The 57,333-nt window shown below is 38.5% G+C and carries 58 protein-coding genes and 10 pseudogenes; 49 read left to right on the top strand and 19 right to left on the bottom strand.

What is annotated here, in order from left to right:
* The first annotated feature begins 31 nt into the window (after positions 1-31).
* The 12 genes and pseudogenes from GJU40_RS12175 (at position 32) to GJU40_RS12120 (ending at position 8,239) form a co-directional block, all read left to right on the top strand.
* The gene (locus GJU40_RS12175) at positions 32-283 is read left to right on the top strand and encodes a hypothetical protein (RefSeq protein WP_154308024.1); all 252 of its coding nucleotides are present in this window, start codon (positions 32-34) and stop codon (positions 281-283) included.
* 536 nt (positions 284-819) lie between these two features.
* A pseudogene (locus GJU40_RS12170) lies at positions 820-1,125 on the top strand (T6SS immunity protein Tdi1 domain-containing protein); the annotation flags it as partial.
* A 550-nt stretch (positions 1,126-1,675) separates the two neighbouring features.
* Positions 1,676-2,407: an ATP-binding cassette domain-containing protein gene (locus GJU40_RS12165; RefSeq protein ID WP_343031538.1), complete on the top strand. Its 732-nt coding sequence runs from the start codon at positions 1,676-1,678 to the stop codon at positions 2,405-2,407.
* A 392-nt stretch (positions 2,408-2,799) separates the two neighbouring features.
* Positions 2,800-3,213, top strand: coding sequence for a hypothetical protein (locus tag GJU40_RS12160; RefSeq protein ID WP_154308022.1), 414 nt, complete (start codon positions 2,800-2,802; stop codon positions 3,211-3,213).
* A gap of 9 nt (positions 3,214-3,222) precedes the next feature.
* Positions 3,223-3,993 (top strand): ABC transporter permease, encoded by a 771-nt coding sequence (locus GJU40_RS12155; protein ID WP_154308021.1) that lies wholly within the window; start codon positions 3,223-3,225, stop codon positions 3,991-3,993.
* A 38-nt stretch (positions 3,994-4,031) separates the two neighbouring features.
* Entirely contained in the window at positions 4,032-4,724 is a 693-nt protein-coding gene (locus GJU40_RS12150; RefSeq protein ID WP_154308020.1) for a response regulator transcription factor, read from the top strand.
* Positions 4,718-6,154: a sensor histidine kinase gene (locus GJU40_RS12145; protein ID WP_154308019.1), complete on the top strand. Its 1,437-nt coding sequence runs from the start codon at positions 4,718-4,720 to the stop codon at positions 6,152-6,154. The genes GJU40_RS12150 and GJU40_RS12145 overlap by 7 nt, the downstream gene beginning before the upstream one ends.
* Positions 6,151-6,417, top strand: coding sequence for a response regulator transcription factor (locus GJU40_RS12140; RefSeq protein ID WP_154308018.1), 267 nt, complete (start codon positions 6,151-6,153; stop codon positions 6,415-6,417). The genes GJU40_RS12145 and GJU40_RS12140 overlap by 4 nt, the downstream gene beginning before the upstream one ends.
* A complete protein-coding gene (locus GJU40_RS12135) occupies positions 6,368-6,685 on the top strand; it encodes a response regulator (RefSeq protein WP_170289396.1) in 318 nt (105 codons plus the stop codon). Before GJU40_RS12140 ends, GJU40_RS12135 begins: the two co-directional genes overlap by 50 nt.
* Positions 6,686-7,049: 364 nt before the next feature.
* Positions 7,050-7,124: a hypothetical protein gene (locus GJU40_RS21055; protein WP_246188356.1), complete on the top strand. Its 75-nt coding sequence runs from the start codon at positions 7,050-7,052 to the stop codon at positions 7,122-7,124.
* A 14-nt stretch (positions 7,125-7,138) separates the two neighbouring features.
* The gene (locus GJU40_RS12125; protein WP_154308016.1) at positions 7,139-7,588 is read left to right on the top strand and encodes an SMI1/KNR4 family protein; all 450 of its coding nucleotides are present in this window, start codon (positions 7,139-7,141) and stop codon (positions 7,586-7,588) included.
* Positions 7,589-8,005: 417 nt separating this feature from the next.
* Positions 8,006-8,239, top strand: a complete 234-nt coding sequence (locus GJU40_RS12120) for an immunity protein YezG family protein (protein ID WP_281350699.1) — start codon at positions 8,006-8,008, stop codon at positions 8,237-8,239.
* 55 nt (positions 8,240-8,294) lie between these two features.
* Here the strand turns inward: GJU40_RS12120 and GJU40_RS21550 are convergent, their stop codons facing one another.
* A complete protein-coding gene (locus tag GJU40_RS21550) occupies positions 8,295-8,435 on the bottom strand; it encodes an IS3 family transposase (protein WP_154308015.1) in 141 nt (46 codons plus the stop codon).
* 3 nt (positions 8,436-8,438) lie between these two features.
* A pseudogene (locus GJU40_RS21545) lies at positions 8,439-8,636 on the bottom strand (IS3 family transposase); the annotation flags it as partial.
* Positions 8,637-8,737: 101 nt separating this feature from the next.
* On the opposite strand from GJU40_RS21545, the gene GJU40_RS12110 reads away from it, so the two are divergent.
* From GJU40_RS12110 to GJU40_RS12095, 4 genes and pseudogenes are all read left to right on the top strand, one after another.
* The gene (locus GJU40_RS12110) at positions 8,738-8,881 is read left to right on the top strand and encodes a DUF4926 domain-containing protein (RefSeq protein ID WP_246188352.1); all 144 of its coding nucleotides are present in this window, start codon (positions 8,738-8,740) and stop codon (positions 8,879-8,881) included.
* 332 nt (positions 8,882-9,213) lie between these two features.
* A complete protein-coding gene (locus GJU40_RS12105; RefSeq protein ID WP_154308013.1) occupies positions 9,214-9,675 on the top strand; it encodes an Imm30 family immunity protein in 462 nt (153 codons plus the stop codon).
* Between the two features lie 504 nt (positions 9,676-10,179).
* Positions 10,180-10,257, top strand: coding sequence for a hypothetical protein (locus tag GJU40_RS21625; protein WP_343031539.1), 78 nt, complete (start codon positions 10,180-10,182; stop codon positions 10,255-10,257).
* Positions 10,254-10,742, top strand: a pseudogene (locus GJU40_RS12095) (SMI1/KNR4 family protein). The gene GJU40_RS21625 and the pseudogene GJU40_RS12095 overlap by 4 nt, the downstream one beginning before the upstream one ends.
* Before the next feature lie 868 nt (positions 10,743-11,610).
* On the opposite strand, the gene GJU40_RS12090 reads toward GJU40_RS12095, so the two are convergent.
* Positions 11,611-11,949, bottom strand: coding sequence for a hypothetical protein (locus GJU40_RS12090; protein WP_154308012.1), 339 nt, complete (start codon positions 11,947-11,949; stop codon positions 11,611-11,613).
* Positions 11,950-12,364: 415 nt separating this feature from the next.
* On the bottom strand, positions 12,365-12,547 hold the full coding sequence (locus GJU40_RS12085; protein ID WP_154308011.1) for a hypothetical protein: 183 nt from the start codon (positions 12,545-12,547) through the stop codon (positions 12,365-12,367).
* A gap of 1,012 nt (positions 12,548-13,559) precedes the next feature.
* On the opposite strand from GJU40_RS12085, the gene GJU40_RS12080 reads away from it, so the two are divergent.
* The 3 genes and pseudogenes from GJU40_RS12080 to GJU40_RS12070 all read left to right on the top strand — a co-directional run bounded on the left by GJU40_RS12080 (position 13,560) and on the right by GJU40_RS12070 (position 15,591).
* Complete coding sequence (locus GJU40_RS12080) at positions 13,560-14,048, top strand: cytoplasmic protein (RefSeq protein ID WP_154308010.1); 489 nt, start codon at positions 13,560-13,562, stop codon at positions 14,046-14,048.
* A gap of 328 nt (positions 14,049-14,376) precedes the next feature.
* A pseudogene (locus GJU40_RS12075) lies at positions 14,377-14,685 on the top strand (Imm70 family immunity protein); the annotation flags it as partial.
* 426 nt (positions 14,686-15,111) lie between these two features.
* Positions 15,112-15,591 carry a hypothetical protein gene (locus GJU40_RS12070; RefSeq protein ID WP_212029828.1) on the top strand — a complete coding sequence of 160 codons (480 nt, stop codon included), beginning with the start codon at positions 15,112-15,114 and terminating at the stop codon, positions 15,589-15,591.
* A 54-nt stretch (positions 15,592-15,645) separates the two neighbouring features.
* Here the strand turns inward: GJU40_RS12070 and GJU40_RS21045 are convergent.
* Positions 15,646-16,651: pseudogene (locus GJU40_RS21045) on the bottom strand (IS3 family transposase); the annotation flags it as partial.
* Positions 16,652-16,829: 178 nt separating this feature from the next.
* Between GJU40_RS21045 and GJU40_RS12050 the strand changes: the two are divergent.
* Positions 16,830-17,171 (top strand): transposase, encoded by a 342-nt coding sequence (locus tag GJU40_RS12050; RefSeq protein ID WP_154308006.1) that lies wholly within the window; start codon positions 16,830-16,832, stop codon positions 17,169-17,171.
* Positions 17,172-17,346: 175 nt separating this feature from the next.
* Here the strand turns inward: GJU40_RS12050 and GJU40_RS12045 are convergent, their stop codons facing one another.
* Both GJU40_RS12045 and GJU40_RS12040 read right to left on the bottom strand, forming a co-directional pair.
* Positions 17,347-17,847 carry a SecY-interacting protein Syd gene (locus GJU40_RS12045; protein ID WP_154308005.1) on the bottom strand — a complete coding sequence of 167 codons (501 nt, stop codon included), beginning with the start codon at positions 17,845-17,847 and terminating at the stop codon, positions 17,347-17,349.
* 186 nt (positions 17,848-18,033) lie between these two features.
* Entirely contained in the window at positions 18,034-18,177 is a 144-nt protein-coding gene (locus GJU40_RS12040; RefSeq protein WP_154308004.1) for a helix-turn-helix domain-containing protein, read from the bottom strand.
* 76 nt (positions 18,178-18,253) lie between these two features.
* On the opposite strand from GJU40_RS12040, the pseudogene GJU40_RS21040 reads away from it, so the two are divergent.
* The 8 genes and pseudogenes from GJU40_RS21040 to GJU40_RS12000 form a co-directional block, all read left to right on the top strand.
* Positions 18,254-18,362: pseudogene (locus GJU40_RS21040) on the top strand (DNA/RNA non-specific endonuclease); the annotation flags it as partial.
* Positions 18,363-18,617: 255 nt separating this feature from the next.
* Entirely contained in the window at positions 18,618-18,893 is a 276-nt protein-coding gene (locus tag GJU40_RS21245) for a hypothetical protein (protein WP_154308003.1), read from the top strand.
* Positions 18,894-18,944: 51 nt separating this feature from the next.
* Entirely contained in the window at positions 18,945-19,385 is a 441-nt protein-coding gene (locus GJU40_RS12030) for an SMI1/KNR4 family protein (RefSeq protein ID WP_154308002.1), read from the top strand.
* Positions 19,386-19,500: 115 nt separating this feature from the next.
* Positions 19,501-19,986, top strand: coding sequence for an immunity protein YezG family protein (locus tag GJU40_RS12025; protein WP_154308001.1), 486 nt, complete (start codon positions 19,501-19,503; stop codon positions 19,984-19,986).
* A 304-nt stretch (positions 19,987-20,290) separates the two neighbouring features.
* Positions 20,291-20,455 (top strand): annotated as a pseudogene (locus GJU40_RS21030) (hypothetical protein); the annotation flags it as partial.
* On the top strand, positions 20,424-20,915 hold the full coding sequence (locus GJU40_RS12015) for an SMI1/KNR4 family protein (protein ID WP_154307999.1): 492 nt from the start codon (positions 20,424-20,426) through the stop codon (positions 20,913-20,915). The pseudogene GJU40_RS21030 and the gene GJU40_RS12015, both read left to right, overlap by 32 nt.
* A gap of 483 nt (positions 20,916-21,398) precedes the next feature.
* A pseudogene (locus GJU40_RS12010) lies at positions 21,399-21,743 on the top strand (ankyrin repeat domain-containing protein); the annotation flags it as partial.
* A gap of 351 nt (positions 21,744-22,094) precedes the next feature.
* A complete protein-coding gene (locus GJU40_RS12000) occupies positions 22,095-22,544 on the top strand; it encodes an SMI1/KNR4 family protein (protein ID WP_154307997.1) in 450 nt (149 codons plus the stop codon).
* 565 nt (positions 22,545-23,109) lie between these two features.
* Here GJU40_RS12000 and GJU40_RS11995 read toward each other — a convergent pair.
* The 3 genes and pseudogenes from GJU40_RS11995 to GJU40_RS21540 all read right to left on the bottom strand — a co-directional run.
* The gene (locus tag GJU40_RS11995; RefSeq protein ID WP_154307996.1) at positions 23,110-23,586 is read right to left on the bottom strand and encodes a hypothetical protein; all 477 of its coding nucleotides are present in this window, start codon (positions 23,584-23,586) and stop codon (positions 23,110-23,112) included.
* A 128-nt stretch (positions 23,587-23,714) separates the two neighbouring features.
* A complete protein-coding gene (locus tag GJU40_RS11990; RefSeq protein ID WP_154307995.1) occupies positions 23,715-24,125 on the bottom strand; it encodes an immunity protein YezG family protein in 411 nt (136 codons plus the stop codon).
* 6 nt (positions 24,126-24,131) lie between these two features.
* Positions 24,132-24,305, bottom strand: a pseudogene (locus tag GJU40_RS21540) (DNA/RNA non-specific endonuclease); the annotation flags it as partial.
* A 288-nt stretch (positions 24,306-24,593) separates the two neighbouring features.
* On the opposite strand from GJU40_RS21540, the gene GJU40_RS11980 reads away from it, so the two are divergent.
* The 4 genes from GJU40_RS11980 to GJU40_RS21240 all read left to right on the top strand — a co-directional run bounded on the left by GJU40_RS11980 (position 24,594) and on the right by GJU40_RS21240 (position 26,995).
* Entirely contained in the window at positions 24,594-25,004 is a 411-nt protein-coding gene (locus GJU40_RS11980; protein ID WP_154307994.1) for an immunity protein YezG family protein, read from the top strand.
* A gap of 424 nt (positions 25,005-25,428) precedes the next feature.
* Complete coding sequence (locus GJU40_RS11975) at positions 25,429-25,884, top strand: DUF4274 domain-containing protein (protein ID WP_154307993.1); 456 nt, start codon at positions 25,429-25,431, stop codon at positions 25,882-25,884.
* A 609-nt stretch (positions 25,885-26,493) separates the two neighbouring features.
* A complete protein-coding gene (locus GJU40_RS11970; protein ID WP_154307992.1) occupies positions 26,494-26,739 on the top strand; it encodes a hypothetical protein in 246 nt (81 codons plus the stop codon).
* A 22-nt stretch (positions 26,740-26,761) separates the two neighbouring features.
* A complete protein-coding gene (locus tag GJU40_RS21240) occupies positions 26,762-26,995 on the top strand; it encodes a hypothetical protein (protein WP_281350698.1) in 234 nt (77 codons plus the stop codon).
* 173 nt (positions 26,996-27,168) lie between these two features.
* Here GJU40_RS21240 and GJU40_RS11960 read toward each other — a convergent pair whose 3' ends face one another.
* Complete coding sequence (locus tag GJU40_RS11960) at positions 27,169-27,312, bottom strand: SDR family NAD(P)-dependent oxidoreductase (protein ID WP_154307991.1); 144 nt, start codon at positions 27,310-27,312, stop codon at positions 27,169-27,171.
* 306 nt (positions 27,313-27,618) lie between these two features.
* On the opposite strand from GJU40_RS11960, the gene GJU40_RS11955 reads away from it, so the two are divergent.
* Entirely contained in the window at positions 27,619-28,419 is an 801-nt protein-coding gene (locus GJU40_RS11955) for a zinc ribbon domain-containing protein (RefSeq protein WP_154307990.1), read from the top strand.
* A 48-nt stretch (positions 28,420-28,467) separates the two neighbouring features.
* Here the strand turns inward: GJU40_RS11955 and GJU40_RS11950 are convergent, their stop codons facing one another.
* Positions 28,468-30,333, bottom strand: a complete 1,866-nt coding sequence (locus GJU40_RS11950; protein WP_154307989.1) for a zinc ribbon domain-containing protein — start codon at positions 30,331-30,333, stop codon at positions 28,468-28,470.
* 507 nt (positions 30,334-30,840) lie between these two features.
* Between GJU40_RS11950 and GJU40_RS11945 the strand changes: the two genes are divergently transcribed.
* Complete coding sequence (locus GJU40_RS11945; protein ID WP_170289395.1) at positions 30,841-32,829, top strand: NPCBM/NEW2 domain-containing protein; 1,989 nt, start codon at positions 30,841-30,843, stop codon at positions 32,827-32,829.
* 369 nt (positions 32,830-33,198) lie between these two features.
* Here the strand turns inward: GJU40_RS11945 and GJU40_RS11940 are convergent, their stop codons facing one another.
* Positions 33,199-33,912 (bottom strand): hypothetical protein, encoded by a 714-nt coding sequence (locus tag GJU40_RS11940; protein ID WP_154307987.1) that lies wholly within the window; start codon positions 33,910-33,912, stop codon positions 33,199-33,201.
* Positions 33,913-34,805: 893 nt separating this feature from the next.
* Here GJU40_RS11940 and GJU40_RS11935 point away from each other — a divergent pair.
* The 3 genes from GJU40_RS11935 to GJU40_RS11925 all read left to right on the top strand — a co-directional run bounded on the left by GJU40_RS11935 (position 34,806) and on the right by GJU40_RS11925 (position 37,037).
* Entirely contained in the window at positions 34,806-35,003 is a 198-nt protein-coding gene (locus tag GJU40_RS11935; RefSeq protein WP_425481221.1) for a helix-turn-helix domain-containing protein, read from the top strand.
* A 391-nt stretch (positions 35,004-35,394) separates the two neighbouring features.
* A complete protein-coding gene (locus GJU40_RS11930; protein ID WP_170289394.1) occupies positions 35,395-35,916 on the top strand; it encodes a transposase in 522 nt (173 codons plus the stop codon).
* Positions 35,917-36,272: 356 nt separating this feature from the next.
* Entirely contained in the window at positions 36,273-37,037 is a 765-nt protein-coding gene (locus tag GJU40_RS11925; RefSeq protein WP_154307985.1) for a transposase, read from the top strand.
* A 189-nt stretch (positions 37,038-37,226) separates the two neighbouring features.
* On the opposite strand, the pseudogene GJU40_RS11920 reads toward GJU40_RS11925, so the two are convergent.
* A pseudogene (locus tag GJU40_RS11920) lies at positions 37,227-37,802 on the bottom strand (YdcF family protein); the annotation flags it as partial.
* Between the two features lie 135 nt (positions 37,803-37,937).
* On the opposite strand from GJU40_RS11920, the gene GJU40_RS11915 reads away from it, so the two are divergent.
* Both GJU40_RS11915 and GJU40_RS11910 read left to right on the top strand, forming a co-directional pair.
* Positions 37,938-38,483: a DUF1572 family protein gene (locus tag GJU40_RS11915; RefSeq protein WP_154307983.1), complete on the top strand. Its 546-nt coding sequence runs from the start codon at positions 37,938-37,940 to the stop codon at positions 38,481-38,483.
* 119 nt (positions 38,484-38,602) lie between these two features.
* Positions 38,603-39,541 carry an acetamidase/formamidase family protein gene (locus tag GJU40_RS11910; RefSeq protein ID WP_154307982.1) on the top strand — a complete coding sequence of 313 codons (939 nt, stop codon included), beginning with the start codon at positions 38,603-38,605 and terminating at the stop codon, positions 39,539-39,541.
* Between the two features lie 128 nt (positions 39,542-39,669).
* Here the strand turns inward: GJU40_RS11910 and GJU40_RS11905 are convergent, their stop codons facing one another.
* The 4 genes from GJU40_RS11905 to GJU40_RS11890 all read right to left on the bottom strand — a co-directional run bounded on the left by GJU40_RS11905 (position 39,670) and on the right by GJU40_RS11890 (position 44,569).
* Positions 39,670-40,389: a DUF6904 family protein gene (locus GJU40_RS11905; protein ID WP_154307981.1), complete on the bottom strand. Its 720-nt coding sequence runs from the start codon at positions 40,387-40,389 to the stop codon at positions 39,670-39,672.
* Positions 40,390-40,796: 407 nt separating this feature from the next.
* A complete protein-coding gene (locus GJU40_RS11900) occupies positions 40,797-42,224 on the bottom strand; it encodes an amidohydrolase family protein (RefSeq protein WP_154307980.1) in 1,428 nt (475 codons plus the stop codon).
* A 14-nt stretch (positions 42,225-42,238) separates the two neighbouring features.
* Positions 42,239-43,774, bottom strand: coding sequence for a Na+/H+ antiporter NhaC family protein (locus GJU40_RS11895; protein WP_154307979.1), 1,536 nt, complete (start codon positions 43,772-43,774; stop codon positions 42,239-42,241).
* Between the two features lie 45 nt (positions 43,775-43,819).
* Positions 43,820-44,569: an FCD domain-containing protein gene (locus GJU40_RS11890; RefSeq protein WP_154307978.1), complete on the bottom strand. Its 750-nt coding sequence runs from the start codon at positions 44,567-44,569 to the stop codon at positions 43,820-43,822.
* 484 nt (positions 44,570-45,053) lie between these two features.
* Here GJU40_RS11890 and GJU40_RS11885 point away from each other — a divergent pair, with 484 nt between their 5' ends.
* The 8 genes from GJU40_RS11885 to manA all read left to right on the top strand — a co-directional run bounded on the left by GJU40_RS11885 (position 45,054) and on the right by manA (position 54,696).
* Positions 45,054-46,046 (top strand): sugar-binding protein, encoded by a 993-nt coding sequence (locus GJU40_RS11885; RefSeq protein WP_154308030.1) that lies wholly within the window; start codon positions 45,054-45,056, stop codon positions 46,044-46,046.
* Positions 46,043-47,482, top strand: a complete 1,440-nt coding sequence (locus tag GJU40_RS11880) for a sensor histidine kinase (protein WP_154307977.1) — start codon at positions 46,043-46,045, stop codon at positions 47,480-47,482. Before GJU40_RS11885 ends, GJU40_RS11880 begins: the two co-directional genes overlap by 4 nt.
* Complete coding sequence (locus GJU40_RS11875) at positions 47,479-48,906, top strand: response regulator transcription factor (protein WP_154307976.1); 1,428 nt, start codon at positions 47,479-47,481, stop codon at positions 48,904-48,906. Before GJU40_RS11880 ends, GJU40_RS11875 begins: the two co-directional genes overlap by 4 nt.
* A gap of 85 nt (positions 48,907-48,991) precedes the next feature.
* On the top strand, positions 48,992-50,248 hold the full coding sequence (locus tag GJU40_RS11870; RefSeq protein WP_425481222.1) for an ABC transporter substrate-binding protein: 1,257 nt from the start codon (positions 48,992-48,994) through the stop codon (positions 50,246-50,248).
* 98 nt (positions 50,249-50,346) lie between these two features.
* The gene (locus GJU40_RS11865; RefSeq protein WP_425481220.1) at positions 50,347-51,318 is read left to right on the top strand and encodes a carbohydrate ABC transporter permease; all 972 of its coding nucleotides are present in this window, start codon (positions 50,347-50,349) and stop codon (positions 51,316-51,318) included.
* Complete coding sequence (locus GJU40_RS11860) at positions 51,319-52,140, top strand: carbohydrate ABC transporter permease (RefSeq protein ID WP_154307975.1); 822 nt, start codon at positions 51,319-51,321, stop codon at positions 52,138-52,140. It abuts the gene before it with no gap.
* 605 nt (positions 52,141-52,745) lie between these two features.
* A complete protein-coding gene (locus GJU40_RS11855) occupies positions 52,746-53,648 on the top strand; it encodes an ROK family protein (RefSeq protein WP_154307974.1) in 903 nt (300 codons plus the stop codon).
* Between the two features lie 97 nt (positions 53,649-53,745).
* Entirely contained in the window at positions 53,746-54,696 is a 951-nt protein-coding gene (manA, locus tag GJU40_RS11850) for a mannose-6-phosphate isomerase, class I (RefSeq protein ID WP_154308027.1), read from the top strand.
* Positions 54,697-54,797: 101 nt separating this feature from the next.
* Here manA and GJU40_RS11845 read toward each other — a convergent pair whose 3' ends face one another.
* Positions 54,798-55,157, bottom strand: a complete 360-nt coding sequence (locus tag GJU40_RS11845; protein WP_154307973.1) for a DUF2750 domain-containing protein — start codon at positions 55,155-55,157, stop codon at positions 54,798-54,800.
* Between the two features lie 164 nt (positions 55,158-55,321).
* Here GJU40_RS11845 and GJU40_RS11840 point away from each other — a divergent pair, with 164 nt between their 5' ends.
* Together GJU40_RS11840 and GJU40_RS11835 are read left to right on the top strand one after the other, a co-directional pair.
* The gene (locus tag GJU40_RS11840; RefSeq protein WP_170289392.1) at positions 55,322-55,780 is read left to right on the top strand and encodes a hypothetical protein; all 459 of its coding nucleotides are present in this window, start codon (positions 55,322-55,324) and stop codon (positions 55,778-55,780) included.
* Positions 55,781-56,166: 386 nt separating this feature from the next.
* Positions 56,167-56,640: a competence protein ComK gene (locus GJU40_RS11835; RefSeq protein WP_154307971.1), complete on the top strand. Its 474-nt coding sequence runs from the start codon at positions 56,167-56,169 to the stop codon at positions 56,638-56,640.
* Positions 56,641-57,333 lie beyond the last annotated feature (693 nt).

The raw sequence follows: 57,333 nt of genomic DNA, 5'->3' as shown, positions 1-57,333 counted from the left end.
ATCCATGGGAAATTGATTAGAGGTGATATGATTGGGAGGGTTTGTAATATTATTAAAAGACTATGAAAATGAATCAAAAGTGGTTTACAGATATGGGCCAAAAGAACATATTATGGGAAAGATTGAATTAAACAAAGAAACAAAAATGTTTTCTGAAATTGAACCAATAGTTGATGAGAACCATTCAAACAATTTTTATTTTGATAGAGCAGCCCAAAGAATGGCTCGTTGTCTAATTAGAGAAGGTGGGATATTCCCTGAAAAAATGACATTTGATTCATAACAATTAATTTTTGCCTCAGGATATAAACTCTTAAGGCAATTTTTTAAAACCTAACATGGCGCCAAGTATATATAGTAACTTAGTAAAAATAGTAGTTTAGTAAGAAGATAAGATGCTACCTCTTCCAGAAAGCTTCGCTTTCTTACAGAGGGGCGGAAATTTGTTAGTGGACTTACCGAGAACTCACTCTACTTTTCATCTAATGAACTGCCGAAAGCCAATCATGTTTAATGTGATTTTTCTTGATTTGAATAGTAATACATAGGTCAATATAGTAAAACGGTGTAGTGACGTCACCAAACCATTTTGGCAGTGACTTACTTATAAAAGTAGCCTATCAAGCTGAGCAACTCATGTACTTCTATTAATATTTTGGTGTTTTTAGTAGGGATGAATACTTATTACTTAAGGTTCTTTTTGACCTGACGTGCAATCTTTTTGTACTGAGGAGTATTCATTCAGAATCAGAAATTGAAATAAAGATGTTATTAATCAGATTATCTGTATGACGAAAGCCATTTGTGTTTAGTGAAATGATTCTATTATGGGCTGACGGGTATGTAAGATTGCTTAATTTTAGATACGGAGTACTTAAAACAGTTATGCCAAACTTTTTATATTTTTTCAAAAGTCTGGATTCAGAAAAGTTTCGGGATGAGTATTTAAAGTGGAAACCATATCCCGAAGCTGTTGAAAATTTGGGAGAACTATCTTATGAAGATTGCTTCGGTTATACACCTCTATTAGGTTTAGGTGGAGCAGAAAAAGTAGAGAATCTAAAAAAAGTCAAACTGAAAGAACATATTCTTATTATTACTGAATTTATGGGACCAGTTCAGTAATATTCGGGAGTATGTTATAGAATTACCATAAGCACTTGATTGCCTTATGAGGAATCAGGTGTTTTTGTTTTTTTTATAAATCTTAAGTTATGACACTGTTTATTAATCGAAATCAAAAAGAGTTGATTTTCAAATAGGGCATCTTACTTAAATTAACCAACTCGTATAGTAATAAGAAAAGCGTAGGAAGAACAACACTAAAAACGGACGTCGCTTTCAGATTAAAGCCTTCCACTATACGTACGCGGATTACCAAACACGAGTGAAAGAAAAAATTGGGTTGGTACAATAGATGTCTCGTCGAATCAACTGCTCCAATTTTTCCCATGACCTTTCGAATTCATTTTCTGCGGCTGAGGATTTTGCTAATTGACGAAACGGATTCGGACGTCACACCTTCACGAGGAAATTACACTCTGCTCTCAATTCAGTTTAGGAATTTCCGAAAGTATGCATCAGACAAAAAATCTTTTTTCAAAATTTTTTGTTCTTAATGTTTATACTTTTTTTATATTTGTATCTTATTATTTCTTTATTAGGAGGGGTGACAGTGAATAAAACAAAAATATTAGAGGTCAAAAACATTAGTAAAAACGTAAAAGGGAAAAAAATATTGGATGATATTTCATTTGATCTATTCGCGAATGATATTTGTGGGTTCTTAGGACCAAATGGGTCAGGAAAGACCACACTCATTAGAATTCTCACAGGCCTTATACATCCGACCAAAGGAAATGTCGTTATCAATGGTACTGACGTTAATACAAGTAAGCGACAAGCTTTAAAACATGTCGGAGCCATTGTAGAATCCCCTATATTTTTCTCTTATATGACCGGAAAGCAAAATTTAATAAATTTAGCTAGGATAACCAGTGGTGTGGGTGAAAGAAATGTAAAAGATAGAGTAAAAGAAGTTTTAAAGATTGTTGGACTGGAAAATAGAGGAGATGACAAAGTAGACAGTTATTCTCTAGGGATGAAACAGCGTTTAGGAATTGCACAGGCTTTGTTAGGGGAACCTCAATTCATCATTTTGGATGAGCCATCCAATGGGTTAGATCCGGTTGGCATGAAAGAACTTAGAGAACTTATTTTAGCCTTGAATAGGAAAAATGGAATAACCTTTCTCATCTCTAGCCATTTGATTAAAGAATTAGAAATGGTATGTAAATCATGGGTGATGATTAATAAGGGAAAGATCACCTGGCAAGGAAAAGATACCGAATTAGGGAGTACAAATGAAGATTTAGAACAGAAATTCATTGAGATGATGACCCAATGATTAAACTAATCTATGCCGAATGGCAAAGGATGTGGATAAGAAAGAGCACCTGGTTATTCTTAATTACCATTCCTCTAATTTTGTTCGCATCTTTTCGATATTTATCGAACCATAATGAGCTTATCCCTAATGATTCACCTGATTATACGTACGCCAACTCCTTTCCCATCATGGGATTGGCTGAACAGTTAACCTTTGCCTTCAATATAATCGTTTTAATCATCATAATATTAAGCTTTGCCCAAGAAATACATACGGGGCAATTACGACTGGTCATACAACGTTCTTTTTCATATCGAGAAGTTATATTTTCCAAATTAGTCAATGTACAATTATTTATTTTAATTTTCCTTTCTATCTATTTCGTGGTTAGTTATCTTTTTGGTTTTTCGATGTTTGATTACAAACATGAAATTAACTTGTTCTTTTATGAAAGTGAAAAATCCAGTATCTTTGTCTTTCTTTACACTGTAGCCTATTATGGTCTAACCTTTCTTTCATTGATAGCCATGTCGAGCGTTTTCGCGTTGTTTTCGATTGTCAGTAAGTCGACCACAAGTGCCATTGGGTTTGGAATGGGGTTTCTACTATCCTCTATCGTTTATCCAACGATTTTTAACATGGCCGGATTTTCTTCACCGTTTATATTATTTAGTTCTTTACCTATGATTCAATATCAAGGGATCGCCCTCATGTTAGCATCAAAGGCCGTCTTTTATTTTAATCTTGCTGTTTTACTAACCTATATCATCGTGGCGAATTCCTTCATGATTTATTTTACTAACAAAAAAGACTTTTTTTATTGAGGTGAAGATATGAATTTACTATTAAAAAATGAATTCCAGAAGATTTTCCTTAGAAAGAAAACGATTGTACTACTCATCATGTACACTGTCATTGTACTTGGTTCTTGTTTGTTTTTAAATTACTATGGCTTAGGTAATTATTCAAACAACACCCCGCAAGTCAAGGTGAACAGCCTTAATTTACCGATTTTAGTGGCGAAAGAGTCTTTTTTCATTCTTAATTTTATTATTTTCCCTCTTTTATTTCTCGATAGTTTCAGCGGGGAGTTAAAATCAGGAGCCTATAGAATGACCCTTATCCGTCCTGTATCAAGATTTAAATTGCTATTATCAAAATACGTATCTCAAATTATGTTGGTCTTTGTATTTTTAGCCGTTTTACTAATCGTTAGTTATATTTTCGGGTACATGATGACTCCCCATGTAGACCGAATTACCTTTTCCAAACCATACATGAACCTCACAGTTTTTGAATCCGTTTTATATACGCTAAGCTTTTATGCCTTGCTGTTTCTAATCGTGATCAGCCTACTTGCCCTTGTTAGTGTTATCAGTACGCTTATTCCTAATTCCTCTTTAGGTTTCCTTTTTACACTCGGATGCATGATTGGGTCTGTTTATATAAGTGACATATTTTCATACTTCATCCTACCCGGCCAGTATATTTTCAACCAATTAAACAATTTGAATATTCTGTTCTTATTATCAACTGGTATAATTATCCTATGTGGTGGATTTTTTAATTTCATTATATGGAGAAACAAGGACTTCTTTGAGTAAAAGGGCTTAACGCTTAAATGCAGCAAGGGGGGATTTTTATGACTAAAACAATCTTGGTAGTGGATGATGAGCAGGAAATAGTTGATTTTCTAAAAGATATCCTTTTATTAGAAGGTTATATGGTTCTAACTGCTTTAAATGGAACAAACGCCATTCAATCATTAAGTCCAGACATTAATTTAATTATTTTAGACGTAATGTTACCGGATATGGATGGATTCGATGTTTGTCGGGAAATAAGAAAATCATTATCTTGCCCCATTCTTTTTTTGAGTGCTGACGACACCGAAAAATCAAAAATACAAGGATTGATGATAGGAGGAGATGATTATATTCACAAGCCTTTTAGTGTAAGTGAACTTAAGGCTCGAATAATAGCTAATTTAAGAAGAGTAAAAGATTTTGGGAATATAGGCAAAGATAAACTGTTAACCTTCGAGAATATTAAAATCAATCTGAATACCTATGAAGTCTTTATTAAAGATCAACCAGTCCGTTTTACTAAAACAGAGTTTGATTTATTAAAAACATTCGCTCTACATCCTCAACAAATCCTTACAAAAGAGCAATTATTTGATCAAGTATGGGGATACAACAGTGAGTCGGACCTATTAACCGTTGTGGAGCACGTCAAAAAGATCAGGACGAAACTCGCTTTATTAGATTCAGAATATAAATATATTGAAACCTCCTGGGGTATCGGATATAAGTGGAGTATTTCAAAATGTTAAAAGACTTATCCATAAAAAAACAATTGCAAGTTGGCTTTTTCATCATTCTGATAGGGAGTATTTTCCTTACCTTCTTTACGCTTGTCTTGGGAGTAATATATTTAATAAAGAATGACGAAAAGGTCAAACCTGCAAATTATTACGAGCAACGGTTACCGACAATCGAAGATTATATTAGCCAAAATGGTAAAAAGTTACTTGATCTCAACGAGAAAGAGAACATGGAAAAACAAATTCCTAAAGAAGGAATTAAATATCTCGTGCTCAATTCTGAAGGGACATCCTTATATGGAACATTGTCGAAAAACTCAATCAGCCCTTCGAATCCTTTGGTTCAAAACCTTAACAAAAGAGTACATAGCAAGGATGACAAAAATAACCTTACTTATTATGTCCCAATTTCAGATGAAAATAAAAAACTTAAAGGCGCCGTGGCCTTGAATTACGATATTAAGATATCCTACTCCTCCACCTGGCCGGTATTGATTGTCATTGGACTGGTTTCTTCACCGTTTATCTATATTACCTTACTAACGTTATTGGTCTCTAGCATTATTGGAAAAAGAGTTTCCATTCCCATAAAAAATTTAATTGAAGCCTCCAACAGAATTAAGAATAAAGATTTGAACTTTCAAATTCATTATGCCGCCAAAAATGAAATAGGAGACTTAACTAATTCATTCGAACAAATGAGAAGCGAGTTGGAGACTAGTTTGACACAGCAATGGAAGCTGGAACAGGATAAAAGAGATTATTTAAAAGCAATAGCTCATGATTTAAAAACTCCTTTGACAATCATTAAAGGGCATGCAGAAGGCTTGATCGAAGGAATCTGGAAAAATGAGACCTTGCTTTTCAAATACCTTAATGCCATAACTTCCAATGTAGACAGAACATCCAAATTATTAAATGAGATTAACCAGATAACAGAGATAGATAGCTTATCATATACGTTATTCTTACAAAACATCGACATAGAGCCGTTTTTAGAAGAGCAAATTACAAATTTCTCTCATTTATCCGATAAAAAACAAGTTAATTTAGATGTAACGATTACAAACGAACATGATATCAAGACATTCACATTGGATAAAGGTCGTATAGGTCAAGTAATTGATAATATTCTCATGAATAGCCTAAGGTTTACCCCACCTAATGGTATCATTAAAATTTCTATTATGATTGACCATGAAACACTATCGTTTCAGGTTCACGATTCCGGACCGGGCATAAAAAACCCAAATAGGATCTTCGATAAATTTTATCAAGAAAAACACGCCCACTTTAACAAGGTAGGTCACTCCGGTTTAGGATTGTATATTGCTAATACTATTATTAAAAAACATAATGGATCAATCTCTGCGGGTAAATCCGAATATGGTGGAGCCCACATTTGTTTTATTATACCTAGTGGAGGAATTGAAAATTGATAACTTTTAATGATAAAAAAATACTTATAATCGATGATGAATCAGAAATTACATTTCTTCTACAGAATAGTTTTGAAGCAGATGGATACCAAGTGGTGGCTGCTAATACGGGAGTCGATGGAATTATAGAAGCACGGCGGTTCAACCCTAATATTATGATCATAGACATTACCATGCCTGACTTGAATGGTTACAAAGTGATACAAATTTTACGTGAAGAAATTGAATATTCCCATGATTTTATTAAGTGCAAGACATACTGAAAAAGATAAAGTATATGGGTTGGGTATTGGGGCGAACGACTTCGTTGCCAAACCATTTAGCATTTCTGAATTAAAAGCGAGGGTTATCGCTCATCTTCGGAGCTTTGAACGGATCAGTAAAAACGAAGGAGTTTTATCAAATCTCAGGGGTGGATGGAAAACGGCATTGGCATTTTGGAAACAATACCCTGCACCTTCAAATTTAGACGGTATAGGTGTGAAGAAATTGACTACTTTTTTATTAAAAGCCAGTGACAATGTAGTTTAATAGGGTTCTAAAACGGCTGATTTTTTTTTAGCTTTTAAGATTACAACATAGGGTACCGGTAAAAGTAATCTAAGAGTCCAATTTACAAAAGAACAACTTGCCACTAAACCATCATATTCTCCTGCACCGGACAAATGGACAAAAAAAGGTAAGGTATCCTGATGGTTATCCAGACTTCACTGAATATGCACATCCAACTGTTAAGCCGGTAGAAATTGAAATTGCAAGTCCAACCAATCGTCCATGGGGTAATAAAAACGCAAATTAAAAGGCGGGATTAAACAAAGATTCTGACCCACCAGTTGCTTCTTTAAATGAAGCTCCTGAAGGTTATACTTGGCATTATCATCAAGATGGAAAAACAATGATTCTTGTTGATAAACAGGTTCATAGAGAATTTACTCATACAGGTGGAGTAAGTATTGTTAATGGAAATTAGTTAGGAGGATGTATATGGCGAAAATTTATGGTTCACATGATAATCTTTCGTTAGAACAAATAGAAATATTTGAAAATGAAAATAACATTAAACTAACTAAAAAATATGTTAATTTTTTACTAAAATGGAATGGGGGAAAAGTGATACCTAATTTATTTATGATATTTAATGAGCAAGGACCAAGTGTTTTGAATGTTTTTTATGGTATTGGCGATATGTATGATAATTTGACAGATTTTATTGAGATAATGGATGAGAGGTTACCAGTAGGATTTATTCCAATAGGAGATGACCCTTCAGGAAATGTTATATGTTTAGGGACAAAGGAACCTTATTACGGCAAGATTTATTTTTGGGATCATGAACAAGAACCGGAAGACCCTGATGATATGAGTAACATGTATTTTTTAGCAGACAGTATTGATGAATTCTTAGATAATTTATATGAGGACACTGAAGAATAAAAAGAAGTATTAACAATGAAGAACATTATACAGCTAATGATAAAGCGCTTGATTGTTTAATAAGCAACAAGTGCTTTTTGGTGAGAAATATTATTCTTTTAGATAAACAAAAAAATGCTTATGAGATTCATAGCTCATAAAGGTAGTACCATCATGGAGTATCGTTTTAATACTTGGATAGTAAGAAAAGTACGATAAATAGGCGAGATGACATTTTACATGGCAGCGGTAGTTATGACATGGATTGGTTAATAAACTAACGAGAATGACAAAGCTAGTGACGATAAACAATGGATAACGTGAAGGGCTTTCTATTACTGCTAACATAATATAAAAATATTGTTAGGGCTCGTATCGAAAACTTTTTTTTTGACACTACACCAACGGGTTAAACCGTTGATAGAGGGAGGAAAGTAAATGAATACAGAGAACATGGAAAGTATTTATCAAAAAGTAGCTATACAGTTAAACAATATTATTCCAGAACCATGGGAAAAAGTAACGCTATATTCAGAAGTTGATGAATTTAGTGATTCGACGGTATTTTTCTACTATCCAAAAAATAAGCAGGAACCAATATACAGCTTAGGGACAGAGGGACGGGTTCATTGTCCCACACCATTTTACAATGATACTACGTCAAGAATATAGACACAGATTTTTCTACCGCACTTTTGCTTGGTGGCCTTCATAAAAAAATTCAAATTCAGAGCGGTTTAAACTTTTTATGAGAGTAAAATTTGGCCCCAGGATTGCCGTTCATTTGTTCAAATTCATTTGGCGTATGATAGTCCAAAGTCGATTGAATTCTCTTGGAATTGTAGAAAAACTCAATGTACTCGAACAATCATTTCTTGGCATCTTCTCTAGTAATATACTTGGTCTGATAAACGAGATCACGTTTAAGAATGCCGCGAAAGGACTCGATACAAGCGTTGTCATAACAGTTCCCTTTTCGGCTCATGCTCCCTACCATATCGTACTTTTTTAATAATGCCTGATATTATAAGGAGGCATATTGAACTCCTCGGTCAGAGTGGTGAACGACGCCTTTCCCTGGCTTTTGACGCTTGTACGCCATCCTCAGTGCTGAGAGGACCAGCGGCGACCGTAATGGACTTGTATTCTCGTAAAATAGCAGGCTGGGCAATGGATAAGACCATGACAAAGGAAAAAGGGGATATAGGCACCATAATAATGGTTTATGATACACCTAATAAAGCCTATGAAGTTGAGTTTGTCGATGAAGAAGGTGAAGTAAAGTACCAAGGGGTTTATCTCTCAAACAGATAGCTAAACTAATATAATTTTATGATGAAATCTTTCATGGTTTCTTTTTGGTTGGTGGGGCTATCCAGTGACGAATAATTCATTTTTTATGCAGAGAATATGAGTAACCTCTGTAAGCCCTATATCTGTTTTCAAGAAATTATTTAGACGTACAATAACTTTTGAAACGTATAACCCGTGATGCCCTTACTCATGATATATTATAGACGCAAGAAGGAATATACATGAAGGATGGTGTCTACACACCTGAAATAAGAGCGGGGCTTTTAAGTATGATTAGAAAGAATAGAGAATTATATCCTGAATTATATAATAAGTAAGTGGGGGTGGAGTGTATGGATGTGAAATCGGAATTAAAGAAAGTCTACACAAATAGACTTTTACAATCTCAAAAAGAAATATTCTCATTTGAAAAAGCATTAGGTAATCTCATTGTTTTAGGGGATATATCAGTTATTACAGGATTATGTATGGGATTTGATGATGATACCGAACAATATGAAATAATGTTCGGATTAGTACATGGCATAGAGCATCTCTATAAAGAAAATATTGTTGAAGGATTATATTTAATCGCTGTAACTGTTCCTAGTGTTATTGATAGGGCAAGAGAATGGATGGAAGTTTTACATTACAGAATTTTAAATCATGAACAAGTAAGAAGAATATACGGTAGTGTACTATCTAAGCTAGATGTCAAGACAAAAGAGATAATAATTAACTTATTAAGAGACATAAAAAGTGAAGACCCAAATGTGTTTAGCAATTCTGTAGATGAAGTATTAAAAGCAATATAATTAAAACCACCTTAATTGGCTAAAGACCATTTAAGATGATTTTTTAATCTACTACTACCTAGTACCGAATAAATTGTTTATCAATATTAGGTTAAATATAACCCCTGTAACCCCTATAATGTTTTAACAAATATTTTAGTACGTACAACATCTTTAAATTGTATGCCCTATTTAAAGAATTTAACTTCGTGTAAATTACCTAAAAAATATCAGAACTACCATTCTCTTCCCCAAATACTTTACCTTCGCTTTCTCCCTACCTTTTAAAGTTATTCGCAACTTTTACGTACATAGAACGATTACTAGAATGAGGCTGCTCCACCTCGATTAACTCCTGAATGTCGATGTCAGTGTAGCCTATCCAGTACAGGGTTGTTAAAAGAAGCGATTGAACAAGGGAAAATATCTAAGGAGATATTTACACCAAAACAACTTCGAGATATTGAAAATGGTGAAGCCAGAATTAAAGGATTGACATGACATCATCATCAGGTACCTGGTAAGATGCAACTTGTGGTACCTAAGACACATAAAGTGAACCATTTAGGTGGAAATAAATTATGGGGAGATGGTATCAGATGAGTAAGATAAATTGGAGATCATGGGATGAACCAGTGACTAAGAAAGAAGTGGAGAATGTTGGTGAAAAATTAGGAGTGAAATTTCCCTTAGATTATATAGAAGTTGCTATGAATTATAATGGTGCACATGTTAGCCCTGAGTTATTTCAAGTTTAAGGAAAAGAAAAGGTGTTTGGAACACTATTAACATATGACAGTGAAGATGATGAGCATATTCTAGAAATCTTCAATGATTATAAGGATGCACTTCCAAAAAAGATAATTCCATTTGCCTTTGATCCGTCTGGAAACTTACTATGTTTTGATTATGCAGATCATGAAGATAATCCGATTGTGGTTTTTTGGGAACATGAAAATGCTGCTGAAAAGGAAATATTAATAGAAGAAGAAGGGTTCACGGAAGAACAGGCTAAAGAACGTGCAAGAGAAAATGTATTTTATGTTGCAGCAACATTTACGGAATTTCTTGATAAGTTATATGATTAAGAATTTAAGAAAATAAACATTAAAATTAAGAGCTCTGAAGGTTGTACCATCATGGGGTTTTATAACAATATTTTGCTGTGAAAATAAGTACGATAATTAGGCGAGATGACATTTCAAACATTCGATATATTGTTACAAGGAACAAACCAAAAGCTTACGCCGGTTTACTTTGGTTCCGGTGGGAAAGGCAAGGAACAAGTGTTAAGTCAACATAACAGACCTAACAATTAAAAATACTTCGAGGTTTGATATTCAAATAGCTTAATTGTGAGAGGATTTTTAAAAAGTTTCTCAATAATAATGAATAGTATATAGATTTAATTGGTGATTAGGCTAAATGGTAAAAGAGATAAAATTAATTGCCCTTGATTGGCTTTGAGCTGCTTTTCATGGTTTTTCACTTTATTATCAACCACGATCGATAACTCTTGCAATCCCAATATGATGTTTTATTGTTGGAACCATTTATGCCATTTTCCATCCAGTCGAAACAGGAAAACTGATGTGGGAAGCGATCTCAACCTCGTGGGAACATGACGTTTTAAATGGAAACGCGAAAAGCCGAGCAGAGTGCTTCTTTTTAAACGCAATGTCTCGAACGATGCTTCTTAGTTGAAAGTCTCGCGTTTCTTGATGTTCTACCCCCTGCTATTTAAAATGTCATCTCACCCCTTTCTCGTTCGTGTTCAGTTCCCCAAAGTTTTAAAACGATTCTCCTTGATGGTACTACCATCTTGAGCTCTCAATTCTCAATCTAATTATTTTCAATTTTGATTCTCACAAATATCAGCTGGCTTAATATAAATTAAAGTAAAAAAATCTTGAAAAGCAATTTAGCCCATCAAGGTATATGTTTAAAGTAACGTTTTTATTTTTTACTATCCCTTTTCCATACACTTTCTCCGTTAGTTAAAAAAACTGCTCTTGGCGGATCATCATAAAGTGATATTTCAACCAATGAACTTTTCTTTTTACTCAACCAACTATATACATTGCCTTCGTTAGTGGTAGGATGGGATAAAATATCAATTACTCGGAATGCAACTGCATAATACTCTGTATAATTTATATCATCATCTTCTAACCCATTGTCCGTTTCAAAGAGGGTGTCTGGTTTACCGATAATTTTCAATCCACTTTCCCAATCTATTATCAGTTCACTACCTCCATATTCATATAATGTTTTTATTAATGCATTATATTCCATTTTATCATCCTTTTTTATTGTTCTTATGGTTTTGCAGGAACTATGTGAGTGTATCGTTCCTCTAGTAGTCTCTATATAATTACCAGTTTTGCACCTGGCTTTACTTTAACTGGGAATCCATTAACTTCTATAAAGTCCGGTAGGTACTGAATTCTTTCCATAAGAAGGGGCTAAGGCAGAGCACCCCCGCTTTTACAACGCTGCTCTCTGTAGAGAATCTGGAGGGTCGAGCTGCAGGGTGAAAGTTGGACTACTCAGGAACACTTGTCTGACGTATCTTAAATCAGCTCAGCGCTGGATGGATACCCTTCATGTCGTCAACCAGAATGATATAGAGATGTACTTCTCTGAGGCATACCAAAAAGTAAAAAAACTCTCCCTCGGATCTCCTTATGTCACCCAGAGCAGATATCTCTTACATCATAGACTGAGTGGAAGACAGATCTCCTTTTTCGCTGTTAGTAAACTGATTATAATGGCGTTTCAGGTTAGTTGTAACTTGCAGGGTTTCGTCAGCACTGCTTCTCATGTCCCCGGCTGATGGCGCGCTGGCACTTGTGATAACTGCAACACTTTTAAGCTGCTGGGAGCAAGTCATACGAGCGAAAAAACCGTGTTACTTCTCTTACAGTTGCCAATAAGCTGATAACCTGCGATGCGGGCGATATTACCTTTTTCGTCCATTGAGCCCTCATCAGCTTACTATAGTAATTTTTCATAATTTTAAATAACGCAGAAATGAAGTTAATTGACATCCACTACATTTTACTAGTACAACCATATTATAGAATCTAAGCTGATTATCATCAACGATGTCATGTAACCAAAGGGTGCCCTTTTATTCTTCCAATTCATAAATGAAATGTATGACAAAAATAGCTTATCCTTATATAGATGGTGATATAGCACTGTATAGTTACGAATTAAACCAAAAGGTCTATATGGAACTTGATAAACCCTCAGGTAAGATCATAAATACTTTTTCTGACTTTGAATCAATGCTGGAAGATGCATTGAAAATTAGATTAGAGTAGAGATTTTAAATTAGTGGTAGCTGGTTGTCAATTGGCATGATTCAGTTTAATCCAACAGCCACAGTGGTTAAATAGAGAACGCACTTGGTTCCATATGGTATGTAGTGCATTCTAAATTAAAGCTCAAAATCACATGAAATTAAAATAGGGAGAGACAACGTACCCGTCCCTCTGTCCCTTGGAACAAAGGGAGTGGATAAGCAGGTAAATGGCAGCAAGCAGTCGAGTACGATTGACAAAGAGACAATACCTAATGTTCAAACCGCCAGGCAACCGGCAGTGACGATGTTAGTAGTCTATCTAAATATAGAGGCTTTCATAGCGTTTATAACAATGTCGTAAGAAAACAGCTTGATAAATTGGATGTTAATTAAGATATAGCAGTGTTAGAAAACAAGTATATGAACTACAACAAAAGCTAAAAAAGGGAGTGGAAATGGATTACCGTTATATTAGACTAAAATAAATAATAAATAATATTAAGGAATTTTACAAAAGTGGTAAAAATATAAAACTGCCTGTTTGGAACAGAGGCGGTGGAGCAACCGAAGAGTTATGGGAAAGGTGGTTATCTAAATGAAATTCGGTGAAAACACTCAATTAGTAAAAGAAGTAATGGATTTTATTCGTAATAATAAGATGTTTAATAAGAATAACTTTCATGAAAATAACTTAGAGGTAATAAATGATTTCAATGAAGCCCAAAACCTTGCCTGGTCTCAGGACTCAAGTGAAGTTGATACTGTATGGGAATATGTTAAATCACAGGAAGCAGCAAGTATTGTTGAAAAGGTATATGATTTGGATTTAGTAACTCAGCAAGATGATATATATGATTTTTTTAGTGACCATGACAATTACTCGAATGACTTTCTTCCTTTTGTTTATATTGATATTAATGAGGAAGTTGAGGGAGACCTCACGATGTGTGCATTAAATCGATTAGTTAATGGGAAAACAGATAATTTTTATGAAAAAATCTTTGAAGTTTATAAGCAAGGAGGTTGGCCTTGTGGGTGGAAGGGGACATACCCTATTGGTGAAAAGATTGTGTATGTGCCTTAAATTAAATGAATTTCAAACCTTGATTGGCAAAGTGCCTTTCAAAGTTTCTTTTTTGTGGTGGGGCTACCCAGTGACGAATAGTGCATTTTTTATGCAGAGAATATGAGTAACCCCTGTATGCCAAATATTATGTTTTTACGAATTATATACGTACAACACATTTTAAATGTATGCCCAATTTATCTTTTATTATGTTAAGCAAATAACCATAATTTCATTAGTTACCATCATTATTATTATTCAAAATAATACCTTCGCTTTCTCCTTGCCTATTAATTTATCGCAACTTTGACGTACATAGAACGATTACTAGAGTGAGGAAGGATGGGGTACAAAATATCCTTTAATGATGAATGAGTTGTATAATGACAAACTAAACTGGAATGATGTTTCTGTTGTAAAAGCTAATTTAATTGAAATTGAACAGGAATTATCAAAACACTCGCCAGAACAAGTTATATGGGATATTGATGACTTATCACAAAAACCACCGTGGGGAGATAAAATAAGTCCAAAAGTAACTAGTCTAGAGAATTATTTTGCAACAACTGATGGGAAAACATTTTTTGAAGTACTACGTACAGCATTTGATGTAGCAGAAGAAGATAAATGTGATTTAAAAATTCACAAACTATAATTTTTCTTAACCATGTGACACTATCTATGACATAGATGTTGTGTTTTCACAAATAGGTGAAAGGTTAACTGATAACGAAGACTTAGTAGGGGCAGAGGTATTGTCAATAGCTAGTCTATTTGCGGGTGACTTTGTATGCTTATATTTTAGAAGTTGGAGATGATATAAATAAGAAGGGGAGGGACTACAAAAACTATGAATAGTTCAAACCCAACACATACCGGGTGATACTATGAGTACAATACATCTCAAGGAAAAAGAGTTATTGCTGAGCATATAAGTGATGGAAGAGTGTATACACATGCAAGGAAACCAAAAGAGTATGCTAATCCATTTGATTATGATTTTAAGAAAGATAGATACTATAACATTTATGGTTACATGGAGACCATCATATTTATTACAATAGATAAAGAGGTAATTTTGATGTCATTTCAAAATGAAAAAATACTAAATAAAAAAGCATTGATGAATGCTAAAAATACTTTAATTTTATTATCACATATAGAGCTTATTAATTTTGAAGATTATGACTCGCAGTGGTTGAAATTGTTTGAATTTCCATTGAAACAATTTCGTAAGATAGATTCTAAACCAACCTATTCTAAACCTATTGGAGATACAATTTGTCATATTTCTTGGTTTGAAAGTTCTTTAGAATTTCTAAAGGAAAAAAAAGAATGGTTTATTCTGGTGCCAAATTGTCAATTTCCCGTATGGGCTAATGTTAGAGTGTTGAGTATTACAAAAGCAATTGAAGAGCTTTGGGAAACATCAGAAAACCGTGATATAATATTAGCTGATAAGTGTACGGGTAGTATTGCTCAGATTTCTTTAGAAGAAAATAGTTATGAGATTCATATGGGAAAATGTGATATTACAAATATAAACAAGAATAATATTTAAGTTAACTTTTTTTATTATTAGTACCTTTGGGACAGAGGGACGGGTTCATTGTCCCACCTCCGTTAAGTCTTCAAAATTCTTTCCTTTAACAAACTCTGTCTTAATAATCTTAAAGGTTGCCTCAGCCACGGCGTTATCATAGGGGCAGCTCTTCATGCTCAATGAGCGCTTGATGTCAAATGTCTTCAGCGCTTCGTCCATCAGCTTGTTTTTAATTTCACTTCCCCAGTCTATATGGAAATATTCATCTTACGCAGATCCTTTTGAATAGACGCAAAGGCACGGTAAACCAGGGCTGCATCTTTATTTGGGCCGGCGCTGAAACCAATCATTTCCCGATTGAAAAGGTCGACAAAGAGACATATATAATGCCATTTTTGATTGACTCTTACATACGTTAGATCGCTTACGACAACCGCCAACTCTTCTGTCTGATCAAATTTACGGTTTAATTCGTTCTTTTGATGAGACTCGTTGCACGGAGAAGAGTGAGGCTTGAATTGGGCTACTGTGTACGTTGAGACCAAACCCTGCTCCTTCATAATCCGGCCAATCCGGCGTCTGGACACCTGATGTCCCAGCTTCTTTAGCTCGACCTTAATCTGGCGTGTGCCGTAATTTTGCCGGCTGTTATGAAAGATGGCCACAATCGCAGATGTAACATCATCTTCTGATTTCCTCTCTTTTGCTTCTTAATAAAACGTGCTTCCTGAAATCTGCAGGACTTTACACAATGCTGACATCGAGTAATTGTGCTGGTTGTTCTTAATCACATTTACTTTCGTCCTAGTATCAGCGCTGCTTGCTTTAAAATGTCGTTCTCCATGAGCAGCTGTTTGTTTTCTTTTCGCAGTCTAATCAATTCCTCAGCCTCTGGTGACAGGTTATCTTTTTCTTTAAACGATCCCGAAGTTTGACTCTGCTTCACCCACTTATCAAGAGCAGAAGGTGTGAGATCATACTCGCGAATGATATCCTTCCTCGGTTTGCCGTTCAAATATAGTTGGACCATTTGTTCTTTAAATTCTGCAGTGAATGTTCGACGTTTTTTTTGGGTCATGGCAGGTTCTCCCCTAATGTATTAGTAATAGTCTACTTGACCCTAAAATTTCTGTCCAACTAAGTGTAGCCTATCCAATTAAAGAACTTAGAAGAGAGAGTAATGGTGACATACCGAATTCCGCATTAAAGAACTTATTGAACTAAATAAAAAACGTATCTGGAAATGAGGAAATAAAATGAATGAGATCTTTATTAAATCACTATATGAGTCTATAGTTAAAGAAAATCTTGAATTATACAGAGAACTATATGAAACAACAAAAATAGGCCCAAAAACTGATGAATACTGGAAAGCAGCTATTGGGCTCTGTAACAGTCTAACAGCAGAAAATAAAGATATTTTAATTAGAATAATTGAACAAACCATGATTGATACCATCTCAAACATGCTCGGTATAATTGATGGAAGCTCAACGTTAAAGGATTGTTCGTTAGAACCAAGATTACTGCTTAATTCTAAGTATACAGAGGGAGAACTACAAGATTTGTTTTTGAAATTCATAGAAGAAAGAAAGTAACAGCTAAATGGATTTATATTACTTAGGTCTTCATAAGGAGCACGGAGAGAATAAGAGGAAGGGAAGGATCAGGCCGATTTCAATAGAGTGAAAGGAAGTTAAAGAACGTGACCTTTCACAACGTGAATGAGCACGAATGAAAGGGCTGCGGCCAAATACATCACTAAATAAAATGCTATCTTTTCAGTCTGAAATTCCTGATTAATTCTTGCATATTCTCAGCAATATGCTCATATGTCCCTCTTTCAAAATCTTCTAATTGTATTATTCCACTTTTATTCTCAATAACCACCAACAAACCATTTCCTTCAATCCCAATAGGTATTTTCTTTAGACTATTCCCATGATTTTCTTTATATCCTTTCAGTGACTCTCGGAATGAACTTATCTCGCTCTTTGGTAGCACAGGCTTCAATGCAATATAGTGTTCCTTATAAAATCCATCTAAATCTGCAAACCAGTATGAGTTAAAATATTCAACTATTGATTTATGCAACTTTATATCAAATTCATTTTCTAAACTTGTAAAGTCCTGTGAAAGAGTTTTTTCTACAGGTTCCCATGAGATATATTCTTCCTCATCAACTTCACCATCATAAATTATTAAGTTATCTTCATTACTAATTGGTGTTTTAAATAAAGTATCTAAACATTTATTAGCTATCTCTTTTCTCATTTGAAAGTATGTCTGCAATGCTTCTTTATTGACAAAGTTATCACCCTTTACGTTTTAAAATTTTTTTCGATATTAGGCACTGCAACTGCTTGTCACCCCCACATACACGATGAGGGATTAATTTATCAGTATATATTTCCTTTATATTATATTGAGGGAATTGTTCTCTAATGTTTTATCATAGGACTACTCAACCTCGATTAACTCCTGAATGTCGATGTCTAACACTTTGTATATTGTTTCTAATGTTGATAGGTAAACTCTGTCAACGTTGTCAGAACAAAGGCTGATTGTATGTTGCGGCAGACCTGTCAGGTAACCTAGAATCAATAAAACTCCCCATCAGATATTAGTAGCTCTTTACCCGTATCCTTAGTATCATTACTCCCCCCATTGCCGGCCCCCTGGTAGAGAAGGTAGATTACCTGTTGATAATGGAGGACATTTAATTGGGAATCAGTTTCATGGATCAGGAAGATACTGATAATCTTGCTGCTCAGAATAGCCAAATTAATCTGGGCGACAATTGATTCTTAGAAGGAATTTCAAGACTTTATACATTCAAACTTGGATTGGTTGAAGGCTGGTAAAAGAAGTATGTATACCATATTAATCTGATTTTCAAAATAACCCCATTTAATATAAAATTTACATGAGGGCAAATATCTTATTTGGCACTGAATCCGGGGTGTGGAAAGCTGTGCAAGATGTCCGGGATAGACTGGTGTTCATGGTGACAAGCCCGAAGCAATTCACTGAGGGTACGATTCATGCGATTTGCCATCCGGGCGAAACAGGAAAACGGATGTGGACCTCATGGGAACTTAGTCAAAATCGAATGCGAAAAGTCAGGCAGATTGGTTCTCGTATGCAGGGACGTACCGTACAGACCTAGTAATTCACCTATAGAAAATCCTCATAGTGTTATGGATGTTTGGGGTAAATATCGTGTTCCTAATTATGTGAGTAGAGGTGGAATTACCACAACAGTTGAACAAACAAAAGAACAACATAGCCCTACAAAAGCAGTTTATCGGCAATTGTAAATAATGGGTGGGACAATGGAACCGTCCCTTTGTCCCGAGGAAGTGAGGCTTATGACAAAGATGCTTAGCGTAAATCCAAAAGCTTCTTTACAAGATATAAAACAATTTGAACAAGAGTATGAAGTTACGCTTCCTAAGCAATATGTTGATTTTCTACTAGAATACAATGGAGGATTTCCTCAAGAAGCTAACTTTAAAATTTCTGATGATGAAGGAGAAAGTTTAGTCAATAAGTTTTATGGAATTGGGGATATGAAAAGTAATTTAGGTAAAGTTTTTGAAGGTTTAGAAGGAGAAATACCAGAAGATTTTATTTCAATTGGCAATGACCCGGGAGGAAATGAGATTTTATTAGGAGTTAGTGGAGAGTATCAGGGAAAAGTATATTTTTGGATTCATGATATAGAACCCGAAGACGAAATGGACAATGTGTTTATCCTTGCAAATAGTTTTACTGAGTTTTTTCATAACTTTTATGAATCTGACTTATGAATAGAAAGCTACATTCAAATAACTCAATGCGACCAGTTTCATTTACAATAAGCTATCAAAATGAAGGAAAACGACAAGTAAGGTTAGTGACAAAAATAAATCAGGGGTTGAGGAAATGAGCTTTGAAATAGAACTAAATGAATTATATAAACAACTAGCGCAACAAGTTAACGATTTAATTCCAATTAAATGGAGCAACTTTTACTTCAATGGAGAAGTGAAGGACAAAGAAGGAGGTGTATTCTTCTTCTTTACCCCTATTGACAGTAATGAACCAGTATATTCTCATGTTATACCTGATATTTATTCTATAGATGAGAGTGTTTATGATGAAGAGCTACATAAATTGTTTGAACTAACAGTTAAACTGCAACAGATTTTTATTGATAATGACCAAGAACCTTGGTTTTCAGTGACATTATTACTTAATTCATCAGGGAAACTAGATCTACATTTTGATTATACCAATTGGCATGAGAGCGAATTTGGTCCGGCATCTAGAATTGAATATTTTGAATACAAATATGTAAGTCAAAAGAAAGAACAACTGAATTTAGACTTAATCGAGAGAATGAAAAAATTTGAAGAAAGTAGAAGATAAAGCACCTGTTTTATTACAACAGGTGCTGTTATTGATGGGATAAAAGTTATTATTTGGGTGTTGTTTTGGTAAGGATGAAACACAGAGTCCTTGGCAGTTTACTTCTTTATGCTGCCCAAAGAAAGAAACCTTGAAAGGCAAACAGCCACTGAAGTGGTTCTAAACCAACAGCGGGAAAGTACCTACCATACTTCTTTCTCATTCATTATCTGCAATTTATAGGCTGTGAGCTGTTATGTTGTCTTTTAACAAAATAGAAGGACCTATTTTCCAGTTATTGGATGGAACTTTTTATCAGGGTATTGATGCCCATCATATCATAGAGAATACCTTTGTTGGCCCTCAAGAGAGGTGGAATCATATTCATCCTGCAAAATATCCTAACGAGCACCAAGCTTCCATCCATGTGAAAATATATTACGGAGAGAGGGTAGGAGATGAGAAAAGATTTAGAGTGGGAATATGCTGATTCAGAAGTATCTGAAGCTACGATAAAAGAAATTGGATTACAATTAGGCTTTCAGTTACCTCAAGATTATATTGATTGTGTAAAAATAAATGGAGGTGCGAATGTATTACCAGAGGAATTTAATGTAGGCATTGTAGAGCGTTGTTTTGGTAGTTTATTTAGTTTTGATGAAGAAAGTAGCGAGTACATTGTCAAAAAGTATGAAATATACAAACCTTTTATTCCTAAAAAGGTTTTCCCTATTGCGAATGATCCTGCTGGAAATGTAATTTGTTTAGATTATAATAATAATCCTGAAAGCCCAATTGTAGTTTTTTGGGAACATGAAAATGCTTGGGAAAAAGAAATGTTAATGGAAGAAGAGTATCTAACTGGAGAACAGGCTGAAGAGCGTGCAAGAGAAAATGTATTTTACGTAGCAGCAACATTTACGGAATTTCTTGATAAGTTACATGACTAAGAATTTAAGAAAATAAACATTAAAGTCATGAGCATGAAGGTTGTACAATTATGATGCTATGAAAATAAGTATGATAATTAGGCGAGATAACATTTTAAACATAGAACGTATTGTGACATGGAACAAACCATAATCTTGCGAAAGTAAACAGGCTCGTTGGTTTAAAGATTGAAATAGGATTGAATTACTTTATTTAGCTAACTATAAAGCACTTGTTTTAAAAAGCTTTGGTAACGGGAGAGCGAAAAGTTGAACATTGAAAAGTAAGATTCAAGTTAGGATAAGACGTCCAGGGGAATATCATGAAGGGCACCTTGTAGTAAGAACACCTAAATGTAAGCAATGGGATGTAAGTAAGGATGAGATCATAGACGAGACTAACTTAACTAAAGATGTTGAATTTGTAAATCCTCCCGGACGTCATGGGAGACCTGGCTCTACTTTGAAACAGTATTAGAACTTTGAAAGTGAATGGGTTGGGACGAATATCTTATTAATGCTGGAATACATATGAATGCACAAGGTGGAACTTTCTCTACAAATGCTCTTGAAAGAGCGACTGCAAAAGGACATTTAAATATTGTTGATTATCTAATTAATAAAAATGCGGAGATTGATATTAGTGAACCAGATAGAAATCCTCTGTTTGCTGCAATATATGGTGGACATTTGGAGATTGTTACATTATTAGTTGAGAATAATATAAATATATTTATAAAATACACTGGAGAAACCATGAAAGATATGGATGCCTATGTATTTGCCATAGAAAGAGGGCAAACAGAAATTGCTGAATTTTTAAAACAAAAGATGGAAGAAAAAGAATAATTAAAGAGGGACGGTAAATAAGCCTATAAACAAAAAATCAATATGCTCATTTTGTTTTTGAAAGAAAGCAATGTGCGCCACATTTTATTTGGAAAGCAGGAAATAGGCAAGGTGGAAAGAGAATTAAAACAGTGAATGAGTATTATACAACTTGGCATTACAACAAGTACGAGTGACTAAAGTGATCGTAACAACTAAATAAAACTTATACAGCAAAAGATTGCTTAAAGTCACCTGTAGGGTTTATCTGGCATCACCATCAAGATGGAAAAACAATGATTCATAGGGAATTGAATCATGCTGCGGAGTATTAATTACTAATGGAAGATAAATTGAGAGGGAGATTTTAATATGTTGAAAATTGAAAACTCGCATAGAAATCTTTCTATGGAAGAGATTGAGCAGTTTGAAACTGAAAATGGTGTAAAGTTAACAGAAAAATATAAGAAATTTTTACTTCAATGGAATGGTGGATACCCGGAACTTAGTATATTTAATATTTCTGATGAACTTGGGAAAAGTGTTTTGAATGTATTTAATGGAATTGGAGACATGTATGATAATTTAGAGAAGGTTATAGATATATATGAGTTTAGGCTGGCAAAAGGCTTTATTCCAATTGCAGATGATTCAGCAGGTAATGTAATATGCTTAGGTACCGAAGAGCCATATTATGAAAAAATCTATTTTTGGAATCATGAGCAAGAACCAGAAGATCCTGATGATATGAGTAATATGTATTTTTTAGCAAATAATATTGATGAATTCTTGGGTAATTTATATGAGGACATCGAAGAATAATAAAATATTAGCAAATGAATTACTGTAAACACTCACTTTCCCCCAAAAAAGCTTTATGAGAAATAAAAGCTATGGACGACATAAAAGTGCTTATGTGAAACGGGAAGTTCAGTGTAGGAGCAAGGGCATTTGGCTATATGAAACAAAAGGGTGAAAGTGAGTTAAAGCTACATAACGGTTAAGCAGAAGTAGTAAAAAGAGGGCTTGCCTCAGCTTCTAAACTTCCGTTATTCTAACTCAGGTGAGCTGTTTTTTACACTCTAAAACCTATTCCCCTTATGGCAGCAAACCTAGCCAGGAATGGAGTGGTGGCACCTTTAACAATGTAAATAAGAGGGTGGGACAATGAACCCGTCCCTCTGTCCCATTTTTTCCCCCCTCCCTTTATTACTGTCCTTTCTTTCCAAAATGATAAGCAGTGTCTAAAATATTTTGGTGTTTTCTGGTGAGGAAATCATTAAACTATATTAAGATTTGAAACTTCTCCAGCCTTATTTTGTATTCCGGAAAATTATAAAATAAATTCCCGTTTTTTTGAGGAAAAAAAGTGCTAGGTTTATATAATTTATTCCAGTGTTAAATGTGTAATAAAACAATTATCTATTGAGAAACTATATAAAAAATCCAATGCTTCTTGAGTTACAACTAACTCGCCTTTCGGTGATAAGCAGAAATGATGTCCTGACCAGTTTTTGAAGTTCTCTTCTTCTATTTCAATTTTACCAAGCGGAATAAATCTTATGAAATTAGGTATTTCTTTATCTGGATGCATTTTTATAAACTCATCTGACTTTGTAACCAAACACTCTTCAAGTTTGTAATCGATAAATTTACTATTCTCTAATTCTGTTCTAAGTTTACTTGACACAATGAAGGCTGGTGTTGACTCTAAAAGGTCATCTCCTAGCCATCCTTCAAATTCATAATGTAAATACTTTACCTTATCTGATATACCCTCTGTTGCAACTTCTTCTTCTGTTCTATAAATGGTATATTGACCATGACCACCTGATACTTCTGGTTCTAAAAAATATAATATCATTAGTCTACTCCTCTTACCACAAACTTACCTTTTCTCTGGCTGATTGCAAATTTCTCATCATATTTCTTATCTAACTCTATCATATAATTTAATACAGAGGGACAATGAACCCGTCCCTCTGTCCCCTATTACTTTAAGTATTCAGCCTCCCATCTATTCTGTTTCTCGTCTGGATTAATTTCTGAGATGTCATCATACCCATAATTAAGTTTCGTTCTCCCCATGTCGTCTAAAATATATGTTAAATTTGTCCATAGTTCTTGTTCCTGAACCATAAATTTATTCCAAAGTTCTTCAAAACAGTCATACAGTTCTTGTTTTAATTTTCTATGCAGAGGTTTATCAATGTATACCATATCTACAATATCCAAGCTATATACTGGTTGTTCCTGATTTACTGGATAGTAATAAAAAAACACTTGAGAAAACCCCTCTCTTACCTCAGCATATAATAAAATCTTTTCCCATTCTTCTGGTATCATCTCAACCAAAATATTAGCTACCTTTTGGAAGAGGGTTTCCATCTGTTTTGTTTTCAAATTTACCTACCTCCACTTATAATTGCTTAAATTAACTTCATACTTCTTGCCATTAATTTTATATGCAACTTCAAATTTTAAAGGACGGGAAGAATTACCTTTATAGATAGGTTCAATTTTAACGTCAACTGTTTTTCCTGATTCTACAGCCTTTCTCCAAGAAGTTTCTAAGGCTATGTATTCTTTCCTATTTTAAAGTAGTGGTGTTAGGAATGGAAGGTTTGCTAATAAGGGGAAAAATTCAAGCAAGCATTTTGAAAATGAGCAAACCGGCAACCCACATTAATTAGCGATGAGTAGGAATTTTACTAATGTCTAAGTGTCATCTAAAGGGATTAAAGAAGTAACAGTTAAAGTTAAGCCAACTTATGTGGGGAGTCTTCTAGACCGAATGAGTTTAAAATTAGGTATACAATAGAAGGTGAAAAAACTCAGATAGATTAACCAATTATCCAGGAGGTAAGGGAGATGGAAACTAAAGTAACGCAAAAATTATATCAAAAAATTGTGAATACACTAGTAAATATAGTCCCTGAGGAATGGGAAAAGATTTATTTATATGCTGAATTTAGAGAAGGTTATAAAAAGGTATTTTTTTACTATTACACTCAATTTAGAGCAAAACCAGTATATTGCCTTGACATAACAGATTTATTCAATATATCTGTATATGCCTATGATGAATTGGAAAATGAACTATATAAATATTTTACGGTACTATGGGAAGAATTTGAGATACAAGAGCATGAACAGTGGACGAATTTAACATTTATTATAGATAGCACAGGTAAAATGAAAATTAACTATGGATATGAAAATCTTTCCGAAATCAGCTCTATCGAGAAACAAAATTATTGGGAAGCTGAATACTTAGCATAATCAATAGTAGCTGATATACTTTTATATCTAACTAAGCACTTGCTTGTCAAATAGACAGCAGTGCTTTTTTGTTAGAAGTTTATGTCTTGAAATTTAAGGAACAAATCCAATCTGGCAAAACTGTAGCTCCTGTGGTTGGAACAAAAGGAGTGGATAAGCAGGTAAAAGGCAGCTAGCAGCCGAAAATTACTGTGAGAGAGACTAAACCTGAAGTTCAATTCGCGAGGCAACCGGCAATTTCGGGGATGCCTGAAAGAATGAATGATATACTCTGTACTTTCTGACTTTTATCAGCCCTATAACCCTAATTCCCTTACATATGTGTTTTTAATAGTAGAGGAAGGGTTTCAGAATTTAAAGGGAAAGGAAAACTTAAACAGTTTGAAAATGGTTCTTATTAAAATAGGGTAAGGGGTAAGTGCTTATGAATGAAAAAGATATTCTTTTCCTTGAAGAGTTACTGTATAACACAGATAAAGATCATGTAGTAAGCCAGTTGAAAAATATAGACAACCCTTTATATCTACATTACTTTGCAGCAAATTATAATTGGAATAGTGGGTTTGATGTACCGGCAGTCATCTTAGATAATGAGGCTTGTGATATAGGGACAGGTTTACTAATGTTCCATTATGCAGATGGCTATCGTTTGTTAGAGAGGTCAGATGAAATTTCAAGTTCTTCATTAGAGGAATGGAAAGTTTTTATGAGAAAAACTTTTAATAAACTATTGAGCTTAGACTTTAAATCACAGGACATTTCCTTTGACCCTGAATTGACAAAAATTCAAAAGTATAACTTAAAAAAGAATAACCCAGATCTTCCTTATGTGTTAATTAGTAAGTCTCCAGGCAAAGAGATTAATATACACAAGATATGATTGAATTTATTAGAAACCTTGATTGACCAAATGCATTTCGAGATTTCTTTGGGCTACCTAGTGATAAATAAACGACTTATTATTATAGAGTGGTGATCAGCCTTGAAGCACATTAACAACTTAAAGTATGTACAAGCACCATATGTATAATCTCTTCCTTTAAAGGTTTTCATATGCGCTGACTAACATTGCTGTCACTGTCGGTTGAACAAAAGGTGTGTGGACAAGATGGCCACAAGCATGAAGCTGCCGAAACCTGAAGGTCAAACCATGATGCAGCATGCAATGGCGGGAGTTCCGTAAACATGAATCTTATTCCGTTCAACACATTGGACTCGACAACCTGTAGGAGAGTATGAAGCCTGAATATAAATCGTATGCTAAAAACTCAACTGCTGTTGCATTGACTACTGCAAATCATAATGCTACTCGTTTATCGTTGCCAGTTCGTTTAGCGATTTACTAGAACGACTACTAGAAAACCAGGGAGACTATTGGTATTTTCTAAAGGATGATTTTGTGCCTCAGGGAGATGCTAACGATGGTGTTGAACTAGATTAATTCATGCCTTGCTAACTGGTATATAACACAATATGGAGGTATTCGCTAATGAAGTTATCGAGAGAAAGAGCAGAACAACTGGCGCTTGAATATGTAAATAAAGATAGGAATGAAAACTTCAAATTAGAACTAATAGGTGTGGAAATATCTAGAATTTCTCCAAAATATTGGGCTGCTACTTTTGAAGTTAGAACTTCAGAAGGGGATATTTTAGAGGGCCCTTTACTTATACTTGTGGATGATGATTTAGAAAAAGCAATGAGTTTAGAAGAGGCTGTCGAATCTCACATTTAACATTGTTAAATGGTGTGGGACAATGTACCCGTCCCCCTGTTACGATTTAGCTAAAGATTATAATAGAGATATTGAGTCAAAAACTGGATTCAAACTTCATAAATCACAAATAGAAAAATTAAAGGATACTTTAAGAGGAAATAAATATGAAAAAATGACACCATTGGAAACTTTAAAACACAGGAATAAATTCAGTAGTGGGAAAAATAAATTGATTAAAGATTGGGAAAAAAACTCGATAAAAAAGGTAGATTAGCAAGGGATATAAGTCAACCATATGATGCTCATCATATTATAGAAAATAATTTTGTCGGTCCTTACGAATGGTGGAATATACATCCTGCTAAATTTCCTGATGAACACCAGGCGGGGATTCATGGTAAGGGTTCGCCATCAAATAAGTTATTTTAAAGGAGGTGGTTTTAATGGCTACATTTGATACTGTAAACTTTTTATGAGAGGATCAACAAGAACGACTTTAGCTCCTTCTTCCATAAAACGCTTAGCTGCCTCTTTTCCAATGCCGCCGGCTCCCCCAGTAATAACCGCTGCTTTCCCACTCAATCTTGTCATGTAAACTCCTCCTTTAATAGTTAATTTCTACTATTCAGGCAACTTACATATTCAGGGTAACAAGATAGCTCTTATATTCAAAGTGAACTGCATTGAGTCAGGAGCCAGGTATCTTATCCTACTGTCAACTTATTTTAGAAATCACCATAATACAAGTGCAAGAAAGAGATAGGAAATGCTTCTTCATAGGTAAAGAACTTATTAAAAATAAAAAGGTCTTTTAAACAAGGAGTATATTACTATATAATATAACAGTATTAACCAATTTGTAGGTTTGAATTCCTAAAACAGGAGGGAGTAGTCATCATGAAACAGTGCAATAATTGTAATCATGAGAATGAAGAGGAAGGGAAGTTTTGTGAAAATTGTGGAATACCGTTAGGTGGAACAGTTATTCAAGAAGTTGCAGCCACGGCAGAGGGTGCTCCATCACCTGTAAATCAACAGGCCTCTCAATATATCGAAGAGGCGAAGAAAATTTCCAAGATGTATTTCAGTTATTTTCTTGAGGTGCTAAAAAAGCCATATTCCAGCTCTGTTAATGTTGGCAAAGAGCATTTTCTAAATGGCATCATTACGATCGCATTGTTTTCTGTTCTTATTCCATTAATTACTTACTTTGGTTTAAAAGGAGTTTTGTCTGATCTTAACTTCTTAGGTGAAGAGCTGAATATTAAGCCTCCATTTACCGATATTGTTTTAAAACCTACTTTTGCTTATGCTATTTTTGTTTTCCTTGTTGCTGTTTTTACTTTTGTTTCCATAAAGCTAGGAAGAGTAAATATAAGTTTTCAAGAAGTTACAGCCCGCTTTGGAAGCTTTCTCATTCCGGCTGTTGCATTACTGGGCTTAGGTCTTATCATGTCTATCCTTAAAATAAAACTTTTTGTTTTCTTTGTTTTCCTCGGATTTATTACAGCAGCTTTTCTGGTTCCTCCATTGGTCATTGCAAGCTTCAAAAAGCAATCCCAGGAGGGTGTAGATGTTATTTATGGATCTCTTCTTACTTATTTTTTAACTTTTATCGCTATGCTCATCATGGGGGATATGCTTTTTGAAGTATTAAAGAATTTTGTTCAAAAATCAATTGGAACCGGATTATTCTAATTAAAAAAGCAGGCCTGTTGAATTTCATCAGGCCTGCTTTTGTCTTTGTTAACTTTCGGAAATACTATAAAGAAGATACTCGCCATTTTGTAATTTTGCTACGTAATCCCACTCAAACTCCTTTGTTTCGGACGTGCCATCTTCGTAGTTGATAGTAATCTTTTCCCACGTTGAAACCGTCAAACTTTCTTCACCATCTTTAATATTTGTTATTTCGTAGTCTATTAATTCTTGTGTTACGTTTTTATCCCCTAATCGTTTGACCAAGTCTCTTTGTGAAGAATTAAGCGTGCTGTCAGGATAGATGAAGGACGAGACAGCTGAAAAATCTTTTGTATTAATTGCCTGTACGAGGCCATGCAGATATCCGTCCATAAGAGAAGAGATACTGGAAGAGCTTTCATCAGGCTTATTCTCCATTGCTTCTTCAGTCGAAGCGGTGCCGGAAGCCCATGCTGAGGTATACAGTTTCGGCTCTTTTACGGAGTATTCTTTCTCATTCTCTTTATTGTATTGCCATAGGCTGCCCAGGCTGTTTACCAGCCATTTGTTTTCTTTTTCATCATAGTTTAGATGAATAGTGTAATCGCTGTAAATTTCTTCCGGTACTGCATTTTCACTTTCATAACCACTGCTATAATCTTGCTTTACTCTTGCCCCTATGGTTGCTCTCCAATTACCATCATCATGATAAAGGTTTCCGGAATTCAGGTCGAAGTATGTGGCAAGGTGCTGGGCCTTTATAACAGTTTCCCACTCTTTATCAGATTTAGCACTGTTCATAATTTCTTCTGAGAATTCGTTTGTTGCATGAGTTAATTTATCAGCATTAATTGAAGTGTAGGCATCTGTCCACTCAGTAAAGTGGTTATGTGCCGTCTCCATTACCTGTTCCGTAAGAGTTTCGGTTAAAAAACCAGGCTCTGCATAATCGCTGTCAATGACCAGCTCTTCTGATTTAACTTTACCCCAAGGGAATTCAGCTTCTACAGATAAAGTCATTGATCCATCGGTAAGAACTGGACCAAAAGTCCGGTTTTCCATTAAATTAACGCCAACATCTTTTCCGTTGATAAACAATTTAGCTTCTGACCCAGCCAGTTCTTCCGGAAGACTGACTGTTACGTCATTTGCTTCTATATATACTTCTACTTCCTGTTTGTTTCTTTGCTGATGAAAAAAAATATTATCTTTAGAAGAAAGTGTAATAAAGTCTGTTTCTAATCTTCCTTCAAGTTCATAATAGCCCGGAAGAAAAGGTCCTACAGTTGAAGAAAAGTCCTGTTGATTCGCTACGGCCACTTCCTTGCCGTCGACAAACAGAGTTGTATCCTTAAAGTTAGTGCTCAGGTTAAGATAAACAGGATCAACATTAATCTCGTAATTTTCATATACAAATACTTTACCGTCTTTTTCTAAGTTCACAAAGCCTTCTCCATAAGAAGTATATTCCTCGTCTGTCTGGCTGTCAGGGGTAGATAATCTCTGTGATTGCCATCTTAATGATTGAAGTGTTTCTTGAACTTTATCAGGGTTTTCACTATAGTACTTCAATAGCCCATCTACACTTTTCTCATCAATAAGTAAATTTTTATCGTTAGAGGTTAATACTTTTGCCAAGGCCTTACTATCCTTTTCTAACAACGCAGTTTCAAATCTTTCTAATATTCTCTCATGTGAAGTTAAAGCTTCTCCCGTTTTATAACTGCCAAAAAGCAAAGCAATTGCCACACCAGATGCTATCAATAGACGTTTTGTTTTCGGCTCCATAGGCTTCTTTTGAGCAGGTGTTGCAGGTGGAATTGCTTTAGCAGGCGCAGCCTCTCGTTTGTCTGGATGAACAGGTGTCCCGCATTTTTTGCAGAACTGGGCATTCTCTTTCAATTCACTTCCGCACTCTTTACAGTATTTCATTACTTAACATCCTTCCTCTCTATTACAAAATAAGAAAAAATTACTATAAAATTATACCTTTTTTTCCAGTTGTGTGGGAGAAAATAAACAAAAAATAATTTTGCTAATCTAGGTATAAAGGAACAGGTGGGCATAATGGGTTTACTTTTGAGGTGCAAGAAGAAAATTCCAAGTTAATTTTTGAAAGGCAATAAAACAAGACTAATGAATGTTCTGTTCTCTAAGTCCTTGGATGATATATTCTTCTTTATTGACTGAGAATGCTATTTAATCCTCAACTAGTTCTTTCAGGCAGGCATAGGCATGTTGTGAATATTTTGTAAAAATTACCATAAACTCAAGCCGATATACGGTCAACACCTCGTGGGACACAGGGACGGGTCCTTTGTCCCTCTCACATTTATGAAAAATTGAGGTTAAATCATTATAATCATTAAATTCTAGTTTACTATTACGATAACAATTGGTAAAATGTTACTATATTTATAAATTATGGGAAGTATTATCTTGAAAAGAAAACTGGTTTTTTTATTTTTGTTCTTCCTCTTGATTACGGGTACCATTCTTTCTCCAAAGCATTCCTTTGCAGCACCCGCGGAAATCTCTCTTACAGAAATAAAGGCATATGATTATAGCGGTTACTTCTATGTAAACCAGTGGAGTGATACGGAAGGATCCTTAACGGATGTAAACGGAAGAATTCTTGAAAGGGGATTGGGGCTGTTTAAAAGTTACAGCGACGGCGGTACTGCATCTGCATCTTATAATATAGATTCTATGGGTTATAAAACTTTTAAAACCGGATTAACTCTTGATTCAAAATGGATTACTGGAGATTTTGGAAAAACTGCTGTGGCATTTTATTCCGATGATATTCTTTTGTATGAAAAACAGCTCTCCAAGACTGACGGTATTTTAGATATTGAGCTTAAGCTGCCATCCAAAATAAAAAACTTTCATATTATAGTTAAGCAGATTTCAGGTGCTAAAGGTACCCAGCGGGTTGTGCTTAAAAACCCATTATTTTCAACGAGTGGTACTCATTCGCCGAATGAAAGTGCGGTTCATCCGAGTACTATAGGTTCATCTGATAACTCTGGTTATTATGAGAATCAATGGGACAGCTATAGAGTGTTTCAGGAAATTAATGGTAATATTGTAACGGGTGGGGTGGGTTTAACTACAAATCGTGGAGGGACTGCTTCCACAACGTACAATATAGACAATATGGGGTACAACGTGTTCCAGACGAAGTTGTCTCTTGATTCCAAGTGGACAGTAGGAGACTATGGACGATCAGCAGTCGGCATTTATGCAGATGATTATCTTCTTTATGAAAAGGAGATCACCCCGAAAACAGCTGTACAATCTATTAAACTTAATATTCCCAAGGGCACAAAAAACCTTGCAGTCGTGGTTAAGCAGTTGTCTGGTGCCAAGGGAACACAAGGGCTTGTTCTAATCAATCCCTTATTTAAGAAAACGAACGACAAACTAATAAACATTCCTAAAAGGGCTTTGCTGACTACTGTAGGAGCTACAGATACTTCTGGACACTATTATACCAATGGCTGGGGTGATCTCCCTTTTCAGTATTATAATGGGCAGATTGTAACTGCCGGAGTCGGCTTAACTAAACCCTACTCCTACTCCATCGACGGCAGCTCTTATGCTGAATATGATATAAGAAACATGGGTTTTAATGCATTAAAAACAACAATTTCTCTTGATTCAAAATGGCTAACGGGTGATTATGGTACAACAAGGGTGTCAATTTATGCAGATAATAAGGTAATTTATACGTCTGCTATGAAAAAATCAGATGTAAAAAACCTTACAGTCAGGTTTCCTGGTAATACAAAAAAAATCAAATTACTAGTCAACCAGGTAAATGGAGCTAAAGGCGCTCAAAGAGTTGTATTCGGTAATGCAGTTCTTACTTCACTTCCTGTCTCTAGCAAACTCGAAACAAGCCAGGTGAGCATTAAGAACAATATTAAATCAGATGACATTATAACAGTCAGTAACTTAAGCAAGAATGAAAAAATCAATGTATACAATTCGAAAAAACAGCTGGTAGTATCAGGGACGTCCTTAGGATCGAGCCTGACACTAAAAGTAAAACAACTGGGATCCCCAAAAGGAACTGTATATATTACAAGAACCAGCAGCGGAAAACTGGAAAGCGATCAATTAGCTGTAGGCTATAGTGGGGAACCTGTCTCAGCTAAAATAAATGCGAATCAAGTTTCAATTACCAACAACAAGAATAAGGACGATGTGATTACTGTTAAATCACTTAATAAGGGTGACGTAGTAAAGGTGTATGGTGATGCCAAGTCGAAAAAACTTCTGGGTTCCGGAACCGTTTCAAACAACACGCTGACTATCAAGGTAAAGCAACTAGGTACAAAAAAAGGAACAGTATATATAACAAGGGAAAGTAAAGGCAAGCTTGAAAGCCCTGCTGTGGCAGTAGGTTTTAAAGCTGAGTGATAAGGGCGTGGGACGCAGGGACAGGTCCCTCGTCCCATTTTTTTATTTAACCATTATCAGAAAGACCTTTTGAAAAAGGATCGCACAGTCACCTCTTCTTCCTCGTACAGCAGGTCCCTCATGTGGGAAGCCCATTTTAAAGTGCTTGATGGGGCAGGTAACCGTCAAGCTATAAAGCTGCCTATACTTGATAACCAAGATTAGAGAAACAAATAAAATAGCAGAAAATAAAAACAGCTCACAAAGCTGGACCAGGAAAGCTGGTCACACTCTATGAGATGCGTATTTAATAGATAATATCATATGAATACGGACTGCACAGTCTGATATAGTGAGAGGCCGGCACCATGATGTATCTACTACTCTATATCAATAATGGAAATAGTCATCGCGGTTTTTTTCTACTTGCGTCTTCACCTTATTCACGGCTTTCACCATTTTTTGATTTTGTCTTTCCATTTCCCTCAATTGCTCCTGGTGACGCTTCTCAGCTTCTTGCTGCTGTTTTTCGTTGGCTTCTTCCTGCTCATATAAATTAATGCATTCTTTTAAAGTATCTGCTCGGTGTTTTACCAGAAAACTTTCTAACTTTGAAACTGCATAGGGAAAGAGGTATGATTGTGGCACAGCGGAATGTTCTGCTAAAGAGTTTTTTAGCTCCATGCTAGTTTTGTGAAGGGATTCAATGGATGACTGTAAGCCTTGGGCTTCTTCTATACGTGTCACTTTTGATTTTCTGATCAAATAGTTTGAAATCGTTCGAAGTAGTAAAAAATAACCAGCCAATGGAAGTACGATAAATAAAGTGATTCCAGATAGAAACATCCATATTCCCTCAGCATCAATGAAAATAAACAGACTCGCTAACAAGTCACCTAGAATAAACAATGTGATTACAATAAATAGAATTGGTACAACGTAAAACCGGAGCATTAAAGGATTGTGCAAACCCTCAAAAGGTTTGTAGTTAAGTAATGAATGCTGATGAGCACTCAAGCCTCTGTGTTTCTCAGTAACTCCTTCTAACTCCAAGACCACATCTTTTGTCCATTGAATGTTTTCTAACAGGTTATTTCTATCCATTTCAAATTTTCCCCTTTCACATTTTTGGTAACATATACCTAATCGGCAACTTAATTATACGATATAATATTACTATTTGATATAAAATTTTTACTAATATGGTTTTTATTGTTATTTTTTTGGTATGGGTTAACTTGCTACATAAACAAAAATTCTTGAACTGTAGTGTATAAACCTCATACTAAAAGCCCTAAGGATATGATACCTTAAAGCTGTAAGGTTTGATTGTGAAGGTTACAGCTAATAAGGATTAAGGAAATGTTAAATAGTTAATTGTGAATTTCAGTCTCGTTCTTTTTCGCGAGCAAGTCTAATGCTTAATGATGCAGAATATTTGAAGGTGCAAGCTGAACTTTTTATAGCATGATAATGTTTTAGACCTTGTTAAGCAAAATCCATATATTAAACGATTTAAATTACAGGTTTTTTTTGTTTTTTTTTGGACAACTTCGTTCTTAATAAAGTACAATGTTGGTAGAAAATAACTATTGAAAATAAAAGGAGGTTACTTAAAGTTGATGGTCATACAAAAGAGCTTTGCTGAATTATATGGCTAGGTGGCTGAGGAGCATGCAGGAGTTTTGGATTGTTGGCAGGGAAAATAATATAAAAATATTCTGTGTTAAGTGGCTCTACCGTTTAAATTAGCAAACAATGAAGAGGAATTATCCTTAAAAAGATAGGCATGAGAATATTTTAAAAATTAACAGACTATTCAAAAATATTTAAAAAATGCTTTACTTCAGATTTTAGAATGAGGCAGTGAAGACAGTAGTCCATCCCGGTGCAACAATTAAAAACGCGTCCGGGACAGGTACCTCGTCCCACAATTCATAGTGAGCTGGTGGGGTATGGTGACAAATCTCCGTCCCACAATTCATAAGGGGCTGTGTATGATGATTGGCCAAAAAATTAAAAGGTTAAGAGAACAAAAGGGATTAACCATCACAGAACTTGCTGCGAGATCTGGAGTGTCAAAATCCTATATCAGCAGCATGGAAAGAGATATCAAAAAGAACCCGAGCATTGAAGTGCTTTCGAGGTTATCCAAGGTGCTTCAGGTGGAGATTGGGGAGTTGGTTCGGGAGTAGGGGACATAGGGACGGGTACCTCGTCCCACCTCCCGTGCCTCAGTTGGTTCGGGAAGTAAAACTAAAACATTCTGGAATGAATTTGAATACGAGCAGCTTGATTCAGCTCTCCATTTGGGGAGTTTTTGCTTTTCAACTACTGAATGGCGTTGTGTTATAAGCTACTAACCTCTTACCCTGCGTTTTATGCTAGTTACTGCTATCTCACAAAAGTGGGTGGAGAGAGAACTGCTAATTGAAAAAGTTTAATAATAGCGTAGAGACAGGCTAAAACCTTAAAGTTCATTTATGAAATTTGAAAAACCGCTAATAGATTACAATGAAAAACATTGTTTTTGGTATAATTGGTTCGATTAACATCACAAAATCAGAGGAAGGAAGGTGTAATCCTATGCATAAAGACAAAGATACGCAGGTAAGCATCTTTTCTTATCTATACAATAATATTCCGCAAAACCATATACTTAGACTGCTAAAAGACAAGTTAGATTTTAGCTTTATCACTTCAGTTCTTGAAGATTCTCCTAGTAAGTATTACGGCAGACCGGACAAAGAGCCGGAGCTGTTAATGAAATTGATCGTTCTACAGTATATTTATAATCTTTCAGATGAACAGGTAATGGAAGAAGCGTCTTTGAACCTTGCTTGCATGTATTTTTTAGACTTGAATCCGGAAGATGAGCTGGCTCACTCAAGTCTGTTGGCAATGCTTAAGAAGTTTCGTAATGAAAAGCTGGAAGGAGGCCTGACGGTTGATGAGGTTGTTATTGGAATTCTGAGGCAATGTGTTGAAAAAGGAATCCTGGAGGGATCTGAACTACGGATTTACAACACCCATCCTGAGGCGAACGCATCTAATAATGCGACTGAGAGAGTTATAGAGGATGTAGCAAAACATATCTTTAGGGACTAGGGGGACAGCTTTGACCCAGCGTCATCTGTAATTGTTCCAGGGACAATGAGTGCCCATTTCTTGCGCACCGCCACCTTCCCTGGGACAATGTACCCGTCCCCGTGTCCCACGTCCCCGTGTCCCATTGCAGGATTTCACCCAATGTTGTGGAATAATATAAATACCCAGGTATTTCCCCCTTTTTTTATCCACTCATCTCGCTCACCTCCATCAGTTCAGCACTTCATCTCATATGCCAACAAACCCAGCATTTCACTTCATTTCCACTCCGCTGCGCCGCCTCCCCTAGAGTAATTCCTTATCATGAAAACTTCGATAACAAAAAGAAAAATGTCATTCAAAGAGGTGAAGTTCATTTGCCCAGAAAAGCCAGAAAGAAGAGCCTTACAGGTGTGTATCATATTGTGTTCAGAGGTATCAACCGCCAGACTATTTTTGAAGATGAGACGGATAAGCACAGGTTTTTAGAGACACTCGCAAAGTATAAAGTGATAAGCGGCATTGAGCTATATGCTTATTGTTTAATGGATAATCATGTTCATCTGCTGGTAAAAGAGACAGATGAGAGTGTCTCAGTTTTTATGAAAAAATTAAGCAGCAGCTATGTGTATTGGTACAACCTGAAATACGAGCGTTGCGGCCATTTATTTCAAGGGCGGTTTAATAGTGAGAACGTAGAGGATAATCTGTATTTCATGACAGTACTGAGATACATTCATCAAAATCCTCTTAAAGCGGGGGTGGTCAGGAGTGTATGGGATAGCAAATGGACAAGTGCGCATGAGTATATCAGGAAAGCGGTAATTGTAGATATTGACAGGGGATTGAGTTTGTTTTCCTCTGAAAGAAAAGCGGCATTGAGGCAGTATGTTGTTTATATGGAGGAAGAAAATGATGAAGAATGCCTGGATTACAATGAAACTGTAAAACTGTCGGACGACAAGGTTAGAGAATATCTGCAGACACTCGGAGTCAAAAGCAGCAGTAACCTGCAGCAAATGAGCAGAAAAGAACGCGATGGGGTATTGGCTCAAGTTAAAAAACATCAGGGCACCTCTATCCGGCAGCTCTCCAGGATAACTGGAATCTCAAAAAGTGTAATTGACCGAATAAAGGGTTAGGGACAGAGGGACGGGTACTTCGTCCCGCTCCTTTTACCGGCAGCCACACTGAAAGCACCTGCTAATGTAGCAGAAGAACGCATCTGACTGGTGAAGAGGATATCCACATCCACTAGTGTCGGTAGAAGCGGAGGATGGCTTGAAGCTGGGACAAGGAACCCGTCCCCGCGTCCCTCGCGCGTCCCTAACAATATAACCGATATAAAAGACCACTTCTCGAAACAAGAAGGGAATTTGACTGTTGAGAGATTTGTACATGGAACTAGGTGTTGGTGAAGAATAAACTTCCAAGCCAGAGTTTTTTGCCATTAAGGTTGCTCGTTTCATATGTAAAGGGTCACTGACGAGAATAAAGGTATGTAAATTGTTTTCGAGTGCTAATTTGCTCGCATAACTTAGGTTTTCTTCAGTGATTTTTGATTTCGTTTCAATCAAGATATCTTCCGAAAATACGTTGTGCTTCATTGCATACTTTTTGGAAACCTCTGATTCAGCATAGGTGCTTCCTTCCCCTTTACCACCCGTAAAAATTATTTTATCTACATATTCATTTTTATAAAGCCAGATGGCATGGTTAATTCTTTCGCGAAGCACCGGAGATGGTTCGTCTTCCCAAACAGCCGCACCTAGCACAATAGCTGCATCTGCCTTAACTAATTGATTGACTTTACTGTAAGACCAAATACTATAAGCGCATATGACTGGTAAACTTATTATGAATATAGCAAAAACTAATGCCAATTTAGTGATCAACCTCTTTTTCAATCTTCCTCAATCCTTTTTATGAAGAATGATGTCTTAATATAATCTTTATACAATAGTAACTTCTAAAAATCTAGAGTACAGTAAAATTTTTACAGATGAATAAGGCTTATTTAAGTGAAAAGGGGAGTGAGACTATTGCAGATCGGAAAAGAATATCTAAGGATTATTATTGAAAGATTTGAGAACGTAAAAAGTCTTGGAGATGCGGCGATAAACCAATTGTCGGAAGAGGACATTCATTGGACTCAAAATAGAGAATCTAATAGTGTTGCGGTCATTGTGAAGCATTTAAACGGAAATATGATTTCCAGGTGGACTGATTTTTTAATATCAGATGGGGAGAAAGATAATAGAAATCGAGATGAAGAGTTTTTAGATGCTAGTTTCTCCAAATCAGATGTAATGAATATGTGGGAAAAAGGCTGGCAAGTCCTAATTGAGACTCTACTGAATTTAGAAGAGGAAGATTTATTAAAAAGTATTTATATTCGCGGGGAAAAGCATTTAGTTCTTGAGGCGATTGAGAGACAAATGGCCCACTACGCTTATCATGTTGGGCAGATCGTTTTTATTGGTAAGCAGGTGAAGGGAAGTAGTTGGGAAAGCCTCAGCATTCCTAAGGGAAACTCTGAAGAATATTTAAAAGTGATGTTGGAAAAACACCAAGGTCGCTGTCAATAAAACGAATACCTTATCAACAAACATAACCTGTTGTGGCAAACCACTCTGCTTGCTCATTTCCTTCTCTGCATATACAATATTGTTAGAAGAATCAGACAATTGGAGAAGGAGGTTATAATATGGTCGATACACTTGTTCGAAAAGATGTTATCTATTCCTTTAGTAAAGAGCATGCACCGGTGAGGCATGTAGCATCAGGCAGTACGCTAGTGATTGAGACATATGATTGTTTTGAAAACCAAATTTCCTCCAATGAATCAGGAATTAACTCGATTGATTGGGAGAGAGTAAATCCTGCAACGGGGCCAATCTTTGTTGAGAATGCCAGGCCTGGAGATATTTTAAAAGTCAAAATCGATAAAATTGAGATTGGTGAGTCCGGCGTCATGGCAGTAGGTCCAGGTCTAGGCGTAATGGGTCACAGAATTGAAAAGTTTGAGGCGAAAATGATTGAAATACGAGACGGAAGAGCGATTTTTAATGAGTCTCTGTCTATTCCTCTGAATCCAATGATTGGTGTCATTGGAGTGGCCCCCGAAGGAGATCCGATACCATGCGGAACTCCCGGAGATCATGGCGGAAACATGGATACAAAGCTGATCGAGGAAGGAACGGAACTTTTTCTGCCGATTTTTGCGGAAGGGGCGTTGTTCGCGCTTGGTGACCTTCATGCAGCTATGGGTGATGGCGAAATTGGTGTCTCAGGAATTGAAGTATCCGGCAAAGTCACGGTTACCTTTGAAGTTATCAAAGGACATACGCTGCAATCTCCGCTGCTCAAAAATCAAGAAGGTATAGCACTGCTCGTCTCTGCTAAAACCCTTGATGAAGCGGTAAAGTCTTCCGTAGAACAAATGATTGACCTGCTTTTGCCATATACAGACCTGCCGCTGAGTGAAATGACCATGCTCATGAGTGCAATAGGCCAAGTGCAAGTCAGTCAGGTAGTCGACCCTCTTGTAACGGCAAGATTCTTTGTGCCAAATCTGTTTCTCGACAGCTATGAGATCCACCTCATGCAGACAGGGACAGAGGGACAGGTCCCTCGTCCCGCTTAAAAATAACGTTCAGCATGAAAAGGGGTGCCTGTGAGGCATCCCTTTTTCCATCAGTTCTTAGATAATTGGAGCAAGTTGTTCCTGGGACAAGGTACCCGTCCCCGCGTCCCACCCGCGTCCCACCGCCTCTACCAATCAATATCCTCAGGATACTCCTCGGCTAACCGAATATCTGAGGGATGGCAATCGTACTTTGCCGCAGCATCCTGGACCTCTCGACGAACTGCTAGATATTCGTCCCCGCGTTCAGCAAGGCGTTTTGCAATAATAGATATATTTTTTTCTCTCTTTTCCGGCTCCCAATCCAGATAGCGGATATTGAGGAGGTCGAGGTATTGAGTTGTGTAGTTACTTAAATTTCTTGAAGATGTGTTAATGCTTCTTACTGTGTTCAAGAATTTTTGTGCTGAGAGCGTACTCTGCAAGCACTCCAGTATAGAAGCTTGAAAGTTTTTTACTGTCATGACTTTACGATCCAAAGGGTACTGTCTGTTTGCAAACTTCACATTTTCAACGAAATGATTCAAGGCCATTAGATTAAAGAGCATTTCAGGATAGAAGGTTTGAAAAGAAAAATAAATGTTTTTCTCACTTCCTACAATTCCTCTATGAAGCATAATGTCACGATGTAGTCCATTCTCTTTATATTCAAATTCTCTGTTCCCCATCATAGCATGTCGAATATCATAGCAGAGACCGAGCACGCGAAGTCTTGCAGACTCATATAAATAATCCTCACCTTCATCAGGCAATATGCTATGCAGTGCCTCATAAAGCTGTTCAAAATCTAAGTAGTCACCACTAACAATCAGCCCGGCCATATTGGGGGTGTTTCTTGCATTTATCATGTATTCATCTCCCGAAATCCAGGGCTGGTGCCCTGTCGTTATCTTCAGTCTTCTATCTTAAGTTATTTACTTTAAGTCTAGCATGTTATAAGAATGAGCGTTACTGGAAAGTATATTTTAAATAAGTGAAGCTATTAAAATCTCAGTGTTGAAAAAAGAGGGGAGACCCGTGTACTTTGCCCTTTCTAATAAAAATTGGTTTAGTCAAGAGCCAATTCTCTGCCTGGGGCAGTGTGAGTCCCTAAAAAAAAGAGGAGCGCTTAGTTTAAAGCGGTCCTCTTAATAAGAAAGAATAGCTTACAAAATTAATTTTTTGGTACCCCGGGACAAGGTACCCGTCCCTGCGTCCCACGTCCCTGCGTCCCCGCTGCACCTGGGACAAGGTACCCGTCCCCGTGTCCCACCACCTAAAGCAGACCCTCCCTCACCATGTTGAGGATATCGCTTTCTGCGTTAAGGATGTCTTGTTCTGATCTCATTGCAATGCTTTCCGCCGCCTTTTGGGCCTCTGCCAGCGCTGCAGCTTCGTCAATTGTTTGGATGTTTCTGTTTTCCATTACTACTACACCATCGATGATGGAGGTTTCTACTTCGTGTCCTCTTGCCGAATACACAAGGTTTGGAACAATGTTGCGTATTGGGCTGGTGAGCACAGGGAAGAAGGTTGGGTCCTGCAGGTTGATGATGATCATGTCAGCTTTTTTTCCTTTTGCCAATGAGCCGACTTCACCGTCAATGCCCATAACCTTGGCCGCTTCAATGGTTGCCATCCGCAAGCTCGTTGTTGCATTGAATACTCGTGGATCAGACATTTTAACTTTGTTTAAAATAGCAGCAAACTTCATTTCATTAAACATATTGTTACAGTTGTTGCCTGGAGCCTGATCAGAGCCCAGACAGGCAGTGCCGCCGGATTGAAGGAAATGGTGAACAGGCGGAACCATGCCGTCAATAATGCCGATGCTTCCTGCGCAGTAAATCATGCCCGCGCCACTTTTAGCAACTCTCTCTGTTTCCTCATTGGTTGCTTCCGTTAAGTGAACAGCAATCAATCTTTCATTTAAAAAGCCATTCTCCTCAAGAAAATCAATCGATCTTTTTCCATAGCGTTTAACAATTTGATCAATTTCCCGGTCACCTTGAGCAACATGCATATGCAGTTTTGTATCAAGCTTTTCACCATAATGCTGAAACTCCTTCAGCAGTTCCAAGCTCATCATATCTGGACCATGAGGACCTAGGATAACGGATAATCTGCCATTTTCGCTGTTATGATATGTTTCATAAAGATCCAGGTTGCGCTGAAACTTTGTCTGCCCGATGGAAGGATCAAAAGGGTAGAGCTCCCCAACCGGCAAATCACCAATATTATCAGGGATTTCGTTAACAAGCTCTGCAAGCCTGGCTCTGGCACCGATTCTTTTATAGTTTTCCGCGATCAAATCCATTCTTCCGTCATAATCGCAAAATGTGGTTGTTCCGGCTTTTAATCCTTCTATTATATTAACCATTGACCCTTTAACAGACTCTTCAGGGGTCAGATGCTTCATAAATGGCCACAGTCCTTTTTGCATCCAATTGGACATATCCTGCGCGACGCCTCTGAAAATAGCTATGCCTGTATGAATGTGTGCATCTATGAATCCAGGCATCACCAGCTTGTTCGCTGCGTCAATGGTATTGTCACTTTGATAGTCTCTGGAAATATCCTGTGCTGAACCGACTGCCTCAATGATATTCCCTTTTACTGCAACAGAGCCGTTGGGAATAAACCCGACTCCTTTTCCTTCCATTGTTAAAATATGTGCATTTTCAATAATCAAATCTACTTTCAAAAAACTCGCTCCCTTTACATAGAAGTTGTGATGTTGTTGTTTGTTTTTCTTGCCCGCCTATTGAGCAGGAAAAGTGAAGCAAATGAAGCTGCTGCAGTGACCAGGATTCCCGCCCAGCCAACGGTGGCTCCGGCAACAATGAAACCGAGGAAAGCACAAACTCCAATTAAAATGGCGTAGGGCAGCTGTGTGCGCACATGTTCAATATGATCGCAGGCTGCTCCGGTTGAGGCCAAAATTGTCGTATCCGAAATCGGAGAACAATGATCCCCGAACAAACCTCCGCTGATAACAGCACCGATGACAAGAGGGATGTCTATATTCATTGTCACTGCCATTGGGATTGCAATAGGCATCATAATCGCAAATACTCCCCAAGAGCTTCCGGTTGAAAAAGCAATGATAGCTCCAAGCAAAAAGATTAGTGCAGGAACAATGAAGGAAGGCAGGTAATTTCCGACAATAGAAGACATATATCCGCCCAATTCCATTTCCCCGGCAATTTTTCCAATTGACCAGGCCATAACGAGGATAATTGGAACAATCATTAAATTAATTACACCTTGTGTCCATTCATCAAAAGCTGTTTTGACTGTATGAAGCTTTGAAGAAATGGAAGCAGCGGCAGCCCCGATTGACCCTGCGAGAAATCCGCACGAAATGGCCAGCACAATATTTGCATTAATGAAAGATCCTCTAAATCCATTTTCCGCAATATTTCCTGTCCAGAAAATGACTGTAAAAATAGTCCCGAATAAAAGGAGCATCGGAATGAGAAAGTGCCAGAACTTGAAAACATGACCAGCAGGAAATTCGTCAGCTTGATCTGCTACAAGAGGCTTATCATGTTCACCGATAACCTTGCCGGTTTCTATTGCCCGTTTTTCTGCCTCATACATGGGTCCAATATCAAGGCCGGTATTAATGACATAAAGCACGGCAATCATGGCGAAGAGACCGTAAAGATTATAGGGAATCATCTGGATAAACAGAGTCCAGGGATTATCAGAGAGTGCAAGTGCAGTGATTTGAGTTGCGATAAGTCCGGTAATAAAGGGGCCATAGCTGCTGATTGGCGACATAGAAGCCAGAGAAGCTCCCATAGAGTCTAAAATATAGGCAAGCTTGACGCGTGAAACGTTCAATTTGTCTGTAAGAGGTCTCATAATTGTTCCCAGAATTAGAACCGGTTCAGTATAGGAAAATAAGAAAGCACTTCCCCATGTCGCATTTTGAACCTTTCTGCGTGAGTTCAATTTCTTTGTTGCTGTCTGGGCAAAGGCCTGAGCCGCTCCTGTCACTCTTAAAATATGAATAAACCCTCCTGCCAAAGAAACCAGAACCAAAAGCCCTGCATTCCAGGGATCTGCAATAGAAGGGATCATATAATCTGAAATACTCTTGGCAAAACCGGAGAAAGGATTCCAGGAATTTAGAATTGTAGCTCCGACCCAGACCCCAATGAATAAAGAAAGAATTGTTTGTTTTGTCAGCAGCGCAATAATGATGGCTACCAATGGAGGAAGTAAAGCCAAAGCTCCATACTCCATAGTTATGACCCCCTTAAGTGTATGTAATTTTTTTTACAGAGCAGCTTACAAATCACCTCCTTTAATAGCCTGTTCAATGGCTTTTATCAGCCGGTTCATATGAGATTCCATATGAAGCATGGCACTTTGAGAATCACCATTTTTTATTGCAAATACGATTTCTTGATGATCTTGGATATAATGCCTTCCCTGAGTCAAAGAAGAAAAGTATGGATACTTTTTTTCCAATTCTATTTCTTCCAAGATCAGCAGCTTAAGTGTTGAGTAAAAAAAACGGTTTCCTGACGCTTCAGCTACCAGCTCATGAAAATGGCAGCTGATTTCAGTCAAATCTGCATTTGCAGAAGCATGGTCACAATGATCCTTTAATGACTCTTCTAAGCGGCTGATGATTTCGCGATCAGCATGCAGCGCAGCAAGCTTAGCTGTCTCCACTTCAATCACTTTTCTTGCATGAAGCAAGTCCAGAAAATCCTGAAAGCTTTTAGGCTTGGAAGCATCAAAAAAATCCTTCTCCAGCTGAAACCGAAATAAATCGTCCTCCATCTCCCTAAGAAAGCTAAACCCTTTTTCGGAAATCTTTCTCCCCTGATTGCCGATCAACACGGTGTACTCCTTGGCGTCTAACTCTTTTAAAAACCTTCCTATACTCGCTATGCTGATCTGTATCCCAAAATGCTCGAGCTTCTCCTTCAATATCCATGAACCGAGAGGAGCATCCTCATCTGCCAACACGCGCAAAACTGCATAAACCCTATGCTCGCTCTTCGAATTGAAAAACGTCTCCTTAACCATAAAAAACCTCCATATACCCCCTGCTCCTCACTAATGAGTAGCTATTATTATAATATTTCGACTATTAATCTATTATTCCTGCAACTAATAGAAAAAAAGCGGGACATGGGGACAGGTACACTGTCCCGCTCGTTCGCGGGCCAGTGTACCTGCGTCCCGCCGTGTACTGCCCTGAGACAAAGAGAACAAATTCCCACCCCACCAATGAACTAATTTGGGATGGGGAACCGTCCGAGGGTACCGCCCCACCCGCCGCTGCTACTCTGGGACGAGGAACCCGTCCCCGTGTCCCACCGGACAAGGAGCACGTCCACGCGACCCACCCCACCACTGGGACGAGGAACCCGTCCCCGTGTCCCACCGCCCCACCCGCCGCTGCTACTCTGGGACAAGGAACCCGTCCCCGTGTCCCCCCTCGACACCAGCCCGCCCATCCCCTACAATATAAATAAAACGCTTACAAAGGGGGATATCTTCCATGCGCATGTTTAAACGGTCCCTGTATTCCATTGCCCTTGCCTTGTTCCTGGTGACTTCTGCGCTGACGATTTATTTTGGGAAAGAGACGTTTCATTTCAACACGCCGCCGGCAGGTGCAGAGTCACCGCCTGCCTATCATTTTGTGCTGATTCCCGAAGAGCTGGATAATGATTACTGGCACTTGGTGGAGCAGGGTGCCCGGGAAGCAGCACGCCACCTTCACGTTCATCTGGAGTATCTTGGGCCGAAGCAGGCAGATCTTGAGGAGCATCTTAAAACGATTGATATGGCGATTGCCGGAAAAGTGGACGGCATTATGACACAGGCCATTAATGATGGTGAGTTTTCTCCGCTGATTAAAAAAGCGGGTGAGAAGGGCATTCCGCTTGTCACAATTGATACCGATGCCCCCGGAAGCAGCCGGAAAGCGTACATCGGAACAGACAATTATTACGCAGGTTTTCTCGCGGGAAAGGCGCTTCTCACCGACACAGAGGGAGAGCAGTTTGTTGGAATTGTCACAGGCCGCCTGGAGGCGGCTCATCAAAAGCTGAGGGTGCAGGGCTTTCGGGATGCAGTAGAACATGAAAAACGGGTTCAGATTCTTGATGTCAAAGAATCCAACATTACGAAAATCGGTGCTGTAGAAGCAGCTTACGGTTTATTAAAGGCGCATCCTCAAATCACCGCTTTATATGGAACAAGTGCGTTGGACGGATCAGGCATGGCCCAGGTTGTCGAGCGCCTCAGGACAGACAATCCGCCGTATGTGATCGCTTTTGACACCCTTCCTGAAACCATTTCCTATCTGGAATCAGGATTGATTGATGCAACCATTGTTCAATATCCTTACAAAATGGGCTACAGAGCCGTTCAGTCTCTGGTAGCGCTTCAGGAAGGCAAAAAACTGGATGAGCTGCAGCATACCGAAACCACCGTGCTGCGCAAAGAAAATCTTCCCTTTTCACCGCTGAGTCAGAGAGGGGAAGTTCAATGATCAGGACATTTCGCTACAAGCTGCTGTTTTACTTTCTTGTTTTTGTTGCACTCTTTAATCTTGTTTCTTTTTCCATCTATTACAGCAGCACGAGAATTGTTTCTGAATATCACCAAAGCTTTCAGGGATTTCTGCTTTTCAATGAAATCTCCCAGCAGTCGGGGCAGATTTATGAAAAAGTGAATGCATATATTGCTGAACGCGATCCTGTTTTCATCGATGAATTTGAGGAGATCAAGAAGGAATTCCTAAAAAATCAGGAGAAATTAAGTGGAGAAGAGGTGTCCGGAGTAACTGCACAATCTCTTCAAAAATATGAGTCTATGATGGTGAGCCTGCTGGAAGAAAGCGAAGCGGCCATGGAGGCGGTGGGCAAAGAAGACATTGATGACTATTCCTACCATCTCCGCGAGGTGCGGACTGTCTCTTCCTACTTGCAGGAATCCACGTTAACCCTGCTGAATCTGGAGCTCTCTCAATATCAGCTATTTTACGAATCTATGGAAAAGCGGAACATTTCTTTTACTTTCTTTACAATCAGTTTGTTTACGTCCACACTGCTGCTGGCTGTATTTTTTGCACTGTATTTCTCGCGCGGCGTGACAAAGCCGATTCATCAGCTGTCTCTTGCTGCAAAAGAAGTAGCTGCCGGCAATTTTGACGGTCCGGCTATTAAAGTCACTTCCTCGGATGAAATCAATTTTCTGGGAAAGTCATTTGACCTGATGCGCCAAAATGTTAAAGACCTGATAGCAGAAATTCAACAAAAATCAGAGCTGGATCAGCTGTTAAAAGAGCTTGAGCTCAAGCATCTTCAAAACCAGATCAATCCGCATTTTTTATTTAATACTTTAAATACCATCTCCAGAATGGCTTATCTTGAGGATGCACGCGTCACTTCGCGGCTGATTGAGTCTGTGTCTGCACTGCTTCGCTACAATTTAAGAGATTTGAATAAGTCGGTCACGCTGCGTGAAGAAGTGGATGTCGTCAGGGAGTACTTTTATATCCAAAAAACCAGGTTTGCTGACCGCATATCTTTTTCATCGCAAGTAGACGAATCCTGTCTGGATGTTGAAATTCCAAGCTTAACTCTGCAGCCGCTTGTGGAAAATGCCTTTATTCATGGTGTGGAGCACTTTGAAGAGGGAGGAAAAATAGGATTAGAGGTGAAAAGGGACGGTAGTGATGTGCTGATTTCTATTATCGACAATGGTGAAGGAATGAACAGAAACATCATCGACAGACTGCTGAATGCTGAAGACGAAAGCGGTGTCAGTGAAAAGCATACAGGGCACTCAACCAGCATTGGCCTGAAAAATGTCATCCGGCGAATACAGCTGTTTTACAAAAAAGAAAATCTGCTGAACATTCTTTCGCTAAAAGGACAAGGAACCACCGTTACAATCAGAATTCCCGGGGGTGAAGGAGAATGAGAATTGTGATTGTTGATGACGAAATACTGGAACGAAAGGCAATGCGGAAATTTATTGAAGAAACGATGCCTGACGCAGAGGTCGCAGGAGAGGCGCATAACGGACGGACAGCCATCAGCCTGGCAAGGGAGCTGCAGCCGGATTTGATGCTCATGGATATTAGAATGCCGGGAGTGGACGGACTGGAAGCGGTCAGGGAGATTACCGCGGGGAATGCCAAAATCAAATTTATCATGGTGTCAGCTTATGACTCTTTTCAATATGCAAAAGAAGCAATGGCAGAAGGAGTGAAAGAATATCTGCTCAAGCCCAGCAAAAAAGAAGAAACAATCGCTGCCATACTTCGTGTGAAAAGAGAAATTGAGGAGGAGCGTCAGCAGCTGCAGTCCTATCATGAAGCCCACAGTTTGAAAAAGCAGTATATTGCCGAGCGTCTGCTTCATGGAGACACTTCACCCGAGCTAAAGCAGTTATTTTCCGAAGCGTTTCAGCAGTTTCGCTGGGGCTACTTTCTTGTGACAGAAATGGAAGCGGAAGAACTGAAGCCCCTTCTGGATCAGCACGCTGCTTCACAGTACATGCTTGTGAAGGCGCCGCATTACCACACAGCTATTTTCATGATTGGAGAAGCTGACAAAACACTTTCGTCCGTAAAAGGAGATGCCCTGTCCCTGGCAAGGCTGCTCTCCCGGAATGGGAAAAAAACAGGAGTCGGCTTTCCGTATACAGCTCCGCAAAAGCTTGCCAAATCCTATCATGAGGCGTACCTCGCATATCAAGCGCTTGGTGAAAATGGCCATTCCTACGGATTTCCTGTTTATGATAAAAGAGATACTGCAGAGCTGAAGGAAAAAGTGGAAGCGCAAATTGTAAGAGGCTCAGATGACACCGCGCTCGCCCTGTTTCATCAGCTGAAGGAAAATATGGAAAAAGCCCAGGTGAAAGAATGGCTGATCGGCATCAAGCAAATGCTTGAAAAGCGCGGCATGGATGTGCATGATATTGAGATATTGTCTACAATCAGCAGTGAACAGTGGGAGGACATTATCCGCGCCTATTGTGACCGTGTCCGTTGGGAGCTGCAGCAGAAAGAAGTCGTGCAGCAGGCAAAGCACTATATTGAAACGCATTATATGGAACAGTTGACCTTGGAAGAAACCGCGGAACATGCAGGATTGAGCGCTACTTATTTTACAAGGGTTTTTAAAGAACAAAGCGGAACAACCTTCATCGATTACTTGACAGCTGTCCGTATGCAGCATGCAAAAAAATACCTTGAGGAAACCACCCTCAGTTTGAAGGAAATCACATACTTGACCGGCTACCGTGATCAAAACTATTTCAGCAGGGTGTTTAAGCGGAATACAGGAGTATCGCCAAAGGAATACCGGAAATTCATCATAAAAAAGTACAGAAAAACATAAAAAAGTGCAGATAATACTGACAAAAAGAGGATTCTTTTCTCGTTATACTAAACCTTGAGAACGCTTTCAGTACAGAGGGGGATGTATTAGAGTGAAAAGAAAACTATTTTTGTCATTTTTTTTAGTATTTACATTGCTGCTGTCAGCCTGCAGCTCTGACAATGCCGGTACAGGAGAGGGCGGCGGCTCAGGAAAGCTGGATATTTTCAGCTGGTGGACAGGTGCAGGTGAAGAAGACGGATTAAAAGCATTAATCGCTTTATTTGAAGAAAAATATCCTGACGTGCCGATTGAAAATGCAGCAGTTGCCGGAGGTGCCGGAACAAACGCGAAGGCAGTACTTGCAAGCCGCATGCAGGGAGACGATCCTCCAGCTACTTTCCAGGTTCATGGCGGGGCCGAGCTGAATGACGGCTGGGTAGCGGCAGGAAAAATGGAAACTCTGAACGATTTGTATGAAAGTGAAGGCTGGAATGATAAATTTCCGGAGTCACTGATTGAAATGGTCAGCAAAGACGGCAATATCTATTCTGTGCCGGTTAACATTCATAGAGGAAATGTTCTTTGGTACAACAAAAAGGTACTTGATGAAAATGGACTTCAGGCTCCAAAAACGTTTGATGAGTTTTTCCAAGTGGCCGATGCTTTGAAAGAAAAAGGCATTACACCGCTGGCACTTGGCGACAAAGAGCCGTGGACAGCTACTCATTTGTTTGAAACGGTCCTCTTAGGCACGCTTGGTACAGAAGATTATCAAAAACTGTTTGCTGGAGAGTTAACATGGGATGACGCGAAGGTGAAAGAAGCGGCAGAAACTTTTAAAAGAATGCTGGAGTATGTGAATGAAGACCACAGCTCACGCAACTGGCAGGATGCTTCACAGCTTGTCGGCAACGGCGAGGCAGCCATGAATGTAATGGGTGACTGGGCAAAAGGCTATTTTGCCAATGATCTGAAGCTTGCTGTAAATGAAGATTTCGGCTATGTGGCAGCTCCGGGAACCGATGGGCAATTCATGGTCATCACAGATACGTTCGGACTTCCAAAAGGCTTGAGCAATGCTGATGACGTTAAAAAATTCCTTGGTGTGCTTGGCTCTGTTGAGGGGCAGGATGCATTTAACCCGCTGAAAGGATCTATTCCGGCAAGAATTGACGCCGATATATCCAAGTATGATCAATATGGCAAAGACACCATTGAAGACTTTAAATCAGCAGAGCTTGCACCAAGTCTTGCGCACGGATCTGCAGCGCCTGAAGGTTTTGTCACAAAAGTGAATCAGGCCATCAATATCTTTGTCACGCAAGGAAATGTTGATGACTTTGTCAATTCACTAAAATAAGAAGCTGAAGGGGAGCGGCCGTACAGCCCCCTCTTCTTAAACCGCTGCACAGCTGCTTGCGGCGGTTTTTCTTTTACAGAAGAAAGGAGTGGCCCACATTGGAAGTTGTAAAAAATACACCTGATATGTCTCCGGCAATAGAGTCAGATGTGAAAAAAAGAAGCCGCTTGTCAGCAGACCACCTGACAGCACTTGCTTTTTTGCTGCCATCGTTTTTGCTGGTGCTCATCTTTGTCTACGGATTCATCGGATGGACAGGATACGTGTCACTCAGCAACTGGAACTCCCTCGTACCGGATTTTTCTTTTGCAGGCCTCAGCAATTATCTCTACCTTTTTCAGGATTTCCGGTTTCAGGCTGACTTGAGGAATACGCTGGTCTTCACGGTACTTTTTATCGGCTTTGTCATCATTGCCGGAGTATTCCTCGCCATCCTGCTGGATCAGAAGCTGAAGGGAGAATCATTTTTCCGCAATATCTTTTTCTTTCCGATGGCCTTATCCTTCGTTGTCACAGGAGTTGTCTGGCAGTGGATTCTCAACCCTTCGACGGGTGTGAATTTATTACTGCAAAATTTTGGTGTAAAGCCGAAGTGGTATACAGATACAACTATTCTGGCGGGTTTTCAGTGGGGGAAAATTGAATTTGGGATTCCCATTGCGCTGTTTGCTGTAGTCATTGCAGCAGTATGGCAGATGACAGGGTTTTCGCTTGCCATGTATCTGGCGGGGCTTCGCGGAATTCCAGATGAAATCCGCGAAGCAGCGCGAATGGATGGCGCAACCGAATTTCAAATTTACCGGAAGATTATTCTGCCGCTGTTAAAGCCGATAACAGTCAGCGTCATCATTATCATGGCACATATTTCCCTGAAAATATTTGACCTTATCTATGCGATGACCGGGCCGGGCGCCAATTTTGTGACGGATGTTCCCGGTGTGTATATGTTTGAAACGACGTTCCGCGGCAACTATTATGCCAACGGGGCAGCCATTGCGATCATCATGTTGATTACAGTTGCCATTTTTATTGTTCCATATTTAATTTCGAGCAGAAGGGGGGAGGCGTAAATGGTCCTTCGCAGAATCGGTATGCCGTTTGTGTATGGTATCCTGCTTGCAGTCAGTGTCTTTTTCCTGGTTCCGGTGTATGTAATGGTGGTTACCAGCCTTAAGCCGCTGAATCAGGTGACTCTGAGCACGATGTGGAGTTTGCCGTCCAGCCTCGATTTTTCAAGCTATTCACAGGCGTTTTCCAGGCTGGCACCTAACCTCTTAAACTCTTTTTATCTTGTCATTCCGGCTACACTGCTGTCAGCCCTGCTTGGTGCCATGAATGGATATGTTCTCTCCAAATGGAGGTTCAAGGGCGCGGACACGATCTTCACGATTATTTTGTTCGGCATGTTCATTCCATATCAAAGCATTCTAATTCCGCTGATTCAGTTTTTGCGTGAGGTGGGTCTCTACAATAGCATTGCCGGACTGATTTTTGTTCATGTCGTGTACGGCTTGCCAATCACAACGCTCATGTTCCGTAACTTTTATGCAAACATTCCAGATGAAATGATTGAATCAGCCAAAATTGATGGTGCCAGCTTTCTCAGTATCTTCCGCCATATCATGATTCCGCTCTCCATCACGGGATTTGTCGTTGTGGCCATCTGGCAGTTCACAAACATCTGGAACGAATTCCTATTCGCTGTCACCATCACTACCTCAGGGCAGCAGCCAATCATGGTAGCCCTGCAAAACCTGTCTGGAAGCCAAATTGTCCAATGGAACGTGCAAATGGCGGGGGCGCTGCTGGCGGCGCTCCCGACTCTGCTGGTCTATATCCTACTCGGCAAATACTTTGTAAGGGGACTCCTGGCTGGCTCGGTGAAGGGGTGAGTGGGACGCGGGGACGGTTCCCACGTCCCAGGGGGTGGGACGCAGGGACAGGCACCTTGTCCCAGAGGATTTTGGGCAAACAGTGTCTCTTTGTTCTACTGGGACGCAGGGACAGGCACCTTGTCCCAGAGGATTTAAGGCAAACAGTGTCTCTTTGTTCTACTATCTAGCAAACGGACAGGATAGTAGAACAAACAAGGCTTCTTTGTTCTATCGTTTTGATAATCGTAGAACAAACAAAGCTTCTCAGCTCCACCACAAGTCAGAAAAAGAGTACCGTATCACTAATACTGAACTAGTAAAAAATTGTTTGCCGCATTTTGGTATTTTATGGTATAATCCATTTAATGTTATCTACACACCTTTTTGAAAACCTCTCTTTCAATTGGTTAATTGTGATCTGAAAAGATGCAATTATCCAATATCGACAGGTTTTCTTTTTTTATTAATTTTTGTTTTAACACCCTGGGACAAGGAACCCGTCCCCTTGTCCCCCGTCCCCTTGTCCCGCCCGCCTCCCCCGGGACAGTGTACCCGTCCCGGTGTCCCTCCACCCCAGTATAGGGTAAAATAAAATAAAGAAAAAACAGAGGGTAGGGAGAAGGATGATAACAATTGGCATAGATCTTGGAGGCACAAATCTCCGGGTTGGCGCAGTGACCAGCGGCGGGGAAGTGCTTGAGGTACATAGTACGGAGACACATCCGGAGAAGGGGCCGGAGTATGCGCTGCAGCAGATTGTCGAGAGGGTCACACTGATTCGCGAAAAGCATGATATAGCTGGGATTGGCGTAGGATCGCCAGGACCTTTGGATTTGAAGAACGGTGTGATTATTGAGCCGCCGATTCTGCCGGGCTGGCGGAATATACCGTTCAGGTCAATGATTGAGGAAGCAATCGGCCTTCCTGTCGTGCTGGATAATGATGCAAATGCAGCTGCGCTGGCAGAAGCCCTTATTGGCGCCGGGCGCGAGGCCGGCAGCGTATTTTATATCACGATAAGCACTGGGATCGGGGCAGGGCTCGTTCTGGACGGCAGGCTGATTCGCGGCGCGCAGGGAAATACCGGTGAAATCGGCAACATGATTATTGATCCTTCCGGAAAGGCAGCGCCAGGCATAAATAAAGGATCGCTGGAAGCGCTGGCAAGCGGAACGGCGATTGGGCTGCTGGGCAAAGAGCGGTTGGGAATAGACACAGGTTCCAAAGGCGTGTTTCAGCTTGCGGAAAACGGGAATTCCGAAGCGATGAAAATTGTGGATGAAAGTATTTCATATCTCGCCATCGGAATCGCCAACCTTGTACATACGATTAATCCTGAAATATTCGTTCTTGGCGGAGGCGTTATGAAGTCAGAGCATCTGATTCTTGAACCGCTTATTGCCAGAACGAAAGATCTTGTCTATCCAAGCCTGACTGACACCATTAACATAGAAAGTGCAGCGCTGGGGCAGCAGGCTGGCCTGATTGGAGCCGCTCTATTGCCGCTTGAAAAAATCAGCCGCTAACGTTTTGCATTATTTGTATGTGGGTATGTCTTGTAGGGACTAGACTGCGGGCATTACACTAAGAATACGTTATATATAGAAGGGGGAAGTGGCAGATTTGAGTCAGTCACCCATATTTTTAACTCCCGTGTTTCAAAACCGCATCTGGGGCGGAACAGCTTTAAAAGATGCTTTCTCCTACAACATACCATCAGAGACTACTGGTGTATGCTGGGCAGTTTCTGCACATCCCAACGGACAAAGTATTGTGGCCAGCGGAAAATTTCAGGGCAAAACATTAGGGCAGCTTTGGGAAAAACACAGAGAACTGTTCGGAGAATTGGAAGAAAACGCGTTTCCGCTGCTGACAAAAATTCTCGATGTGAACAAGAACCTTTCTGTACAGGTTAACCCTGATGATGAATATGCAAATCAACACGAAAACGGCGAGCTCGGCAAGACCGGGGGCTGGTATATAATAGATTGCAAGAAAGGCGCAGAAATCATTTTTGGCCATAATGCCTCGACAAAAGATGAACTTGCAAACATGATAGCGGAAGGCAAATGGAATGAATTGCTCCGCAGGGTGAAAATTCAGCCCGGGGATTTCTTTTATGTGCCAAGCGGTACCATTCATGCATTGTGCGAGGGGACGCTTGTTCTGGAAACACAGCAAAGTACTGACACAACATACAAAGTTTATGACTATGACCGCAGAGCTGACAGGAGCAATCAGCGCGAGCTTCATTTGAAAAAGGCGATAGAAGTCACAAAGATTCCCCATAAAGCAGACAAAGTAGAGCCTTCCAGAATTGAAATCCCCAATTTGATAATCACAACCTTTGTGGAAACAGAATACTTTTCAGTCTACAAATGGGAAGTGAAGGGAGAGGCAGGCCTCATCCAGGAGCAGCCGTTCCTGATCCTTAGCGTCATCCGTGGTGAAGGCACTCTTCAGCACGAAGATTCCACTTACACAATTACAAAGGGAAGCCATTTTATCCTTCCAGCCGATACAGGGGAATTTGTCCTGAGTGGAGAAGTGGATCTGATTGTCTCTCATATATAAAAAACCTGGTGCTGAAGTCTGAAAATGAAGTATGATAATCAGCATGAAAAAAGCTCGGAGCCATACATGCTCGGAGCTTTCTTCCTGTTATAAGAATACACCTAATTTTCTTCTAGTTCCTTAAATAAATCATAAGATTCCACTTCTAATCCGATTAACTTTGCATTCCAGTTAACGCCAACCAGCACACCATCTTGATTCATTCCGTACAGCCAACTATCCATAAACTCTTGTAAGGAGATTGATGCTGGCTTATAGTGCGACCATTCTTCAATCGCACATTGTCTCGCATATGCTTCATCAGACCAAAAAAGCATTACCTCTGTCTCTTCATATTCGTTGGATTCACACACACACCAACCATCTTCACTCTTTAATCCCCATACCAGCTTGCTTTCTGTCACTCTTTTGATAAAGTTTTCATAGCGTCTTTTAGAATTGATTGTCAGGTCAAACTCCATCACTAATCTCCTTACCGCATTGTTTTGTTATAACCCTTTTTCCTATGTTACCATAACTAGGAAAAAATATGTTTTTAACAATCTGTATGTCAATTAAATTCTATACTACTCGTACACTTCCCCTCATACAGTTGAAGTAGATGCTAAAAAAGGTTGTGAGAGGGATGAGGCGGAGACAGAGGCGGCAGAGAATCATCGTTGGTATGGTTGTGCTGTTAATCATTGGAGCCGGGCTGCTGCTCGTTAAGCAGATGGGAGGGCATTCAGCCAGAGATGTGGTGGTGAAGTTTTATAAAGAAGAGCAAGGGGGCGATTTTGGGAGCGCTTGGAAGTTGTTTCATCCTAAGATGCAGGAAAAATTCCAAAAAAATGCTTATGTAACAGAGCGTTCTCATATTTATATGGGTCATTACGGGGTAAGTACCTTTGATTTTAAGATTAAAGATCGTAAAAAACTGAAAAACTGGCGGATGTCACCTGACGGGCAAAGCTTTGAACGAGTAGAAAAATATACAGTTCAGCAGGAGTTTCACAGCAAGTTTGGCGTCTTTACGATTGTGCAGGAGGTTTTCACAGTCAAGGAGAAGGGACAGTGGCGTATATTGTGGGAATTTCGGCAGTGATGGACCTTTGCAGGGTACCCAGAGCATTCGTTTTTGCAAAATCATACAAAAATTTACAAAAACTTAAAATAATTAAGGCTGTTTTTGCTTTTTTACACTGAAAAATTTTGTATAATAGTGGAAAATAGGCAAAATAGAACATAACCAAAGACCTAGTCCTCATTGTGATCATCTTTGTCATCTGCATCATGTTGTCTGTAAACCGAAAGCGGGGTGACATTTCAATTCCAAAACCTTCACATATTTTCTTCATTGATAGCATTTCAAAAATAAAAAACCCTCAAGTGACGTTTGGAGATGGACACTTGAAGGCTCAACAATTGGATATACCAACCATACCGTTAGTATATCCTCTTTTTTGGTAAATTGAAAGGAGGAACAAATGAGTGGAATATACAATTTATAAGGAAACAATCGCAATCAAACCTTATTATAATAGTTTTGGATTTTTGTATTCTACTGTATATGAAGAAAACCAAATTGTATATGTGTCAGCGTCTCCGAAAAAGATTATGAAAGATAACTGCTGGTTTCATGGGGGAACGTTTGAAGGAACAACCTTAAATGCAAAAAGAATCATGAGGGGAAACCGCCTGATGCCGATCTGTTTATCGGCTGAATATCAGCTGTGTATGCTGCCTTTAACCTCTCCGGAAAAAGAAAATTGTACATGGGTTTCATATCTGCATGCACGTGATCATTTTCAAATTTGTGAAGGAAAGGTTTCCTATAATCCCGGTTATGAGAACATAGAGCTGAATGTCACTCCCGCAATCCTGTCCAACAGAATCAAGCATGCCTCGCAGCTGCTGATGACCTACCTGCACCGAAATGAAAAGTTTCATTTATTGAACAAGTGAATGTCCCTCTGGTAAGCAGTTTCGATACCATGGGGCCTGGAATGCATGATACGGCTTGAGGGGATAATCACACAACCCTCAAGTTTTTTATCTTTGTTCTACTATCTTTGGGATACTATAACAAAGCGGGTAGTTTTGTTCTACTATCTTTGGGATACTATAACAAAGCGAGCGTTTTTGTTCTACTATCTTTGGGATACTATAACAAAGCGGGCATGTTTGTTCTACTATCTTGGAAAAAGCCGGAGATAGTATAACAAAGCGATCATTTTTGTTCTACTATCTTCCAGATACTATAACAAAGCGGGCATGTCTGCTCTACTATCTTGAAGAAAGCGGCTTTCTAGCATCCCACCTGATCAATAAGCGTAACATTTCCGCTTAAATAAAAAATAACCTTAAAAAAGCCTCAAATAGCCGGAGACATTCCGCCTAAGGACCCCATATCAACTAAAATATAGGGGTTTTCAGCAGCTTAACCGGAAAAACTGCCCTTATTTACCTCAAAAAAGCCGACTTTCTGAACTTAACCGGAAAAGCTCCACTATCATTGCATATGTATCCACAGGCCAAAAGATCAATTTAATTACCCTCTATTAATTGAAATTATAGGGGGATTTTTTATGGACGAATGCAAAAAAATCTCCTAAACTAGAAGCTAAACCCACGTTATCCGTGACTTCTAATAAAGGA

The sequence above is a fragment of the Metabacillus lacus genome (assembly GCF_009674805.1).
Taxonomy (GTDB): Bacteria; Bacillota; Bacilli; order Bacillales; family Bacillaceae; genus Metabacillus_C; species Metabacillus_C lacus.
Note: the sequence above shows the minus strand (reverse complement) of the source record. Positions and strands in the feature narration are given on the sequence as shown.

Excerpts from the sequence above, each read along its gene's own strand:
- GJU40_RS12160 (WP_154308022.1), top strand. The coding sequence starts at position 2,800 with ATGTTTGATTACAAACATGAAATTAACTTGTTCTTTTATGAAAGTGAA.
- GJU40_RS12155 (WP_154308021.1), top strand. The coding sequence starts at position 3,223 with ATGAATTTACTATTAAAAAATGAATTCCAGAAGATTTTCCTTAGAAAG.
- GJU40_RS12150 (WP_154308020.1), top strand. The coding sequence starts at position 4,032 with ATGACTAAAACAATCTTGGTAGTGGATGATGAGCAGGAAATAGTTGAT.
- GJU40_RS12145 (WP_154308019.1), top strand. The coding sequence starts at position 4,718 with ATGTTAAAAGACTTATCCATAAAAAAACAATTGCAAGTTGGCTTTTTC.
- GJU40_RS12125 (WP_154308016.1), top strand. The coding sequence starts at position 7,139 with ATGGCGAAAATTTATGGTTCACATGATAATCTTTCGTTAGAACAAATA.
- GJU40_RS12120 (WP_281350699.1), top strand. The coding sequence starts at position 8,006 with ATGAATACAGAGAACATGGAAAGTATTTATCAAAAAGTAGCTATACAG.
- GJU40_RS12110 (WP_246188352.1), top strand. The coding sequence starts at position 8,738 with ATGGATAAGACCATGACAAAGGAAAAAGGGGATATAGGCACCATAATA.
- GJU40_RS12105 (WP_154308013.1), top strand. The coding sequence starts at position 9,214 with ATGGATGTGAAATCGGAATTAAAGAAAGTCTACACAAATAGACTTTTA.
- GJU40_RS21625 (WP_343031539.1), top strand. The coding sequence starts at position 10,180 with ATGCAACTTGTGGTACCTAAGACACATAAAGTGAACCATTTAGGTGGA.
- GJU40_RS12090 (WP_154308012.1), bottom strand. The coding sequence starts at position 11,949 with ATGGAATATAATGCATTAATAAAAACATTATATGAATATGGAGGTAGT.
- GJU40_RS12085 (WP_154308011.1), bottom strand. The coding sequence starts at position 12,547 with ATGACTTGCTCCCAGCAGCTTAAAAGTGTTGCAGTTATCACAAGTGCC.
- GJU40_RS12080 (WP_154308010.1), top strand. The coding sequence starts at position 13,560 with ATGAAATTCGGTGAAAACACTCAATTAGTAAAAGAAGTAATGGATTTT.
- GJU40_RS12070 (WP_212029828.1), top strand. The coding sequence starts at position 15,112 with ATGTCATTTCAAAATGAAAAAATACTAAATAAAAAAGCATTGATGAAT.
- GJU40_RS12050 (WP_154308006.1), top strand. The coding sequence starts at position 16,830 with ATGAATGAGATCTTTATTAAATCACTATATGAGTCTATAGTTAAAGAA.
- GJU40_RS12045 (WP_154308005.1), bottom strand. The coding sequence starts at position 17,847 with ATGAGAAAAGAGATAGCTAATAAATGTTTAGATACTTTATTTAAAACA.
- GJU40_RS21245 (WP_154308003.1), top strand. The coding sequence starts at position 18,618 with ATGCGATTTGCCATCCGGGCGAAACAGGAAAACGGATGTGGACCTCAT.
- GJU40_RS12030 (WP_154308002.1), top strand. The coding sequence starts at position 18,945 with ATGACAAAGATGCTTAGCGTAAATCCAAAAGCTTCTTTACAAGATATA.
- GJU40_RS12025 (WP_154308001.1), top strand. The coding sequence starts at position 19,501 with ATGAGCTTTGAAATAGAACTAAATGAATTATATAAACAACTAGCGCAA.
- GJU40_RS12015 (WP_154307999.1), top strand. The coding sequence starts at position 20,424 with ATGAGAAAAGATTTAGAGTGGGAATATGCTGATTCAGAAGTATCTGAA.
- GJU40_RS12000 (WP_154307997.1), top strand. The coding sequence starts at position 22,095 with ATGTTGAAAATTGAAAACTCGCATAGAAATCTTTCTATGGAAGAGATT.
- GJU40_RS11995 (WP_154307996.1), bottom strand. The coding sequence starts at position 23,586 with ATGATATTATATTTTTTAGAACCAGAAGTATCAGGTGGTCATGGTCAA.
- GJU40_RS11980 (WP_154307994.1), top strand. The coding sequence starts at position 24,594 with ATGGAAACTAAAGTAACGCAAAAATTATATCAAAAAATTGTGAATACA.
- GJU40_RS11975 (WP_154307993.1), top strand. The coding sequence starts at position 25,429 with ATGAATGAAAAAGATATTCTTTTCCTTGAAGAGTTACTGTATAACACA.
- GJU40_RS11970 (WP_154307992.1), top strand. The coding sequence starts at position 26,494 with ATGAAGTTATCGAGAGAAAGAGCAGAACAACTGGCGCTTGAATATGTA.
- GJU40_RS21240 (WP_281350698.1), top strand. The coding sequence starts at position 26,762 with ATGTACCCGTCCCCCTGTTACGATTTAGCTAAAGATTATAATAGAGAT.
- GJU40_RS11960 (WP_154307991.1), bottom strand. The coding sequence starts at position 27,312 with ATGACAAGATTGAGTGGGAAAGCAGCGGTTATTACTGGGGGAGCCGGC.
- GJU40_RS11955 (WP_154307990.1), top strand. The coding sequence starts at position 27,619 with ATGAAACAGTGCAATAATTGTAATCATGAGAATGAAGAGGAAGGGAAG.
- GJU40_RS11950 (WP_154307989.1), bottom strand. The coding sequence starts at position 30,333 with ATGAAATACTGTAAAGAGTGCGGAAGTGAATTGAAAGAGAATGCCCAG.
- GJU40_RS11940 (WP_154307987.1), bottom strand. The coding sequence starts at position 33,912 with ATGGATAGAAATAACCTGTTAGAAAACATTCAATGGACAAAAGATGTG.
- GJU40_RS11935 (WP_425481221.1), top strand. The coding sequence starts at position 34,806 with ATGATGATTGGCCAAAAAATTAAAAGGTTAAGAGAACAAAAGGGATTA.
- GJU40_RS11930 (WP_170289394.1), top strand. The coding sequence starts at position 35,395 with ATGCATAAAGACAAAGATACGCAGGTAAGCATCTTTTCTTATCTATAC.
- GJU40_RS11910 (WP_154307982.1), top strand. The coding sequence starts at position 38,603 with ATGGTCGATACACTTGTTCGAAAAGATGTTATCTATTCCTTTAGTAAA.
- GJU40_RS11905 (WP_154307981.1), bottom strand. The coding sequence starts at position 40,389 with ATGATAAATGCAAGAAACACCCCCAATATGGCCGGGCTGATTGTTAGT.
- GJU40_RS11895 (WP_154307979.1), bottom strand. The coding sequence starts at position 43,774 with ATGGAGTATGGAGCTTTGGCTTTACTTCCTCCATTGGTAGCCATCATT.
- GJU40_RS11890 (WP_154307978.1), bottom strand. The coding sequence starts at position 44,569 with ATGGTTAAGGAGACGTTTTTCAATTCGAAGAGCGAGCATAGGGTTTAT.
- GJU40_RS11885 (WP_154308030.1), top strand. The coding sequence starts at position 45,054 with ATGTTTAAACGGTCCCTGTATTCCATTGCCCTTGCCTTGTTCCTGGTG.
- GJU40_RS11880 (WP_154307977.1), top strand. The coding sequence starts at position 46,043 with ATGATCAGGACATTTCGCTACAAGCTGCTGTTTTACTTTCTTGTTTTT.
- GJU40_RS11875 (WP_154307976.1), top strand. The coding sequence starts at position 47,479 with ATGAGAATTGTGATTGTTGATGACGAAATACTGGAACGAAAGGCAATG.
- GJU40_RS11860 (WP_154307975.1), top strand. The coding sequence starts at position 51,319 with ATGGTCCTTCGCAGAATCGGTATGCCGTTTGTGTATGGTATCCTGCTT.
- GJU40_RS11855 (WP_154307974.1), top strand. The coding sequence starts at position 52,746 with ATGATAACAATTGGCATAGATCTTGGAGGCACAAATCTCCGGGTTGGC.
- GJU40_RS11845 (WP_154307973.1), bottom strand. The coding sequence starts at position 55,157 with ATGGAGTTTGACCTGACAATCAATTCTAAAAGACGCTATGAAAACTTT.
- GJU40_RS11840 (WP_170289392.1), top strand. The coding sequence starts at position 55,322 with ATGAGGCGGAGACAGAGGCGGCAGAGAATCATCGTTGGTATGGTTGTG.